A 57,671-nucleotide genomic window follows, 5' to 3' on the forward strand; every position below is an offset into this window, starting at 1 on the left:
CGTATCGCACAACTTCTGGGCGACAGAAGCCTGCGGCAATTTCATAATCATGGCATACAACTTCATGTCGCTGTTTCGCCATGCATTGATGAACTCCGACAAAAAGAAGTTCCTCAAGACAATCCGCTACGAACTGATATCAACACCCGCATATCTGGGAAAGACAAAAAACAAGCACATTCTGTACTTGGCCAGGTCGTTGAAAACACGACGATCCTTCCTCTCGATATGGGAAAAACTAAAGGTTTTCTCTCTGCCATACAGCACCGAGAAATCCTAATGACCGATTTGGGTTAAGTCGCATTTGTCGCTCATCCTCTGTTCGCTTGCTACCGAAGGGTCGCAAGAATTCCCACCGCTAAAAAACAGTCATTAAAAGAGTAATTTTTTGTCGCATAACGACAATGCGAGTTGCAAACTCGCGTATATTGATGCTGCCAAATTACAAATTCGGCAGAACATAGGTCTTATAAATGGCTGGTAGCTTATTTGGAAAGAAAGAGCAACGGGCTTCTCCAGAGTCTCACACTCTCCATACTAACCCAATTGCTACTTTGGCTATTACATGTTAAGAGTTAACCTATTACTATTCTCAATCATTAGTCTACCTTTATAAATCCTTCCCCGTACCTCCCGGCTTACTTGAATCTACCTTGAATCTATCTTCTGTCTTGCTACCATCTTCCTACCTTCTTGCTACCTTCTTCCTACCTTCTTCCTACCCACTATTTTGTATTTACCAAAAGAATATTTTTGCTGAAAAATGTCCGTTATAGAACTGCTGTGCTTCGAAGCATAAAAAAGGGAAGAAGACCGAATCTTCTTCCTGAAAAAATATTATTCTGCCTCGACTATTTTCACGCCGATGTCGTGGATGCCGTTTAGCAGTTCGCTGCGCATGTTGTGCGTAATTTTTATTGTCGATTTCTGACCTTTCTTTATGTTGAAAGTGCCTATCGGGTAGGCATATTGCACCGTGCTGATGCCGTTGCCCTGAATGTCGCCCGTCTCGTTAAGAATTGTGCATTTAATACTCTGCTTAACGTACTTGGTGCTGTCGGCAAAGTTGTGCTCGGCTTTGAGCCACAGCGTTTGGTAAGGATAGCGCGAGTTTGTCCGTACCTCTACCTGAACCTCTACCTTGCGGTCGGTCCATACGGCAGGGAGTGTGAATTTTGCTGTGTCGTCCTTCTCCCACTTGCTGTTCTCGATAGAATGGAAAGAGTGCAGTAATGTTTTGTCATCACTGCACGCCGAAAAAAGTATAATAAGACACGCTGCCAGCAGACTACTGCTGAGCAGGCGCGTTATTGTTTCTGTTCGCATCATTATTTCTGTTGCCATTGTTTTTATGGCGTGGCTCTTTCGGACCGCGATTATTGTTTTTTGGTCTTCTCTGCTCGCGAGGCTCGCCCTGCTGGTTGTTGTTTGGCGTTCTTGGCTGCGCGTCTCTCTGCTGATTGTCGTGCTGAGGACGATGCTGCTTTTGCTTGCGTGGCTGACCGCCTGCGTTCTGCTGCTGACCTTCGCCGTTTTGCTGGCGGTTGCTTGGCTGACGCTGCTGGTCGTTGTTTGGCTTGCCGCCGTTATTTGATTTGTTCGCGCTCTTCTTTTTCTTTCGCTTGTTGCGGTCGAAGCGTGTAAGGCTGTCCTGCTCAAGAATGTCGATAGGCTTCTTTGGGTCTGACGACTCGCCGCCGCTGGCAAGTTGGGCAGGCTTCTCGCCGTTCTTGTTCATGTTTATTACCTCGAAGGCGCGCTTCTCGCTGATGGTTACGAGATTGGCAGCGATATTCTTGTCGGTAGAGTAGGTTATCATGCCCGTAAGAATGTCGCACTTGAACCAGTAGTAAGTGCCGTCGATAGTCTCCAACTGAATCTCCTTTGATGGCAGACGGCGCGAAGCCTCTACATAAGTGTCAACCTCGTAGTTCATGCAGCACTTTAACTTGGCGCATTGTCCTGCCAGTTTCTGAGGGTTGAGAGAGATGTCCTGAAAGCGTGCCGCGCTTGTGCTCACGCTTATGAAACTCGTCATCCAAGTGGCGCAGCACAATTCGCGTCCGCACGGACCGATACCGCCTATTCTGCCAGCCTCCTGTCGTGCTCCAATCTGCTTCATCTCGATGCGCACGTGAAAGGCGTCTGCCAGAACCTTGATGAGCTGGCGGAAGTCAACGCGCTCGTCGGCAATGTAGTAGAAGATAGCCTTGTTGCCGTCGCCCTGATACTCAACATCGCCGATTTTCATGTTCAGGTTGAGGTCTTTGGCAATCTGGCGCGAACGAATCATGGTGTCGTGCTCCTTTGCCTTTGCTTCCTCGTATTTCTCCATGTCAACCGGCTTAGCCTTGCGGTAGATGCGCTTTATCTCCACGTCGGGCTTGAGGTTGGCCTTCTTCATCTTCAGCGGAACAAGGCGTCCGGTAAGCGTTACCGTTCCGATGTCGTGTCCCGGGCTCGACTCAACGGCTACGATGTCGCCGGCAACGAGGTCGAGTTTGTTTGAGTTGCGGTAGTATCCCTTTCGGGTATTCTTAAACTGCACCTCGACGTAAGGGCTCAACTCGTCGTTGTTCGGGATGTCGGCCAGCCAGTTGTATGTGTTCAACTGTTTATTCTGTTTGCAGCAGCCACGGCACGAAAGACCTCTGCCGGCTCCGTTCAATTTAAATTCGCTCATATATTGATGTTATGTTTTTATGAGCACAGTCATCTTTAGTGCAAAGTCGAAGAAGACAATCTTCGGATTAACGTTTTGCATTATATGTATCTGTGCTTCAGAAAGTTCGTGCATAAGTCCGATAATGTTCCTCTCGTTTATGAAAGGCGAGAACTTTATTGCAAAGTTACTTTCTTCATTGTTCATTGTATTCAGTTCCTTCTTGTGGAAGTTGTTTATGAAACTCTCGCGGAGCATGTGCTGTGCGTACTCCAGAAAGTTCTTCTGCTTTTCCTTTCCCTTCGATGCCATGGCCTCGCTCCATTGCTTCATCTCCTTGGCCTTGCGCATGTACGAGAGTCGCATTATGAGCACGAACATGTCGAAGTAGAATTTGCGGTCGTCGTTGGTGCTCATCTCCTGCCTTGCCCTCTGATAACTTCCGCCTGATGATAGTGCTATGCCGCGCGCAACATCCTCTTCCATTCCGAAGTTCTGCATCAGCGCCTTCTGAATGTCGTCGGGGCTGAGTGCCGGGATGTCTACGCGTTGCGTTCGGCTTGTGATGGTAGGCAGCATCTGTTCGGGATGCTCCGAAACGAGCAGGAAGAGCGTCTTTGCCGGCGGCTCTTCGAGAATCTTCAGCAGTTTGTTGGCACATTCGGTCTGCATCTTCTCGGGCAGCCAGATAATCATTATCTTGTATCCGCCCTCGAACGACTTTAGCGACAACTTTCGCGTTATACTCTCGCTCTCGGCGGTGTAGATGCTCGGCTGCCTCTCGTCGCCCATGGCGTTCATCCACTCCTCCAGATTCATGTAAGGGTTGGCAAGAACAGCCTCGCGCCAGTCTTTTACAAAATCGTCGCTCACGGTAGTGGTGCTCTTCTTAACCACCGGAAAGACGAAGTGCAGGTCGGGATGCTCAAGTTTAGCCGCCTGCTTGCACGAGGGACATTGTCCGCAGGCATCACCGTCGGTAGGGTGCTCGCACAGCAGATATTGTGCGTATGCCAGAGCCAACGCAAGTTTTCCGCATCCCTCAGGTCCGCAGAAAAGCTGGGCATGAGCAATGCGATTCTCCTTTATCTCTTGCAGAAGTTTCTGCTTTACAGAGTCCTGACCTATTATGTTGCTGAAAAACATTCTGTTCGTTCTCTCTTTCTTTCTTGCCGTGGCAGGCGCGACGTTAGCCTACTTACGAGCGTACAAATTTAGTAAAAAATGTGAATATAGATGTAACGATTTGACGAAATTAACCCCTTTAAACTAAAAAACTATGTTTTGTAGCCGATTTCTTTTTAAAAAATATTATTTTTGCAATCGTTTCAGCACCCTTTTTGGTGATGTTATCTTAACGATACTGAGTAAACAAAGACCCCCGTTGTTAGGGGATTATTATAGAAAAGATGAAAGTATTAAAATTTGGTGGAACATCCGTAGGTTCTGTTGACAGTATTTTGAATGTCAAGAAGATTGTTGAGGCTTGTAACGAGCCTGTTATCGTAGTAGTTTCGGCTCTTGGAGGTATAACCGACAAACTGATTCAAACATCGCAAATGGCGGTAAGCGGCGACCCCGCGTATCTCACGTCGTTCGAGGAGATTGTGACGCGTCATCATCAGATGATCGAAGCACTTATCGAGAACGCCGAAAAGCGAACCGAACTGCTTGCGAGGGTTGATGAACTGCTTAACGAACTAAAGAGTATCTATCATGGCGTTTATCTTATACGCGACCTTAGCGAGAAGACATCCGCAGCCATCGTAAGTTACGGCGAGCGCATGTCGTCGCAGATTGCTGCCGTTCTGATTAAGAACGCAAAGTGGTTCGACTCGCGCAATTTCATCATGACAGAGAAGAAGGAGCACAGAAACCTTCTGGACGCCGAGCTTACCAACGAACTCGTGTGCCAGACTTTTTCTGTGCTGCAGCAGGTTTCGCTCGTGCCGGGATTCATCTCGTGCGACAAGAACACAGGCGAGACTACCAACCTTGGACGCGGCGGCTCTGACTATACCGCTGCCATCATTGCGGCGGCTCTCGATGCCGAGGTGCTCGAGATTTGGACCGATGTAGACGGATTCATGACTGCCGACCCTAAGGTTATCAGCGCAGCATACACAATAGACGAACTGAGTTATGTGGAGGCTATGGAGCTTTGCAACTTCGGAGCAAAGGTCGTTTATCCTCCAACAATATATCCTGTGTGTCTGAAGAATATTCCAATCTTGATAAAGAATACCTTCCGACCAGAGGCAAAGGGCACGATAATACGCGGAAACATCTCGCACAGCAAGCGTGCCATCAAGGGAATTTCATCAATCAAGGGTACGAGCCTTATAACCGTTGCCGGACTTTCGATGGTGGGCGTTATCGGTGTTAACCGCCGAATATTCACGACACTCGCAAATGCCGGAATAAGCGTGTTCCTCGTTTCTCAGGCTTCTTCTGAAAACAGTACTTCTATCGGCGTACGCGATGCCGATGCCAAGACGGCCTGCGAGGTGCTCGACAATGAGTTTGCCGAGGAGATTGCGGCCGGCTCAATGTTCAAGATGAGCGTCGAGAGCGATTTGGCAACCGTTGCCGTGGTGGGCGAGAACATGAAGCACACTCCGGGCATTGCCGGAAAACTATTCGGAACGCTGGGACGAAGCGGTATCAGCGTAATCGCATGCGCTCAGGGAGCGTCGGAGACTAACATCTCGTTCGTAGTCGAGGCTAAGTCGCTCCGCAAGACACTAAATGTACTGCACGACAGTTTTTTTCTCTCTGAATATCAGGTGCTGAACGTATTCATCTGCGGAACAGGAACCGTGGGAGGCAGCCTGATAGAACAGATTGCAGCACAGCAGAAGACTCTGATGGCAGAGAGAAACCTGAAGATTAACGTGGTGGGAATAGCAAGCGGACACAATGCTATGTTCTGCCGCGAGGGCTTGTCGCTCGATAACTTCCGCGAAGACTTGAAGAATGCCGAGCCAAGCAACATAAAGCGTCTGCACGACGAGGTTATCGGCATGAACATCTTCAACTCGGTGTTTGTTGACTGTACAGCAAGTGCTGATGTTGCCGGACTGTATCAGGATTTTCTTGAAAACAACATATCGGTCGTTGCAGCCAACAAGATTGCAGCATCGTCTGAATACGAGAAATACGAGAAGCTTAAGCAGACTGCCCTACGTCGTGGCGTTAAGTTCTTGTTCGAGACAAACGTGGGCGCAGGCTTGCCTGTCATAAACACAATCAACGACCTCATCAACAGCGGCGACAAGATTCTGAAAATCGAGGCGGTGGTGAGCGGAACGCTCAACTTCATCTTTAACGAGATAAGCGCAGATGTTCCTTTCAGCGAGACGGTTAGAAGAGCCAAAGAACAGGGCTATTCAGAGCCGGATCCTCGCATAGACCTGAGCGGAAAGGACGTAATCAGAAAACTCGTAATCCTCTCTCGCGAAGCAGGTTACAGAATTGAACAGGAGGATGTGGAGAAACATCTTTTTGTACCAGACGATTATTTCGAAGGCTCGGTAGAGGAGTTCTGGAAGAGACTGCCTGCACTCGATGCCGACTTTGAGGCACGTCGCAAGAAACTCGAGGAAGAGGGCAAGCATTGGCGCTTTGTTGCAAGCCTCGAGAACGGAAAGGCTAAGGTATCGCTATGCGAGGTAGACAGCACGCATCCGTTCTATCATCTCGAAGGCAGCAACAACATCATCATGCTTACAACCGACCGCTATCACGAGTATCCAATGCAGATTCAGGGATACGGCGCAGGCGCAAGCGTAACGGCTGCCGGAGTTTTTGCCGACGTAATGAGCATTGCAAACATCTAAAAAACACCAACAAAAATGAAACATATAATTATATTGGGCGATGGAATGGCAGACTGGAAGGTGAAGGAACTTGGCGACAAGACTCTTCTTCAGTATGCCAACACACCATATATGGACCTCCTTGCTAAGAACGGCAGGGTAGGCAGACTGAAGACTGTTGCCGATGGCTTCCATCCGGGAAGTGAGGTGGCAAACTCATCAATCCTTGGATACGACCAGAGCAAGGTCTACGAGGGCAGAGGTCCGCTCGAGGCTGCAAGCATCGGCGTTGAACTTGCTCCCGACGATATGGCTATCCGATGCAACCTTATCTGCATCGAGAACGGCAACATCAAGAACCATTCTTGCGGTCGTTTGGAAACAGAAGAGGCCGACGTGCTCATCAAGTTCCTTCAGGAGAAGCTTGGCAGCGAGCGAGTTCACTTCTACACCGGAATTCAGTACCGCCATCTGCTTGTGATTAAGGGCGGAAACAAGCATCTAAAGTGCACTCCGCCGCACGATGTGCCGGGACAGCCGTTCATGCCGCTTCTGGTTAAGCCTGAGATTCCTGAGGCTAAGGAGACTGCAGACCTCATCAACGACCTTATACTGAAGAGCCAGAAACTTCTTGCCGACCATCCGTTTAACAAACAGCGCGTGGCAGAGGGCAAAGACCCGGCAAACAGCATCTGGCCTTGGGCTGGCGGCTATCGTCCTAACATGACTCCGCTAACGGTTACTTATCCGCAGATAAAGCGAGGAGCGGTTATCACGGCCGTTGACCTTATCCGCGGAATTGGTCGCCTTGCCGGACTGCGTTGCATAAACGTTGAGGGCGCAACGGGCTTGTACGACACCAACTACGAGGGCAAGGCTCAGGCTGCCATCGAGGCTCTGAAGACCGACGATTTTGTCTACCTTCACGTTGAGGCAAGCGATGAGGCTGGTCACGACGGCAACCTCAAACTGAAGCTTCAGACTATCGAGGACCTCGACCGACGACTGATTGGTCCAATCTACGAGGCCGTTAAGAACTTCGACGAGCCTGTCTCAATCGCCGTTCTGCCCGACCATCCAACGCCGGTGGCTCTGCGCACGCACACCAACGAGCCTATTCCGTTCCTCATCTACTATCCGGGAATAGAGGCCGATTCGGTACAGACATTCGACGAGATTGCGGCCGTTGACGGAAGTTACGGTCTGTTTGAGGGCGATGGCTTTATTAACGAGTTTATGAACAACTAATTTAAAATATATGAAATATTACAGTACCAACGGAAAGGCTGAAAAGGCAACCCTGAAAGAGGCTGTCGTTAAGGGACTTGCATCCGACAAGGGCTTGTTTATGCCCGAGGCTATCAAGCCGCTTCCACAGTCTTTCTTCGACGAGATACAGAACCTGTCGTTTCAGGAGATTGCATACCGCGTGGCGGATGCCTTCTTTGGCGAGGACATTCCTGCCGACGACCTTAAAAAGATTGTCTACGACACGCTGTCGTTCGATGTTCCTGCCGTTCCTGTAACCGATAATATATACTCGCTCGAGTTGTTCCATGGTCCTACTCTTGCTTTCAAGGATGTTGGCGCGCGCTTCATGGCTCGCCTGCTTCAGTACTTTATCAAGCAGGAGGGCAACGAGCAGGTAAACGTGCTTGTGGCTACATCGGGCGACACAGGCTCGGCTGTGGCAAACGGCTTCCTTGGCGTTGACGGAATCCGCGTGTATGTGCTCTATCCAAAGGGCAAGGTGAGCGACATTCAGGAGTGCCAGTTCACAACACTCGGTCAGAATATCACCGCTCTTGAGGTTGACGGAGTGTTCGACGACTGTCAGGCTCTTGTAAAGAATGCTTTCATGGATGCTGACCTCAACAAGCACATGAAACTGACATCTGCCAACTCTATCAACGTGGCTCGATTCCTTCCGCAGAGTTTCTACTACTTCTACGCATACGCTCAGTTAAAGAAGTTGGGCAAGGCCGACCAGATGGTGGTTTGCGTGCCAAGCGGAAACTTCGGAAACATCTGCTCTGCCTTGTTTGGCAAGAAGATGGGATTGCCTGTTAAGCGTTTCATCGCAGCCAACAATGCCAACGACATCTTCTTTAAGTATTTGCAGACTGGCAAGTACGAGCCAAAGGCTTCTGTGCAGACAATAGCAAACGCTATGGATGTGGGCGACCCTTCTAACTTTGCGCGCATCTACGACCTTTACAACAAAGACCATGCCGCAATATGTGCCGATATTAGCGGCGCAACTTATACCGACGAGCAGATTGCCGACGCCATTCGCGAGTGCAAGGCTTCTACCGGATATCAACTCGACCCTCACGGCGCATGCGGCTACAAGGCTCTTCAGGAGGGTCTGAAGGACGGCGAGGTTGGCGTATTCCTCGAGACTGCGCACCCTGCCAAGTTCAAGAGCACGGTAGATGGCATTATTAACGGCGACATCGAGATTCCTGCCAAGCTTGCTGCCTTTATGAAGGGCACAAAGCAGAGCATTGCGATGACAAAGGATTTTGCCGACTTCAAGGCTTTCTTGATGAAACAGTAAGACAATAGATTTACACTTAAATAACAGAGCGGAAAGATGAAGGCTGAATACCTTCGGCTTTCCGCTCAAATTTTTGCAGACTTATACCTTGCCGTTCATTACAACTTCTGTTAGTCGTAGAGTATTTTGACGTTAGTAAATGTCTATGAACAAGTTCGTTAATAAAAAATTATAAAAAAAGGTTTGCTTGTTTTCTGCTTTTGTTTTATTTTTGACAAAAATTATAGCTATTATGAAATCATCAATATACGTTAAAATCATTCCAAATCTTTTCTTTTTACACAAATGGAATCTGTTATTCACTATTATCGTTTATATATTTTGTACAAATTATGTTAATGCACAAGTATTTACGGATAGTGGGAAACTTAAGGTTTTTTCGGACTCAATTGTAACGGCATATGAACAAGACGAATATGAAATTGGTGTAAAGTATGCATATAAGTTACATTCTCTTGGAGGTCTTTCTGAAGATGACATGTACAATGCAAGTTCGTGCTTTTTAGCTATGCATAAATATCAGGAATTTTTAAATTTTATCACTCAATGGGAAAAGGAACAACCAAACAAAATCTATAATATTCTTAGTGCGTTAAAGGGCGAATGTTATTTTTGGTTAGAAGATTATGAAAAATCTGAGTTTCAATTCGCAATATATATATTAAACAATAATACTTCAAAAGAAGATATAAAATTATTGTATGTGGCTGAATATGCTACTAGTTTATATAAAAATCATAAATATAAGGAAGCTGACAATTATTTTAGTTGGTATTTTAAAGATATTGCGCTTTATGAAAAGTGCGAAGTTGTGGATTTGCCAAACACAAGCCTTTGCAAATTTTACGGATATTTCTTCTATGACTATGCATATAACTGTTTTATGCAAGGACAAGAAAATAAGGGTGCTGCACTTTTGGAAATATCAAAAAGATGCGGCAACGAGTATGCATCAAAGGATATTCAAAAATTGAATCGTAATTTGTCATTCGCCAACAATTACACATATAATGCAAGCACAATTAGCGAATTCGAAAAGTGGATTAAAGCATTGGATTGTAGATGTTACTCAGGTGAAGCGTATGAGTTTTGGAAGAATGTTCAAAGCAATAATTTAGAATATAAAAAATTTGTCAATGCTTCAAAAACGTCTGCTTCATATATATCTGCATATAAAAAAGAAGAAGCGATTAACGACGTTGTAATGAAGAATATTTATAGAACATCTGCTAATAGTGAAGTAAGAGAATTAGAGTTATTCTTAGAACGTAATATTGGTGGAGGCGATATGTTCCTTAAGGAAATCCGAATAATACCAGCAAAAGAAGAAAACGCTTGTGCTCTTCCTTTTGGTAATATCTTTATTACAAGTGCGCTTGCGGAATGTTATAATTGGAATAGAGATTTATTGTTGGCAGTGTGTGGACACGAGGCAACTCATTACATATTGCAGCATCAATTTGTTGAATTATGGAAGAAAGAGAAAAAGGAAAAGAGAAATCAAGTGTGGGGTGAAATAGCTGCTGGATTAAATACCGCAGCAAATGCTGCCGTCGCATTCTATGGAGCTTCAAATGGAGTATCATATGAGCAGGATTATTGGGATGATGTTAATAAGATTAATAACGGACTTATGTATGGATTCAAAAAAGATGCTTATTATTATAAATTTAAATATGAAAGAAGACAAGAATTAGAATCTGACATAGTCGCATATAGATTTTGTGAAGCTATAGGAATTGGTGGATATGCTTATATAATGGCATTGCAATTATTAGATGGTGAAGGAATGTATATGAAAGTTGAAAAGACAGCAGACCATCCATCAAATGCATTTAGAATAGGCTTGTTAAAGCATCTTTGGAATAAAGAGCATCTTGACTTTGCAGTAAGTAATAAAAATTTTAGATTCCCAGATGATATAATTAGCAAATAATGAAATTCTTATAAACCCAAATCAGTCGTTAGAAATTTTGCCTTACATAATGTTCAGATAAGTATTCGGAGCCTATGAAAATATAAGCGAAAAGTGCTAATTATTGACTCTGGGTATTTAAACCAACTTACATTTTGCTACTTATTTTTTCTAACGACCGATTTGGGTTAAAGCGCTCGGATTCGGAAATCCGAGCGAGCAAGGGTGAATTAGCCTAAGTTATTCTTTGTTCTTCTTTTTGAAGAACTTCATTATTGCAGTTGCACCACCAGCAGCAGCAATTGCTATTATCTTCCAGAACTTAAGAAGGAATATTCCTATCTTGGCTAAGATACCCGTTTTTGCAAGCATTGTACCTGCAACGAGTCCTCCAATAGTCCATTCTGATACCTTGTCTCGGCTTTCGTCAAAGTCGGTATAAGCATAGCCCTTGTCGTATTTCAGACTGTTGATAATCTTTGATTCTGAAGCAACAACCTCCTTGCAGTCTGTTGGGTCAATGACTGCGTTGATAGACACAAGACCGTCCTTACCCAGTATTCTCATGTCGTAGTTTACTACATCGTTATCTGTGAACGATATAGCCTTTGCCCATACAAGTACATGGCTATCTGTCAAGTATTTAGGCTTGACTGCCCATCCCTTTAAAGAATACTTGTTTTCTTTTGGAAGCGTCTTGTTCTCTTCTTCTGCCGTTTTTTTCAAATCTGCAAGAAGATCATCATAGTCAATACTATTTGCATCGTCATCCTTAACGTATCCGCAGTTTTCGTAGGTGATGATATAAGCCATGGAAATCTGATAAAAGCACAAAGCGGTATTAGGAACCAATGCACCTAAAAGTCCTTCTGTCCTGTCTTCCGGATTTCCCCAGTAGTCAATCAGGAGGCTCCTTGCTTGAATACTGTCCAAAAAGACAAATCCTTCAGGAACATTAATCGAAGCATGACAGGATGCTAATTTTATAACACCTGATTTTCCATAAACAGAGTCTGACTTCAATTCTTCCAATGTACTTTGATCCACTCCGCTGGCAAGCATTTCATCGTCAGTAACATTAACAAAAGAACACAATCCCACTATAAGCACGAGAAGTGTACAAAATACAAAACTTTTCTTCATTTTTATAATTGTTATATCATATATTTAAAATCATGCAAGTTCAAGCCACTCCGTAGGCTCTTGAAAATTTCTGATTACTACGCATTTACTGCTGCAATAAGTTATTTGAAATTTTAATAATTTTAGATTTTACAGCAAAAATACAAATATTTTTTGTCATTCAGACATTTGTCTATATATTAATGCTGTTTTAAAATGCAATACTCATGTACTTTATTTACAACAGTCTTTTTGTTTTGCTTCTTGCGCCAAGATGCTAAACGTTTTCTTGCGAATGACATCAGGCGTTTCAACGTTTCAGCGTTTCAAGTGTTTCAGAGGGTATATTTTTGTTTCAAACTCTTATATTATATATATAACTAATTAATAATAAATAAGTTATATATTATATGGTAAGAAATTGAAACCACCAAAGGGCTAACTGAAACGCTGAAACGTTGAAACGCTTGTGTGCTAAATTACATATTTTCAACTACTTGCTGAATTTCACTAAGAACATGATTCGCAAGATATCGGCATAATACGAGCAAAAACGATGCGAAAAGAAGAAAAAACGCCTCATTTCCAATATTTGAATCTGTCGAAATTGCACATTTCCCGAACGAATCTCGAAGGCATCTCGAAGGAATAGCGTAGCCTTATGCACATGAAAAAGCCTGCAACCGCACATTTTCTTGATAATTTGCGCTTGCAGGCATTATGAAATGTTATTGTTGAAAGGGCTTGTTTATTTTATCTCAATAATCTTAAAGTCCTTTTTGTTAAGTATCATTATTCCCATTATTCTTTCATTCTGAACATTCCGTCGATGTTCTCGATGGAGTTTTCTGATGTCAGAATGTCGAGAGCCTCGTTGAGGGCTTGGTCAACCTTTGTGCCACGGCGAGTAAAGCCGAGTTTCTTGGCGGCTACGAGCGTCAGGGCATCTGCTCCAATCGACACGTTCTCGGAGATTGTCTCTACAATGGCGTTCATAACCTCGATAATCGGAATGTCGGTTATGTCGCGGCCGTTGTTCTTGCGGTAGCCGCTGAAGGCTTCGGCATCCTCGCGGCTTTTCCATATAATGGTGCTGTTGCCCTTCTGCTGGGTGTAGAAGCCAAGCGAATCGACCACCTTCTGAACTCCGTTCTGCACGCTTTGCGTTACTCGCTGAATGTCGCGGAACGATGATACTCGGCGGCACAGATAGGTTAGGGTGATGGGCTGCTCGCACGACACGATTTCGGAAACAAGACGCTTGTCGCTCATCTTCGAAGCCGATGTGCCGTTGTCGAACTCGTTGTATTCGGCTTCTTGGGTTGTAGCCTCCTCAACCTTCTCGTCGGAGATGTCGAAGACGGCGGCTTTCGGCTCTTCTGACGGCTGCTGAGCCTTGTCTTTTATGCATTTTACTATGCGCTCGATAACTCTTTCGGGATTGTTCATCCAGTCGATGCTCCACACGCGCATTATGCGCCAGTTAAGGTTGCGCAGAACCGATGGCTGAACGATTTCGCGGTCGCGCGTGGTTTGCGTGTTGTGATAGCCTACGCCGTCGAGCAGAAGTCCGAGCGAGTAGTCGCTGCCGTCGCCGTTGCTGATGGCAATATCTACCTTGAAGTTAGAGCGGCCGATATTTGTGTTGGCTACGAAGCCTTTCTGGCGGAGCGCATCGGCAATCTGCTCGGCAATAACCGAGTCGGGCGATGTAGGCGCGTTGCTGCTTGGCTGCACCAGAACCTGCTGCTCGGCATACTCGAGGAAGTGCTTCAGACCTTCAACTCCGCGTGCCTTGCTTCGGCGAAGGTCGATGTCGTGCGACTTGAGAGCCGAGAACACCATCATCTCCTTTCGGGCGCGGCTCACGGCTACGTTCAGACGGCGTTCGCCGCCGGCATTGTTAAGCGGTCCGAAGTTCATCGAAATCTTGCCGTCCTTGTCTGGACCGTATCCAACGGAGAACAGGATGATGTCGCGCTCGTCGCCCTGAACATTTTCGAGGTTCTTTATGAAGATTGGCTCGTATATCTCGTCGGCAGCCTCGCGAAGGTCTGAATTTTTTTCGAGCATGTCCATCAAGAGGTCGTCGATAAGGTTCTGCTGCACCACGCTGAAGGCAATAACGCCTATGCTGTTGCTGGCGTGGTCGGGCTGTTTCAGTCGGCGTGCAATCTCGGCAACGATGGCTTCAGCCTCTTTCTTGTTCGAGCGTCGTCCGCCCTTGTCGTAAACGCCGTCTACATGCTGATATTTCACCTTCGTCTTCTTGTCGTCTACCGATGGGAAGGTGATGAGCGAGCCGTCGTAATACTCGTTGTTAGAGAAGGCGATGAGCGACTCGTGTCTTGAACGGTAGTGCCAGTTTAGTTGCAGCGACGGAATTTCGAGCGTGCGGCAGTCTTCGAGAATGCTCTCGAGGTCGTCGATGTCGGCTTCATCGTCGTTTACGTTGGTCGAACTGAAGAAACTTGTCGGCGGCATCTGCTTTGGGTCGCCCACAACGATAACCGACTTGCCTCGGGCAATGGCGCCGATAGCTTCGCTCGTTGGCATCTGCGAAGCCTCGTCGAACACTATGAGGTCGAACTTGTCTTGCGAAAGGTCGATGTACTGTGCCACCGACATCGGACTCATCAGCATACACTTGCACAATCGTGGCATGAGTGTTGGCAGCTGGTCTATGAGGTCGCGCATAGAAACACCGCGTCCGCCGTTCGATATGTTTCGGTGCAGCAGGCCAATTTCGCTGCAGCTGTCTATGTTGCTGCTAACGTGTGGAATCTGCGATGCAATCTGCGCGTAGAGTTCTTTCTGGCTGAGGAGCTGGAAGTCCTCGGTTAGTTTCTGATAGTGCGCCACGGTCTCGTCGAATATCGAGCCTTCGAACGTGCGGAGTGCAGGCGACTGGGCAATCTTCTCCTCGGCAAGATGCTTGTACATTGTCTTGAAGAACGAGTCGCACAGGGTATCTGTGTCTATCTCAATCTCCTCAATCTTGCGAGCCACAACGCCCAGACCGATGCTCTGCAACTCTTGCTTGTAGGCGCACCATTGATACCAGTCGCGACTCTTGTCTATGTTGGCAATCCAGTTGCCAAGTCGGGCTATGAACTGACTTGTAACCGCGTTTGCAGGCAGAACATTTTCCGTGCAGTTGTAGTCGAAAAATGCCTTTATAGTAGTCTGAATCTTCTCAATCTCCGTGTGTTTCTGCTGATACTCGATGAGTTTGTTTAGTAACGCATCGGTCTCCGCTTCGGTAATGAGAGCGTTGAATTCTCTCAACTTCTGCAAGAAACTACGTTTCGCAAAGAATCTCGGAATGAACCACTTAGCCTTGGCTGCACGCCATTCCTGATAGAGAGCCGTGCCGTTTTGAGCAAGGATGCCTTCGGTACAGTCGCGAAGAATCTCCTCCTTCAGTTGTGCGGCGTTGCCAAGGGCAGAATTTTCCTGACCTTTCGTTATCGTGTCGATGGCATTCTGCATCTGCGTCGTTAGTGCGTCGAGGTCTGTAAGATTCTGCTCGGTTATGTTAAGTCCGAGAAGCGGATGTTTTGACGGCTGACCGACGATTTCGGTAACCGCCGCGATGCGCTGGTGCAGAAGTCGGCTGTACTCGTCGATGTTGCCGAGGCTGAATTTCTGCTTCAATTCGCCGTCGTTGGTGTTGAAGGCGAGCGGCTCGGCTTGGTTAGCCTTGTATCGCGTAATGCAGTCGTAAACCGACAGGCCGTCGTTGCCCTTCGTGTCGTGAAGGGCTTCCATATACTCAATCAGTTTTGTGCGCTCTTCGTACAGTTTGTCGGCTGTGCGCGCGTATTCTTCGGGTTTTACAATGTGAGTTACCTTGAGAGCCGTTTCCAGCTGGTTAAGCACATGCCGCTTTGAAATCTTGTTAGAGTGCATCTCAAGGCAGAACGGACCGAGACCAATCTTCTCCAGTCGGTTCTGAACAACGCTGAGGGCTGCCATCTTCTCGGCAACGAACAGCACGCGCTTGCCTTGGAAAATGGCGTTGGCTATGATGTTGGTGATGGTCTGCGACTTTCCCGTTCCCGGAGGGCCGTAGAGAATGAACGAGCGGCCTTCGCCGGCTGCAATTACGGCTGCCATCTGCGACGAGTCTACTGGCACGGGCAGAGCCAGACCGTCGGGACGCAGATTCTTGTCGGTGTTCTTCAAGTCCGATACAATTTCCTCGGGTTTGAAGACGAGTTTCTGCTCAACAAGACTGCGCACGATGTCGTTTTCGAGCAGTTCCTTGCGGTGGCTGTGAATATCGTTCCACAGAAGGAATTTGTTGAACGAGAACACGCCCAGAATGGCCTCTTCTTCGATGTCCCAACGTTTTTTGTTCTTCAGAGCATCGCGTATTATGCTGAAAATGAGCGATACATCAACTCCGTGCTCATCGGTTGGCAGCGGTGAGATATCAGGAATATGTGTGTCAGAGTTCTGTCTCAGAAATTCTAATAGAGTGATATTCAGCGCAATTTCCTCGTCGCGCTTGCGAATGTAGAAATCGCCCTTCTTGTAAACCATCTCGACAGGCATCATCAGGATTGGCGCGTATCGAGGCTTCTCGCTGAGGTCGGTCTCGTACCAGCGCAGGGTTCCGATGGCAAGGTAGAGCGCGTTTGCGCCAGTCTCTTCTATGGCGTTGCGCGATGCTCGGTAGATGTTTTTCAGAACATTGCGCGTCTCCGTCTCGGGCTGATAGGTGTGCAGCGTGTTGTGCTTTATGTCGTCGGCTATCAGCGGGTTGAGTTCGGGAATCGTTTTGGAGCGCACAAGCATCGCTTCGCTTTCTATGCTGAAATTTGTCTCGGGCTTGTGCTTTATCACATATTCGTTGCCATCTTGCAGAAGGTCTTCGATAAGGGCGATGTCGAACGTAATGAACTGAATGGCTCTCTGCCTCAGATAAAGGTTAAGCAGAGAGTTGCGCAGCGAGAAGTCGAGCAGTTTCCGCTCCCAGATGTCGAGTTTGGTTACCTTGGCATTAGAATCCATAATGCGGCTGAGGTCGTAGCGCGAATGTTCCTTCACGTCGAGTATGCAGTTGTCGTGGCTCACGCCGTCGGTCTTCACCGTCCATACGCCGTTCTCGTTTATCCTCTGCGGAAGCGGAAGGAATCTTTCGAGGCGGCATCTCTTGATGTCGATAAAAATCTCGAATTCGCTGGCGTTCATCAAGTTTCTCTTTGCCGATTCTATCGCGTCCTCGAACGATGTATTTTCTGATGTTATCTGCGTGCTTTCGAGCACCATCATCTCGCCGATGGACTCGTTGCATCTCTTCTCAATAAACGAAGAGTCGTCGCTGACGCTGTATTGGCAGCAGTCGTCTACCAGCCACACACCCAGATAAGCATGTCCTTTTTCTATTATTATCACGCAGTTTATGCCGATGCTCTCGAGCACGCTGGCAAACAAAATGGTCAGTTCTATGCAGTTGCCCAGTTTGGTCTCTAAAACTTGGTCGGGCATGGTTATGCGCTGTCCTATATCGAAGAACGATGCCGGTGCTTGTCGGTAGATTATTCCGCAGTTGTGCAGCGCGCCATAGACGGCTGCCACCTGCTTGCGCACCACGTTTGTGTTGCCCGACTGGTATGCCGTGAATGCCGACGACTGCGACAGGTCTTTCAGAATCTCGGCTGCCTTTACTACAATGCTGCTTATAGCAGGGTGGTTTGGCTGTACGAACGATGCCAGGTTCTGCGGCAGAATGGTTATTCCAAGCCATTGGTCGAACGGCATTATGTTTACGGGCAAATCTTCCGAATGGATTTCGGTTTTCAGATTGTCGTCGGCAGAATCTTTCCATACCTTTACGCAGAAAGATGAGGCTGTGCTCTCGGTTATCGACGCTACCATCTGCGGATTAAGCGTGATGTCGAATCCTTGCAGACGGACGCTTTCGCCAGCCTTTAGAATATCGGTAAACAGCGGTTTCGCTTCCATCAGAAAGTCGCCGCTGCATGTAATCGAAATGTTGTGCAGGTCTGTGTCGGTAGTGTTTGTAATCTCAACCGATTGGCAGATTGCAACGTTGTTGTTTATAAGCGCAAAGTTGAGATACTTAAAATATTCAATGTGTAGTTTCACCATAAATATGTTAATTGCGTTATGATTTTTTTACGGAATATGTGGCTTGTAATGAGTGATATACGCTGGTCTTTAGTTGGTTGCGCGTAATCGCACGTCGCCAAGGCGCAAAGATATGGATATTTTTGCATAGCAGCAATATTTTGTGCTTATATTTGTTTTAGGCTGATGATTTGCGAGTGGCAATGGATTTTTCGGCAAAAACGGTTCTGCCTGCAAGTTTCTTGATAGCCTCAAAAGGGGATGACAAAGAGGTTAAGAAAGAGTGTGCGCCTGTTTAGACACACACTCGTATATTCTCTTTCAACAGAATCTGCAAATTACATCTGTATGCAGATTCAGACATTTCAGCTAAGAGGTTCAATTATATTCCATTGCGGATTCTGAATCTCTACACAATCGAAAATCTTATTTAACTCCTTATTCTCAGCAGAAGAGTCACCATTCATGTATTTAGTAAAGTAATCTGCAAACTCGGCAGCTGAACCAAATTCGAAATTGCAGTTGGTGTCTGCTATCGCCTTTGAGTGCAGCACTCCGTTTTTCAGGTAAACGCTAAAGCTTTCGTTGGCGATTTTACATGTCATATCTACTTCATATTTAGAAGCTTTGTTTCCATCGATAAGGATGGAAAGATACTCAAAAATACATTTTGGAGTAAGTGATTCCATGTTCTTGCCAATAGAAAGGATTATTTTGCCTTTATCTATAGATTTGCCTTGAGGAATTCCTCTCAGTTCGTATGCACCGGCAAGGAATATATTGCGCCATGTTCCGCCTTCGAATGAATATGCCAATTGTTCCAAGGCATCGGCTTCGAGTTTTCTGGCTTCATCATTTTTCGGATTGGCAAATACAATGTTGCGTGTCAGTTCTACTGTCCAGCGATAGTCGTGTTTAGAATAGTAATCGCGTGCTTTGGACAGAACTTTATCCTCTCCGCCCATGTCGCTGACGAATCTCTTGGCTGCTTCTTCTTCTGGGTATTTGAAATAGTTTGCTGGATTTCCGTCCCACCAGCCAATATAGCGTTGTACCACAGCCTTTGTGTCATGATTCATCGTGCCATAGTAGCCACGATTATAGAATTCATTTCCCAATGATTCTGGAAGGGTGAATTTCTCGGCTATCTCTTCCATGTTATATCCGCTGTTAAGCATGTGTATCACCTGATTGTTGAAGAAATAGTACATGTCGCGCTGTTTCTCCAATATCTTCTTACATTCATCCTGTCCCCATGTAGGCCAGTGGTGAGTTCCGATAAGCACTTCTACGTTAGGATATATCTCCATAGCACGGTCGATGGCATTACCGAAGGCTTTTGCATCGCGCACCTTTGCTCCGCGCGGAGTAAGCAGATTGTGCATTGTGTGGCACACGTTTTCGCCTGGGCAAAGAATCTGAACATTACCACCGGAATCATTGGCTTTAAATCCAATGTGCATTTCTGCTGGAGCTTCTGTGCCCGGTACATTCTGGAACACAAACTCTTTTCCGTTTATAGTTATCTTCTGCACATCTGAGTTAGAGAAAGGAATCTCTAACGATGGGACTGGAATGTCGCCCACTTGATTACTTACAGTCTTGCCAAGTCCAGAGCCTACAGCACCGAATATTCCGCGTGGCAAAGCGCTTCCGTACATGTACTGAGCACGACGTCCCATGCAATTGCCCAAGTAGAGGTTCTCTGATATAGACTCGTCATAGAAGCCTACAGGAGCTATTACAATGACATGTCCGTTCTCAATTGTAATTTTAGAATCTTGCCCGTCGGTAAAACTAAACTCGTTTGATGTGACCTTTTGTAGCTTCTCGTGTTCGATAAGTCCGCTCACACCTTTGTAGTGGTCAACATGACTGTGAGTAATCATGATTGCACAGATTTTGGCTTCGGAATCCACCTTGCTTTTGAATGTCTCCCATGCGGCTATAGCCGTATCCGGACCGAGTAGTGGGTCTATCAATGCCCATTGATGATCAGCCACCTTTATGATGCTCATGGTTGACAAGTCATAAGAACGTGCCTGAAATACTTCTCCCGACTTAATGTCATCATCTGTAGCATTGCTGCCTGTCATAGGCCAAACTTGGAAGATTCCATTGATGTTGTTGAGTTTCTCCATGCGCCACAGATTCTTGTGCACGGATTTTGGGCTAACTCCATCAAGAAATGAATACGATGGCATGTCCCATGCCACTCCATTGTTCGAATTCTCAATCGCTTCTGTGAGGTTAGTACCTGCAATAAAACCGCAGTTGGCATCTACAAAATCGGAGTCATTATCGTCCTCGACAAATGTCATAGGTGTTGGATAGTAGGTATCATCTTCTTTAGGCTTACTAAACTCGGTTTCTATTCCTAAATACACCAATTTTACTTTTCCATCATACTTGTAACGGGCATATAGATGACTGCCCTTGTCGTACATGTAGTATTCATTTCCTGCCAGCCATGGGTTTCCATTAGAAGGATAATTTATCATTACTTTCCATGTGTAATTGCCACAGTCGTATGTGCTTAAGTCGAAGACCTTTGTTTCTCCACTCGCAATCGACGGCATTTTGTCGAGTGAGTCAAATAAAAAAGTCCCGGCTTGCGACATGTTGAACTTCACTTCAACTGTCGAATCATTTTGGATGATTACTCCTTTAATTTTTTGTGTATTCTTCATGAAAAAATGATTAAAAAGTTATTAATTAACATTAGTAATAGACCTGATTATAGTAGCTTTTATTCAGATTATGTGTTAGATACTATCTGAAAAACTTTTCAAAGATATGGCTATTTTTCTAAGTAACAAAATAAATTTGAATATTTCTGAACATTATAAAGAGAAAAATATAAGCATAAGTAAGAGGCAGATATGTAAAAAAGAAAGGATTTGTAAAAAAAGCAAATCCTCTCTTTAGAAATCCGAATAATTATTTTCCCAGTTCTTTTTTCCATTTCTCGTAATTGTCGAGAACCATTTGCGGACTTCTGCCGTACCATCGGTAGCCGTTTCGGCGTTCGTAGCCTATTTCCGACATATCGTTCTTCTTTACGCCGTCGCGGTCGCACACATAAGGCTGCCCGGTTTCGAGGTCGTAGAAGCGTGCCCATAGCAGCGGCGCGCCCTTAGCCGTTTTCAGACGGCAGTCGTTCATGCCGTCGCTGTTCTTGAAGTATTCCACCTCGGCATCCTTTATGGCATGGCTTTTAAGCCAGTCTATGGCACATTCTATTGAGTATATAACCTCTTTCGAAGGCTTTTTTATCGACATCAGAAGGCGGATTATGTAAACCGTCTCGCCTGCGCCTGTGAACGAAGCCAATTCATAAGAGCGTGCGCCGATAGGGGCGAGCGTCTTCTCGTCGTGCTGCTGACACCATACCGATGGCTTTCCGCCAACCTTTATCTGGCATTTCAGTATGCAGGCTATGCCCTTGTCGAACTGCTTCTTCAGTTTGTCTTTTGTTTTCCGGTCTATTTCGAGTGACTTGTACGGCTCTTTGTCGTCGCAGATGTTTTTGAACAGTCTCAGAACGTGATAGATGGCGTTGTCGTTGTATGTTATGTGGGCAGAATAGTGCGCTTTTCCGTTGCTTTTCGGCTGTGCCGGATAAACCTGCGGAAATCCGCCGTTGGCATACTGCATAGCCATAAGGTAGTTGAGGCCTTTCATGAAAGCCTCCTTAACTTCGCTGCGCTTGGTGCTGGCATACACTTGTGCAAGAAACTTCAGTTCCGACACGGTTGCGCCGTTGTCGATAGTTGCACCAAATCCGCTGTGCTGTGCGTTGTATATCTCGTCGTATTTTATCTTGCCGCTCCAGTTCTGGTTCTTTATCCATCCGCCGCATGTCATCTGATATTTTATGAGTGTGTCGGCAATGCTTGCAGCCTGTTCAGAGCCGTACCATTCGGGCGGCAAGGCTCGTTTAATGTCTCTCCAATCGGGTAGTTTGGCGGCATTCTGTGCCAGCGCACCTGTTCCGAGGCCAAGGAGCAGGACAAGGATATAAAATACTTTCATAATGGTTAAATTTTAATAAGGTTCTTTTTCTTCTATTGCCGATGGCGATTGCCGCGAAAAGGTTTATTCGAACAGCATTCTGTAAAAATCGGCTTTCTTGTTGATGTTAAGCGGATATGCGCGCGATGATGACGGCATCCTCCACCATTCAATAAAAAGTTCTTTTCCGTCTTCTGACGAGATGTTCAGCCTTGTAAATGTGCCAATCTTCGGCTCTTTCTCTATGCCGAACTGAAGCATGAGTTGTCGGCTTGCCTTTCCGCCTGTTGTAACTATTCGTCGGCAGTCGGGCATCTGCCTCAGAAGGGCGCGTATGTCGGTAGGCTCTACAATCTCCAGAAACTCGTCGCTGGCATTGTCCTTCAGCCTGTTAACCTTGGTTGCTGTATCGAAGAATCCGAAGCCCTTATCCCGAGCGAAAGCCGTAACCATCCCGAAGTCGAACCTCTTCTCGCCCTTGACAACGAAATGCTCTTTGTCGTCAAAGAAGATGATGCCCATTATCCGCCAGAAATCGTTTATGAAGTTTGGGTAGAAGAAATCCATGCTCCATCGTGCCTTGGGAGGCGGAAAACTGCCCAGAAACAATATTGTGCCGCCCGATGGAAGGAACGGTTTTAGCGGATGAACTTCTATCTTACTCATAAAAACGGCTTTACGCCACAAATATATGAAAATAAAATAAATAATAAAAGAAAAAGATATACTATTTTTCTTATTGCGGTGTGATTATGTTTTTTTATTTTTGCCGTGATATTATTTTTTTTATTACCATGAAAACGAAAACTATATTGGTCTTGCTCGCGGCTATGAGCGTTGGCAAGACGTATGCGCAGAAGATTGATTTTAATCTGCCAAACAAGAACGAAGCGCAGGTTCTTGAGCCCGATTTCTCGGGATGGGCGATTGGTCGCCAGATTTCCGACGAGACTTCGTTTCTGATGTCCGACAACTCGTCGAGCATCGGCATTCTTGTAGAGTCTGCGCCAGGGCTTGTCGGCAACGCCGTAAACTGTAACTGGTGGAAGGACGGATGCAGCAAATACTCAAAACTTGTTAGCGACGGAATATACTCGGTTATTCTCGACGACCAGAGCAACTACACATATTCTGCCGACCAGAGCATGGGACTTCAGTTTACCATAAAGGGACTGCCTGCCGGAACTCACACCATCACAGCCTATCACAATAATACCGACGGACTCACGGGTGAGTATCCGCCGATAGATGTGGTGGTTAACGGAAAGACCGTTCAGAGCGGCGTGGCGCAGACCATCAGGGCGCAGACCGAGGCGCAGTCGGGACTTTCTTATGCAACCTTTACGGTAAATGAGGGCGAAACGGTGGTTGTGAGATACATAACCAAGCCCGAGAGTGGAAAGACTTACATCAACAACGCGGTTGTGGTTAATGCGCTTGTGTTCGACCGTCCGAATCCGCTCACCACGGCTACGACGCCTTATCCCGAAAACCGCGAGTTCCACGCCGATGCCGACGGCGGTTCGCTCGTCCTTACATGGACTCCGGCATGGACGGCAAAGAAGCATCATCTTTATGTCGGAACATCTGAAACCGACCTCAAAAAGGTGGCTGTTCTTACCGATGCGCAATACAAACTGTCGAACGTATACAGCCTCGACACCTATTTTTGGCGTGTAGATGAGGAAGATGCCGACGGCAAGATTTACGAGGGCGACATCTGGCGATTCCGTCCGCGCAAACTGGCATTCCCCGATGCTGAGGGATACGGACGCTTTGCCACAGGCGGACGTGGCGGTCAGGTGTATCATGTAACCACTCTTGCAGATAACGAAGAACCAGGCTCTTTCCGCTACGGAATAACCAAACTTTCCGGGCCGAGAACCATCGTGTTCGATGTGTCGGGCATCATCGAACTGAAAGAACGCCTTGCTTGCGCCGACGAGTATGTAACCATAGCCTGCCAGACTGCTCCGGCACACGGCATCTGCTTCAGTAACAATCCGTTTGGCGTTGGTCCTGAGAGCATCGTGCGCTTTATGCGACTGAGAAAAGGCGCAGGCCATACTTCCGACGGCATCGGAATGGCTGGCTGCGACAACAGCATCCTCGACCACGCCTCAATCTCGTGGACTATCGACGAGGGATTCTCTTCTCGCAACGGGCATAACATAACCCTTCAGCGCACCATGATTGCCGAGGCTCTCGGCATTGCCAACCATCAGAACTATAGTGCTGGCACAAACCACGGCTATGCGGCAACCATCGGTGGCGACATCGCTACGTTCCACCACAATCTGCTGGCTCACAACTACGGCAGAAACTGGAGCCTGGGTGGCGGTCTTGACGGCGCAGGAAGCTATGCCGGCAGGCTCGACATCTTTAACAACGTGGTTTACAACTGGGGCGCACGTGCAACCGACGGCGGAGCGCACGAGGTTAACTTCGTAGGCAACTACTACCGCATGGGCATCGACACAAGTCAGAAATATCTGCTGCGCGCACAGTTCGAGGGTACAGGCTCGGGCACGCAGAGTTACTACATAAGCGGCAACATTCGCGAGAACTATAACGGCACGAAGACTGCCGACAAGGAGGGCGACACTTATCGCTACGAACTCAGCGGCGGTCAGGACTACAACTGGAACGCGTGGGTTAGCGAGCCTTTCTTCCCGTCGTATGCCAAGATTGAGAGTGCCGAGGAGGCGTTCAAGAGCGTGTGTAGCGATGTGGGGGCAACGATGCCTTTCTTCGACGCGCACGACCAGCGCATAATCTCCGAAACGGTAAACAAAACCTACACCTACATCGGAAGCAAGAGCAAGATTCGCGGTCAGATAGACAGCGAGGCTGATTGTGGCGGATATGAGGTCTACCCAGAGGAAAGTCGTGCCGACAGTTATGATACCGACAAGGACGGAATTCCTGACTGGTTCGAGGAGATTGTGGACACAAATCCTAACGTGCCAAACAATAACGACGACCCCGACCGCGACGGATGGACTCAGCTCGAGGACTTCCTTGAGTTCATCTCGCACCCTTACCTGCTAATGGCTCCGGGCGAGCACGAGACCATCGACGCAGCCAAGTATTTTGCCGGATATGTCAACTCGCCGTCTTTCACGGCTGTAAGCAACAGCGGAAACGTAACGGCAAAGGTCGATGGCTCTAAGGTAACCGTAGAGGCAGGCTCGGCATCGGGCATAGCATCGGTAAAGATGAAGGTAGTGGATGCCGAAGGCTCGTCTTACGAGCGTCTGCTCAACATCGCCGTGGGAGCATCTTCAACGGGCATAAGCATACCAACCGAACTGTCAGCCGTAAGGATTGCAAGTTATAAGGTCTACTCAGCCGAGGGCAAGCTGGTATTCGAGAACAACGATGCCGGCGGAGAGTTGATAAGCAACCTTCCGATGGGCGGCGTAAAGCCAAACGCCATCTATCTGCTCAAGGCTGTCGATACCGACGGAAACGAGCATACAGCCAAGATTCTGGCAAACTGATTTCTGCCTTTTTAGGGAAATAAACAGTTGAAAATACATCAGCCCAACTCTTTTCGAAACGGAGAGTTGGGCTTTTCTGTTCGCTATGCCTTCGGGATTCGTTCGGGAGAAATGTCTTTTCTGCCTGTTCAAATGCGGATATGGGGTGGCTTTTGCCTTTTTCCGCATTGCTTTTGCTTTTTTTATGCCGTTATTTTGCGATTCATGCCCTTAGTGAAAATGGCAAGTTATTGATAATGTGTGATTTAATGTGTAAGCGTTTCGGCGTTTCAGCGTTTCAGCTACCCCTATGGTAGTTTCAATTTCTTTCTTTATAATATATAACTTATTTATTATTAATTAGTTATATATATAATATAAGGGTTTGAAACAAAAATATACCCTCTGAAACGCTTGAAACGCTGAAACGCTGAAACGCCTGATGGCATTCGCAAGAAAAGGCTTACTTATTCCAGACAAGACAGAAGTCGAATGATTGTTTTTTTTCTTATAGGCAGTTTTATGTGTATGTAGATGTATATAATGAGGCGAGAAGCAGAATAGGGAAAAGTTGTAAATAAAGAACATGAATACGCCAGTTCGGGATAAGATTACAGTTCAAACAGTTCCAGTTGTCTTATTCTTCGTTCAAATTTTTGTCAAACTCGTCGATAATACAGAAAATTTCTGTAATTTTGTCATTGGTAATCATCGCTTTTTGTTTTGTAACTTGTTTGTTTTCAGCTATAAAGATACAAATAATTAGCGAGATTACCAACTTTTATGGCCTTTTCTTATCCCGAACTGGCGTATATATGGATATTAAAGATGATGTATTATGATAGTATTATTTCAACTTGGATATTTTAATTTGGGTAGCCACGAACTAGGTGATGTTTTTTATGCCGGCCTTGCCTTATATGTACTATTTCTTATATGTCTTTCTCTGACAATTATTATAAGAAAGGATTATAAGATTATGAATGTTAAGAGGCATAAATTAAAGTTTATTAGTTTCTTCATTAGTATGCCATATTGCTTTTGTGTTTATAATAGCGGTCTAAAAGACATTATGTTGTGTAAATTGATTGCAATCTTTGCGGTTTTACAAATGGTATATTTCTTTGGATGGATATTCATAGAAGGTATGAACTACATAGTCGGTGAGGACTTAAAATAGTGCTCTTCTCGTGTTAAGTTATTAATTTTGATAAATATGAAAATTTTTGAATATATTAAATTGCCGTTTGATTATCTATTGTATAGATATTGCAGACTGTTTAGGGATATTCTTCCTCCGAGAATGTCTGCTTATGAGGATGGTTGTGTTTTGTTTTTCTTTACATTGTCTTTGTTGATAGAAATAATAGTTCGACTTATAGAATATCATTTTTCGTTGCAGATACCAATGTTTGAACGTAATATACTCGGAATTTCGAATGTTGCTTTATGCCTATTTGTAATAGGATTAGTATTTCCTTATATTTTTAAGAACTATGATGTTAAATTAGAAGAGAAATGGAAGGATGAAGAGTGTAGATATGAAAAAGCTTCAATTCCTATTATTCTTTCAATATCTTCTTTTGTACTAATGTTTTATATAGTTACGTTAAAATAGTAAACCAAAATGAAACACATAATATCAACAATAATCTTCGCCATCATCATTTCCTTATAGGCAGTTTTATGTGTATGTAGATGTATATAATGAGGCGAGAAGCAGAATAGGGAAAAGTTGTAAATAAAGAACATGAATATTGCATTTTGAAAAACTTTTCTTATTTTTGCGATGTTAACAATCCTTTTAACCCAAATCGGTCATTAGAAATTATGCCTTACATAATGTTCAGATAAGTATCCGGAGCCTATAAAAAATATAAGCAAAAAGTGCTAATGATTGACTCTGAATGATTAAACCAACTTACATTTTGCTACTTATTTTTTCTAATGACCGTTTTGGGTTTAAGTCTATGAACGAAATCGGCATAATTCGCGCCATAAAATGCGAGTGTAGGAATGTTCTCGTATTCTTGATGATGCTATCATCTGCCTGTTCTGTCTTTTCGCAAAACAGAATAATAAAGGGAATGGTTGTTGATGATGGTGATCCCCGAGAGTAGGATCCATACATAGTCTTTTGTGTCATTCTCTGTTTGTTTTCACAAATCTTCGGGATTCGTTCGGAGACACCACCTCGTTTTTCTTATTCATCAAGCGTAGTAAATAAAGGCCATATTTGCTGTATTTTGAAAAAGTTTGCTAATTTTGTAACAGAATGTAAATGTATTGATATGTTACCACTTTGTAAATTTTATAGATATTTAATTTATAGATTGTATCACTTTCGAGAAGATACGCCTGTAGTTAACACTGTTTTAATTTTGGGATATATTCATTTTTCCCTGATTCTATTAATATTGTTTATTGTTCATACATTTACTCCATTCGATGTATGGCCAGATTGGCATGCTTATAATATGCGTCTTATCGCAATTGTATTTTTGGGGTTACATTTTCCCCTTTTTTACAATAAGAAAAAGTGGAAAGCTATAAATAATGAGTTTAAAGGCGAATCTCCAAGGCATAGGAAAATAGGTACAATTATAGTTCTCGTTTATTTGTTAGGGACTACATTTTTGCTTTTCACATTGCCAGTATTGTATGATATATATCGAGATTTTTTAAAATGAAATGACTCGTTTGAAAAAATGAAACACATAATATCAATAATAGTTTTCGCCATCATCAGTATGGTGGCGAAGGCACAACCTTGCATCAATAGCGATGCAAATGCCGCCAATCATGCTCGCTCGGATTTCCGACTCCGTGCGTATTAATCAGATGGCATTTGTAATGTTTCAGCCTAATGCAAAAGTTGTAGCCGATAGCATCAGCAGAAAGTGTGGTGATTGCAAATCACAAATTGTTTGATTTGTTTGTATGTTTCAGGAAAAACACTAACTTTGCACTCGAGGGGGCAAAGACCCTGCGCCAGCCTTTAATGGCTGACATGCACTATTTTATGAGTGCGAGGCGCTTTGCACGTTGTCGCCCGAAACAGTAAAACTTGTATTGTATGGCAAAGTTCATCAATCCGTTCACGGACATTGGTTTCAAGCGAATCTTCGGACAGGAGGTCTCCAAGCCGTTGCTTCTGCACTTTCTCAACAGCCTTCTGGCCGGCGAGAAGGAGATAGTGGACATCACGTTTCTCGACAAGGAGCAGCCTGCCATGTATGCGGATGACCGTTCGCTCATCTACGATATATACTGCAAGACGACTGACGGCGAGCATATCATCGTGGAGATGCAGAACAAGGAGCAGCCCTTCTTCAAGAAGCGAAGCATCTACTATGTGTCTGAGGCAATATCCCGTCAGGGAGAAAGAGGGGCGGAATGGAAGTACGACATCAAATCGGTTTATCTCGTCGCATTTTTGAACTTCAAGATAGACGACATAGGCACAAAGTTCCGCACGGATGCCGTACTGATGGATATGCAGACAAAGGAGGTTTTCTCGAACGACTTTAGGATGATATACCTGCAGCTGCCGTATTTCGACAGACAGGCAGATGAGTGCGATAATGATTTTGAACGTTGGATTTACGTATTGAAGAATATGGAAGCATTAAAAAGAATGCCGTTTGCGGCAAAGGACTCTGTCTTTGCCAAGATAGCAGAGATAGCAGATATAAGCGCCCTCTCAAAAGAGGAGCGCATGAAATATGATGAGGGCATCCGCAAGTACCGCGACACCATTTGCGTAATGGACTATGCAATAGAAAAAGGCTTGAAGGAAGGCATAGAAAAAGGTTTGAAGGAAGGCTTTGACAAAGGCTTAAAAGAAGGTTTGAAAGAAGGAATGGAGAAAGGCTTTGACAAAGGTATGGAGAAAGGCATAGCGGAAGGTCGTGTAGAAGGTATAGCAGAAGGCGAGAAAAAAGGACGCTATGATATAGCCAGGAATCTTCTTGCAATGGGACTTCCAATCGACTCCATCATGCAAGCTACAGGACTAAGCAGGGATGAGATTACATCGTTGATGTAAGAAGCAAAGGACTGCTGTAAAAAAAGCGACAAACAGACAGGCTTGCGTTCCTACTCCTGGGGGTAGTTTTGTCTTACCCCATAGCCATTAGTAATGTCCACAAGGCACAGCCTTGCAAAATAATAAATCGGGCGGAAAACAGAAGGATTCTTCATTCTTCGCTTTTCCGCCCGATATTTTGTCTGTATCGATAAAAAATCAATATTCAATCTTGTCAACCTTCAGACGCCAGTCGCGGAAGGCGCGCTGAGCCTCGTGGCGCAGCAGGCATATCGAAGGAATGTTGCGCGAATCGGCAGGCTTGTCAATCTCGTCGTAGATAAACTGGTCGTCGAAGTCGATGTCCTTGGCATCGACAGCCGTGTTGCCGTAGTAAATCTTGTTTATTCCGCTCCAGTAAATCGCGCTCAGACACATAGGGCAAGGCTCGCACGAGGTGTAGATAACACATCCGTCCAGTTTGAAAGTGCCCAGCTTCTGGCACGCGTTTCTGATTGCAGAGACTTCGGCGTGTGCCGTTGGGTCGCTGTTCGCCGTCACGCGGTTAACGCCTGTGGCAATAAGTTTGCCGTTCTTAACGATTACCGCGCCAAACGGACCGCCGCCGTTCTTCACGTTCTCGACAGATGCGTCTATGGCAATCTGCATAAACTTCTTGTCTTGTTCGGTAATCTCGCTGCTCTGCACAATGGCGAGACTCTTGATGTTGAGGTTAGGGTACTGCTCAAGGATGCGCTTGCGTCCCTGCATATAGTCCTTTTCGATGAGGAAGGCGCAGCCAACCATCTCTGCTCCAGCCTGATGGATAAGGTCGATGGCTGCCAGAGTAGTGTTGCCGTTGGCAATGAAATCGTCGACAAACAGAATCTTGTCGCCCTTGCTCAGCATGTCGGTGCCCAGCACAAGGTCTATGTTCTTAGCCTTTGTAAACGAGTGAACCACGGTTGTGTAGCACTTATCCATGGTGCTTGGCTTTGCCTTCTTGATGTAGACAACAGGCAGACTCATCTCCAAGCCAACCATAATGGCCGGGGCGATGCCGCTTGCCTCTACCGTCATTACCTTTGTTATTCCGCTGTTGGCAAACATGGCAGCAATTTCCTTGCCTATGCTGTGCATCAACTGAGGGTCTATCTTATGGTTGATGAAACTGTCAACTTTCAGTATTCCGCCGGGAAGATACTTTCCTTCTTCGGCAATTCGTTTTTCAAGTTCTTTCATGATATGTGTCCATTTTTAGTCGTTAATAATCGTTATTTCCACTCAATAACGTCGCCCAGACATCCGCTTGGCATCTGAATGCCCAGCATGTTGGCAACGGTTGTAGATATGTCTGTGATGTGGTGTGTGCGGTTGTCGGCCACGCCGTGCGGAACGTGCCAGCCCATAAGCATGAATGGGATGTGCGCGTCGTAAGGCGACCATACGCCGTGACTGTTGCCCAGATAAATGCCGTTGCGCTTGTCTATAATTTCGCTGTATCCGTTTTCGAGAATGAGTGCAATCTCGCCGCTGCGCTTAGGGTTGTAGCCGTTGGCAACCTGCTCCTTCAGTCGTGCAGGCAGATATTCGGGCATATTGTTTATGTCGAATGCGTAGTGAACGTCGGGACGCTTCAGCATCTGCTCTATGATGAACTTCTTAAGAGCGGCGACATCAGCCTTCTGCTCGCCGATGGTGCGGTAGTTAAGATGAATCTGATAGTTCTTCGCGCTCATCACTACGTCGTCCTTCAAGCCGAATTTCTCGTTTATCGCCTTGTTCAGTTCCTTGCATACGGTTTTGTCGTCCCATGCGCCGCCCGGCAGTTTGTGGTCGATAAGGAACGACGGATTGTGCGCTCCGGCGTGGTCGGCTGTGAGGAAGGCAAGATATCCGTCTTTCCCGAATTTTCCGTCGAGATAGCTGAAGAAGTCAGCCAGTTCGCGGTCGAGGCGCAGATAGCAGTCTTCCATCAAGATTGAGTTTGGACCAACCAAGTGTGAGATGGCATCGGGAGCCGAGAAGCTAACGGTCAGGAAGTCGCAAAGTCCGTTCTGACCGAGTTTTTCGCCCTCTATGGCAGCCTTTGCCATTGCGAGGGTAAGGTTGTTGCCCCAATGCGAGTTCTTTATCTCCTTAGGGTCGAGTTCCGCTTCGTAAGGACTAGCCTTCTTCGTGCTCTGAACGTATGTGCTCTCGTCGAAGAGTAGGTTGCCCCAGCCTTGTTTCAGGTATTTCTTGCCCAGTTCCTGCTTGTTGAAATCTTTTACCCACTTAGGCAACTCGTTCATATAGTAAGTGCTTGTAATAAAGCAGTTATCCTTTGTGTCGTACCAATATGCTCCGTTGGCTGTGTGTCCTGCCGGAAGAATGGCGGCGCGGTCTTTCAGCGCAATGCCTATGGTCTTGTTGCGGAAGTTGTAAGCCAGACGCAACTCGTCGGTGATGGTTGTTACGAGCATGTTGTGAGGCGACATCTTTCCGGCTGCATTCTTAGAACCTACGCTCTCGACAGAATCGTCCTGACAGCAGTAAATCTTGCGCTGCTCCTGCTCAATAAAGAAACTGTTGCCCGTGATGCCCGTGAGCGCAGGCACCGAGCCGGTAAAGATACACGTGTGTCCCACGGCTGTGATTGTCGGGATGTAATTAATCATCATGTTGTTGCAACTCACTCCCTCGCGCATCATGCGCTTAAATCCGCCGTCGCAGTAGCGGTCGTTGTAGCGCATCAGGTAATCCCATCTCATCTGGTCAACAACAATGCCTACAACAATTTTCGGACGTTCAACCTGTGCAACTACCGTTGCCATACTTGTCACAAGGAACGAAAACAGAAAAAATAGTTTCTTCATACGTTAATGCTTTTAAAATGCCGTAAAGATAGTAAATATTTATAAATTTTGGTTGTTTTTTAACTTAGGTTTCATTAAATTTGCATCTGTGAATTTCTGAAACCATGGGAAAAAAGTTTTTTTACAATGCTATGATTGTAAACGAGGGCACATGTGCAATGGGCTCCGTTTTGGTCTATGATAACATTATTGTCAAGATTGTATATATTGATGAAGGTGCTGCCGCGTACAACGATTTTGTGCACGAGGCACAGGAGCAGGGGGCTGAAATTATCTTCTGCCAAGGAATGTTGCTGATGCCGGGCGTGATTGACGACCACGTTCATTTCCGCGACCCCGGACTAACCCACAAGGCAGATATGGAGAGCGAATCGGCTGCCGCTGCCGCGGGAGGCGTTACAACCTTCTTCGACATGCCTAATACCAAGCCGCAGACCGTGAGCATCGACGACCTTAACGAAAAGTTCCGCCATGCTGCCGAGTGCAGTCACGTTAACTATTCGTTCTTTTTCGGAGCAACGAACAGCAATACCGAGATGCTTAAGCAACTCGACAAGAAAAAGGTGTGCGGCGTAAAGGTCTTCATGGGCTCATCAACCGGAAATATGCTTGTAGACAACTACGAGTCGCTCAAGACAATATTCAAGGAAAGTCCTCTGCCGATAATGACCCATTGCGAGGATACAGAGATTATCGACGCCAACATGGCCGAGTACAAATCGCACCACGGCGAGGATCCCGATGTTAAGTTCCATCCCGAGATACGAAGCGTTGAGGCTTGCCTCAAGAGCACAGAACTTGCCGTGAAGCTGGCAAAGGAGACTGGCGCGCGACTGCATGTGGCACACATCACAACTGCCGACGAACTCGAACTCATCCCGAAGTCTAAGGCGGCTCTTAACGGTAATGGCGAAGATAAGTTCGAGAACATCACAGCCGAGGCTTGCGTGTCGCATCTTATGTTTAACGATGCCGACTATCAGACCCTCGGTACACGCATAAAATGCAATCCTGCCATCAAGGGCGAGCAGCATCAGAAGGCACTTCAGAAAGCACTCTTCGACGGACGCATTGCCGTTGTGGGCACAGACCACGCTCCGCATCTGCTAAGCGAGAAGGAGGGAGGATGCGCCAAGGCGGTGAGCGGAATGCCGATGCTTCAGTTCTCGCTCGTATCGATGCTCGACCTCATGACGACACTCTGCAACAACGACCGCCAGCAGGCTGCCATTCAGACAACAAGGCTGATGTGCCATAACCCGGCATCGCTCTTCGGCATCCGTCGCCGGGGCTACATAAGAGTGGGCTACAAGGCCGATTTCGTTATCGTTCGCGAGGCGGAATGGACTCTGAAGCAGGGCGACATCATAAGCAAGTGCGGATGGAGTCCGCTCGAGGGCAGAAAGTTTCATCATCAGGTTTATGCAACCTACTGCAACGGCAACAAGGTGTTCGACATCAAGCAAGGCGTTGACCGCAGTTGCATAGGCGAGGCGGTAAGTTTCGACCGATAGTTTTTCAGCAGAAAAAAATAATCATTTAATCGTAATTATCATGTTATTATCAACAACACCAACACTCGAAGGCCATCAGATACAGCAGTATCTGGGCTTGGTTTCTGGCGAAGTTATCATCGGAGCCAATTTCATAAAGGATTTTACAGCATCGCTGCACGATTTCTTCGGAGGTCGTTCTTCGAGCTACGAGCAGACGCTTATCGAGGCAAAGGAAGCTGCGCTGAAGGAGATGAGCGAGCGTGCCGCAAGACTGGGCGCAAATGCCATCGTTGGCATCGACCTCGACTACGAGGCTATAGGCGCAAAGGGCAGCATGCTTATGGTAAGCTGTAGCGGTACTGCCGTGAAAATATAGTTCTTTTTATTTAGAATGCCTCGGCTTGTTTTTTTGTTGGCAAGCCGAGGCGTTTTTTTTATAGATGCGCTCTCGTTCGGGAAAAGTTTTTTTGGGGGGGAATAGACGCAGAAAGAAACTCCGCTCAGTAATCGCGTTAACCGTAGTTTCTCGATTTAATCCCGAGTTTGTGAATAGATATAGTCCAGTGATATCTCAGAATAGTCTATATCTCTGTTTTCATCATTGTCAAAGTTGACAAAATCTATATAGTCGACTGTACAATTCCCATTTTTTAGGATAATTCTTAGGGCATCAATAGAATAGCTGGGAATAGTTCTCGCTCCTTTTGCATCTTCTTCTTTAATTTTATCGATGTTCCAGTCGTTTACCAATTGTATTGCATATTTTGATAAACCTGTTCTGTCAACTCTTACAAAGGTTTTGTTTTCAAAGCCATAGAATAGGAACATCTTGCTGTTCCATATTATGAAATCAAATTCACCAAGAATTCCAGCCTCTTGCATAATGAAAATCGTGTCATTGTTTTTGTTGTATTGTAAGCTGTCGATATAATTCCAATGAATACCCTCTATTCTTTTGCCGTATTTTTTCTTTGCTTCTTGGTATATGTACGAGTGACGATGTTCTGGAAATGGCATGTTGATATATTGAGCCGATGCTGTCTCAAAAATACAAAATAATGCGATGATGTAAAGCCAATGCTTCATGTTGGTCTTGTTTTTGTACGGGTTTCGTTTGAGTTTAATTGTGGGCAAAGATACAAATTATAAGACGTTATGATGTAATGCTAAATAAGACTTTATTTGCTTTTCTATGTTAATTATTCTTAATTCGGATTTGAAAACTATAGCATAAGTCCATCTTATGGACTGAAATGTGATATTTTTGCAAAAAATAGTCGGTAAATGAAAATAAAAATTCTGTTCTTTCTGTTGTTAGCTTGCCTTCAGTCATTCTCGCAGAGCATTGATGGCAGATATCAAAACAATGACGGAGAGAGGTTTATTGTATCTGGTGAGAAAATGTATCTTATGTCTCCTGTGGATTCGTGTAGGTATGGTTTTGATACTCTTGCAATATGCTCAATCAAAAATGCAGGTGAGAATAGCTATAAGGTAAAGGCTATAAATCGTGATGATTGTTACAAAACGTGGTCTGTAAAAAAATCTTATGAGAAGCGTGACGATGATTCTGTAAAAATCTACTTTATAATGCCTTATAAACATAAAGACTTGGATATCTGGGTTGGATATAATGCTTCTAAAGATGTTTTATATCGAGTCAATGTAAATGGAGATAACAAGGTGACTATTCCAAAATGTAGCAGATATATTTTCAGCATTCATCCAACTGTATTGCCAAAAGTTCATTGCGGAGGAACAACGATAGAACGTAAAAGTTATTCTTCTATATTTTTCTATTATTCAGAACTGAGTATTGACAAGGAAACAAATAGAATCGACATCTTTCTACCCGAAATCAACGATATCTTCTTTTCGCGATGTAAGGTAAAATGTCCGTATCTCTATGTAAAAGGCAAGAACCTCAATTGGGATGGAAAAGTCTTTAAAAAGGAAAAACATAATATTTTTCAGCGGTGGAAACTACAAATTCCAAAGTCACACCCAAGCCGAAATCTTACGCCCATTCAATAGCAAGTTAACAGAGTTAGGACAACAAGTTTGTCTTAACTTGGTGACGAAGTCAGTCACAAAATAATCATCAAAATTCCACATTTTGATAAATTCGAAAAAAATAGACTCGCAACTGCACATAAGGCGGTTGCGAGTCTTGCTATTGTATAAAAGTTGATTGTGTTGTTGCGGTTGTAAAAAGTCGTAGAAACTCGAAAATCTAAATTCTTTAAAAAGAACTGTTAATTCTGAATTTTTCAATTTTCAACTCTCAAAAGAAAAATTGTCAACTGTCAATTGTCCATTGTCAATTAAAATTTTCAACTTTCAATTCTCAATTTTCAAGTTTCTTACGAAGCCTTATGGTCGAAACTTGCGTCCCAGTCCTTCCATACAGGCTCGCGGCCTACAGCCTTCAGCGAGGCGATGATGTCGCCAACCTTGCGGTTATCGCTCACCGTAAACTGTTCCAAAGCCTGCGGATAAGTATGATATCCGCCCGGATTTACGCGACTCTCGGCACTCATAGTGGTAACGCCAAGCATAGCCATGTTGTTGCGGATGAAGGCAGGCTCGCGTGTTGAGTAGCTGATGTCTACATCGTGGTCGAAGATTCGCATCGCAAAAGTAGCCTGAGCAAGTTGCTTGTCCGTCATGTAGCAGTTAGGGTGGAAGCCCTCGTTCTGTGCCGGGCGCATACGCGGAAAGTTAACCGAGTATTTAGTGCGCCAATATTTCTTCTGAAGATAGCGCAGATGGTAAGCCATCATCGTTATGTCCGTGCGCCATTCCTTCTCCAGTCCAATCAGCACGCCCATGCCTATGGAGTGCACTCCAGCCTGTCCCATGCGGTCGAAACCATTTACGCGCCACTCAAACTTGCTCTTCATGCCGCGCGGATGATAAATGTTGTAGTTTGCCTTGTGATATGTTTCCTGAAAGCATATAACGCCGTTCAGACCATGCTCGCGCAACTCGGCATATTCTTCGGCAGCGAGAGGCATAACCTCAATCTTTAGGTTCGAGAAATATTTCTTTGCAATGTCGAGAGCCTTTGCCAGATAGGGCACTCCTGCCTTTGCCGGATTCTCGCCCGTGACAAGCAGAATGTTCTCGAAAGGTGCAATCTCCTTTATCGCCTTGTACTCGTTCTCAATTTGCTCTGGCGTCAGGATTACGCGCGGCATTGGGTTGCTGACGTGAAATCCGCAGTAGACGCAAGAGTTTGAGCACGAGTTGGTTATGTAGAGCGGAATGAACATCGACATAGTGTTGCCGAATCTTTCCTCGGTATATTTCTTGCTCAGCTGAGCCATCTGTTCAAGATAAGGCTCGGCGGCGGGAGAGAGCATGGCCATGAAGTCCTCAACGTCGCAATGGCTCTTTGTCAGCGCGCGTCGCACGTCGGCATCGGTCTTCGACATGATTTTCCGGGTTGTCTCGTCCCAGTCAATCTTTTCCAATTCGTCTGAAAACATCTTTATCTTTCTGTTAGTCGTTAAGGAAGGCGGTTAGCGGCGATGATGCCGATGCCACCAAGTTGCCCGATGTTACTGCGCCCAGTCCGCTCTCATAAGCCATTCTGCCAGCCTCTACAGCCAGTTTGAAAGCCTTTGCCATCTCAACAGGATTGCCTGCAACCGATATTGCCGTGTTTACGAGGCATGCTGATGCGCCCATCTCCATTGCCTCGGCTGCGTGACTTGGTGCGCCGATGCCTGCATCTACAACCACTGGAACGCCAGCCTGTTCGATGATGATGCGGATAAACTCCTTTGTTTCAAGACCCTTGTTTGTGCCGATAGGGGCAGCCAATGGCATTACGGTTGCTGCGCCAGCCTCTTCGAGCTGACGGCACAGAACGGGGTCTGCCTGACAGTATGGAAGAACCACGAAGCCCAGTTTTACAAGCTTCTCGGTAGCCTTCAGAGTCTCTACAGAGTCGGGCAGAAGGTATCGAGGGTCGGGATGAATCTCGAGTTTCAGCCAGTTAGTGCCGAAAGCCTCGCGCGCCATCTGTGCGGCGAATACCGCTTCGTCGGCATCTCTCACGCCCGATGTGTTAGGCAAAAGTTGTATGTTTGGGTGGGCAATGTGCTTAAGCATATCGTCTTCTTTGTCGTCAAGCTCAATGCGTTTCATGGCAAGTGTAACCATCTCTGTGCCAGAAGCCTTGATAGCCTCTTCCATCACTTGGTTTGAGCTGAACTTTCCAGAGCCAAGAAACAGGCGCGAGCCAAATTCCTTGCCAGCAATTACTAATTTCTCCATTTATATAAGTTTAAGTTTTTCAGAATATTATCCGCCGCAAGCGGCTTTTATTATCACCACGTTGGCATTCTCGGCAAGCGGTGTGGCACTCCATTCCGAGCGCGGAATCATCTCGTTGTTTACGGCTACTGCCACGCCCTTTTCGGGCAGTTGGAGCTGTGCGGCAAGGTCGCTCACGCTTGTGCCGTCGAACTCAGTTTCCTTATTGTTTACGGTTATTTTCATGCACAATGAATTTTGTTTCGTTCTAAATTCTGTAGAAACAAAGTGTGCGGTGAGGCTTTGAAACATGTCCTTTCGCCGGTATTAGCCGGATCAAGTATTTAGGGTATAATCTCAGCCTTGAAAGACGTTCAGGGCACCCCTCTGTTCTACTGAGGTGCAAAATAAACTATTATTTTTGTTATTTCCTAAAAAAACGTTGATTATTTTGCAATAAAAAAGCGGAGTAATCGAACATTTAGATTACTCCGCCATATAGGTTGCTGATATTATGCTACAAAGCCTTTGCCTTGTTTATTGCAGGGTTGGCATACATTGTAAGTATGCGCTCGCGCAAGAATGCCTCGTCTTTGTTCGGGAGGTCGATTTTTGCAATCTGTCCTGCCAGATATTTCTCGAAGAAAGCCTTGTCCTCGGCTGTGTACTTGTCTGATGAGTCCGAGCCTGTAAGCTCGTCCATCGCGATGTAGTTGCAAGGATAGAGCATGTAGTTCGAGTGTATACCCTTGTCGATGTGCTTTGCAATCATGCCGAAAATCTCGGTCTTAGGAGTGCTGCGGTCAATAGTGTCGAGCCACTCGTTAATGCAAGGCGCGGTGTGATAGTGGATATGTCCCTTGAATCCGTAGATGCCGATGCTCATGTTGTCGAGGTCGTCCTGTTGGCTCTTCTTAAAGTCAGGGTTGTCGCGCTTCTGCTGGAACTCCTTGGCTTTCAGATAGTCGCATGGGTCGAACTCGTACGAGATGCTCAGCGGAACGATGTTCATGTCCTTCAAACGGTCTATGATGTCGCCCTCGCCGCCCATTGCAAGCATCTTCAGGATGCTGTCCTGAGTAAGGTCGTTGCTGTCCTTGGCTCTGCCTTCGCGCTGCGCCATCCAGATGTTCTCGTTCTTATGGTTGATGGCAAAGTGCATGTATCGGCTCATCGTAGCCGATGCCTGAAGCATCTGGCGCATGGTTAGTGCGCGCTGTACAATGAAGCTCTTGTTTATGCGTACAATCTTCTTTATCCAAGGGCGGATAAGGAGGTTGTCGCCGATGGCAATCTCTACCGTTGTGTCGAAGCCATTGTCTACAAGAAGAACCGACAGAAGTGCCGAGTCGAGCACGATGTCGCGGTGGTTAGAGATGAAGGTATGATGCTTGTCGCGGTGGGTAAGACTGTCGGCATTCATCTCCATGCCTTTGCCGCACTTTGCTACGAGACTCTTCAGGAGAGGGTAGACGAGTGCTTTCTGAAATTCGAGGTTGGTCTTGCACTGCAGAAGCTGCTTTGCAAGCATCTCGAACGGAACGTCGGGCATCACCTTTGCCATCACAGCCTTGAATTCCTCGTCGGCTATCAGTTCCTGATACACGGCTGGCAACTCCTCGGGAGTGTAAGGCCGTATGTCGTTGAATTCTTCAGGAATAGTCATGATTAAAGTTGTTAGTCGGTTGTTAGAACTGGTTTTCTATCACGTCGCTCAGCACGTCGCCCATGTTCAGACCGGCAGCCTTTACCTGCTGCGGAATGAAGCTTGTGGCAGTCATGCCTGGTGTTGTGTTAATCTCCATCAGCATAGGCTTGTCGTTGCCCTCGGCATCTTTTGTAATGATGAAGTCTATGCGGATTATGCCGTTGGCGTGCAGAATGTCGTAGATTTCAGAAACCATCTGGCGCACCTTGGCTGTTGTCTCGTCCGACAGGCGGGCAGGCGTAATCTCCTGAACCTGACCGTTGTACTTGGCATCATAGTCGAAGAACTCGTTCTCCGAAACTACCTCGGTGGCTGGCAGAACAACGTTGCCCTTCTTTGTCTTGAAGCAGCCAACAGAAATCTCCGTTCCCTTCATCTCTGCCTCAATCATCACTTCGTCGCTCTCGTTCATTGCCTTGGCGATGGCTGCCTGAAGCTCTTCGGTCTTCTTTACCTTGCTAACGCCGAAGCTTGAGCCGCCTGCGTTAGGCTTTACGAAGCATGGCAGACCTACCTTGGCGATTATTGCCTCGTCAGAAGGCATCTGCTGACCTTTTCGCACAATGAGCGATTCGCTCACCGGAACGCCGAAGCCCTTCAGATACTGGTTCAGCGTGAATTTGTTGAAAGTCATAGACTCTACAAGCACATCGCTCGTTGAGTAAGGCATACGGATAAGGTCGAAGTAACCTTGAAGTATTCCGTTCTCGCCCGGAGTTCCGTGTATTGTTATGTAGCAATAGTCTGGAGTAATTTTCTTTCCGTTATCGCTGAAAGAAAAGTCGTTACGGTCAACGGCAACTCTTTTGCCGTCGGCTAAAATCGCTTCCCACGCAGTGCCTTTAATCTCTACCACATAAACTTTGTACTTGTCGTGGTTCATAAACGAGAAGATACCCTGAGCGGAACGCATTGACACATCATGTTCAGATGAGTCTCCGCCAGCAACAATAGCAATTGTTTTCACTTTTTCTGATAAATATAAATTAGTAATATGTGTTAATTTTCGTTATCTTTCTTTGCGCCCATGTAGGTGCGCCATCTGTCAAGAAGCTGGACGATGTCGTCGGGCAGCTCTGATGTGAAGAACATGTCCTCGTGGGTTATAGGGTGCTGGAATCCCAGTGTCTTGGCATGCAGAACCTGACGGCTGCACACATCGAAGCTGTTGGCGATGAACTGTCGGTAACTGCTGCTCTGGTTGCCTCGCAGAATAACGTTGCCGCCATAGCGCGTATCGGCAAACAGCGGATGGCCGATGTGCTTCATGTGCGCTCTAATCTGGTGTGTACGGCCAGTCTCGAGCACGCATTTCACGAAGGTAACGTAGCCGAAGCGTTCGAGCACCTCGTAGTGCGTAACGGCATGTTTTCCGATGCCCGATTCGGGGTCGAAGACGGTCATCTGCATACGGTCGTTAGGATTTCGGGCTATGTTTCCAACAATCGTGCCCTTGTCCTCTTCTATGTTTCCCCAAACGAGTGCGTTGTATTCGCGCTTCGTTGTCTTGTTGTAGAACTGCATTGCGAGGAATGTCTTTGCCTCGATGGTCTTAGCCACCACCAGAAGTCCGCTCGTGTCCTTGTCAATGCGGTGAACCAGTCCCACGCCCGGGTCGTTAGGGTCGTAGTAAGGGTCGTCGCGCAAGTGCCATGCAATGCCGTTTACGAGTGTTCCGCTGTAGTTTCCGCAGCCCGGATGAACCACAAGTCCGGCAGGCTTGTTTACAACGATTATCGAGTCGTCCTCGTACACTATGTTTAGCGGAATATCCTCCGGAATTATCTCATTGTCGTAGCGCGGACGGTTGTACATCATCTGGATGATGTCGTACGGCTTTACTTTATAGTTGCTCTTTACTGGCTTTCCGTTTGCAAGGATATAGTTAGCATCAGCCGCTGCCTGAATGCGGTTGCGGCTCACTCCTGCCAGACGGTCGACAAGGAACTTGTCTATTCTTAGTGGCGATTGTTTACCGTCGGCAGTGAATCGGAAGTGCTCATATACGCTGTCGCCTCCTTCGGCATATTCCTCGTCACCTTCGTCGCCCAGCATGTCGCCTATGTCCTCGCCCAATTCATATTCTGATTCCGGTATTTCAAATTCGTCGTTTTCGTTAATCATAATCGTCTTTAAGAGATTTAACTATCTGTTTATCTACTACTCATTCGCGGGCTCTTCGCTCTCAGCCACGGCAGTCTTGTTGCTTGTAGAGTCTGCCGATGCGTGGCTGTCTCCGTTTCCAACTATCAGCACGAGAGTTGCCGATGAAGGGATGCGGTCGCCTGCGGATATCTTTCTGCCTTTGTACTTAACTCCGTAAACCCAGTCCTTCTCGCCCGGTATCAGTTCTGCTGGTCCGGTCTTTATGCCAAGAGCCTCGAGTTTAGCCTGAGCGTCGCGCAGCGATGCGTTGTCGGCAATGTCGGGCAGAACTATGGTTGGAGTCTTCGTCTGATTTATCGTAAGGTAAATGATGTGTCCTTTCTTCACAAAGTTGCCTGCTGTCGGCGATTGTTCCACCACGCTCTCCGGAGCCATGTCTTTGCGGTATGTTGAGTCTACAATCTCGTAAGCCAGTCCTGCCTCGTCCAAAATCTGCGCAGCTTTGCTGCTGTTCATTCCGGTAATAGACGGAACGGTAATCTTTTCGCCGTGGTGAGTATATGAGTCAATGCCATACAGGGTAACAGTTATGAGCAATACAACAACGCCCACCATCGCTATTATGTTAAGCCAGAAGAAACGGCTCTTCTGTCCTTTGAAGAATTCTTTAAAAGTCATACCTTTTTATATAGTTTGTTATATGCGTGGCAAAAATACAAAAATAAGCGCAAAAAAAAAGCAAAAGTTTTGGAAAACCTTTTGCTTCTTTATAATTCATTGTGTCTTGCTAACAACAAGCGAATTATTTCTTTCCGTTGAACTCGTCAGAAATAGTCAATTTCTTGCGACCCTTAGCACGGCGAGATGCCAATACGCGGCGGCCGTTAGCTGTTGCCATTCTCTCGCGGAAACCGTGCTTGTTTCTTCTTTTTCTGTTAGAAGGCTGGAATGTTCTCTTCATTGTATGAATTTTTTAATTGTTATTATTCAACTTGTCAATCGGGTTGCAAAAATAGTTACTTTTTTTTAAATTACAAAGAATTGATTCATTTTTGCGATGATATTTTTGCAAATTTAACTGATTTCCACTATTTTTGCATCCAAATTTTGTAATAATAACATAAAAAACCGTATGATAAATTCACAGGACATTAAGAAGGGAACATGTATCCGTCTTGACGGCAAACTTTATTTCTGCATCGATTTCCTTCATGTAAAGCCAGGTAAGGGTAATACAATTATGCGTACAACTCTTAAGGATGTTGTTTCAGGCCGCGTTATCGAGCGTCGCTTCAACATCGGCGAGAAACTTGAGGATGTACGTGTTGAGCGTCGTCCTTATCAGTTCCTTTACCTCGAGGGTACAGACTATATTTTCATGAATCAGGAGACTTTCGATCAGGTGCCTATCGCTAAGGACCTTGTAACAGGCGTTGATTTCATGAAGGAGGGTGATATCGTTGAAGTTGTGTCTGACGCTTCTACAGAGACTATCTTGTTTGCTGAAATGCCAGTTAAGACCGTTCTCCGCATCACTTACACAGAGCCAGGCTTGAAGGGCGATACAGCAACTAACGCATCAAAGCCAGCAACTGTTGAGACAGGTGCAGAGGTTCGCGTTCCATTGTTCATCAACGAGGGTGAACTTATCGAGGTTGACACTCGCGATGGTTCATACCTTAACCGTGTAAAGGAGTAATCACTTTGCAAACAATTTAATAAGTAAAAGCACGCCGGAAGGTGTGCTTTTTTTTGTTTTTATTTTGCCGTTATCCGTCTTTGTTGTATTTTTGTAAAATAAACCCCGATTTGACGAAAATCAACTATGGACAATACTTCTGCTAACCGAAACAACGGCATAGCCTCGCTTGCAACCGAAGACAGACCGCGCGAAAAGATGGTGCGGCTGGGGGCTGAAGCTCTGACAAATGCCGAGTTGCTCGCAATTTTGGTCGGAACAGGTACGGCAGAAGAATCTGTCATAGAGTTGATGCAGCATATTCTCAGAGACTGCGACAACAACATAAGTCTGCTGGGCAAACGCACGGTCGACGAACTTTGCAGTTACAGAGGAATAGGCGTGGCAAAGGCAGTATCGATACTCGCCGCCTGCGAGCTGGGCAGACGCCGCAGCATGGTCGAGGACAACCGCACGCACATTGAGTCGTCGCGCGACATCTACGCACTCATGAAGCCACGCATGCAAGACCTCACCGTCGAGGAATGTTGGGTGATACTTATGAACCAGTCGGCAAAGGTGATAGCCGTCGAGAACGTGTCGCGCGGAGGGATAACAGGCACGATGGTAGACGTGCGAATGGTACTCAGAACGGCTCTGCTGAAGCAGGCAACGACGATTGCCCTCTGCCACAATCATCCATCGGGTAACACACGCCCAAGCCGCGACGACGACAATCTTACGAAGAGGCTCTTCGAGGCTGGCAAGATAATGCAGATAAGGCTCGTAGACCATGTAATCGTTACCGAAACAGGCTATTACAGTTATGCCGACGAGGACAGAATGGGCTTTTAAAACAAAACTGAATATGGATAAGTTAAAGATAGAAGAAAGAATAATTGAGGTGCTGAAAACCGTCTATGATCCCGAGATTCCAGTAAACATCTACGACCTCGGACTCATTTACAAGATAGACCTCGCTGATGACTTTACGCTGAGCGTAGACATGACGCTAACCGCACCGAACTGCCCTGCCGCCGACTTCATTATGCAGGACGTGCAGCAGAAACTCGATGCTATCGACGGAGTGAAATCGGCTACCGTCAACCTCGTCTTTGAGCCTGAATGGCACAAGGATATGATGACAGACGAGGCAAAAGTAGAATTAGGCTTTGATCTATAAATGAAGAAAAACGTATATTTCCTTTCAGATGCTCACCTTGGCTCAAGAGCCATTCCGCACGGACGGATGCAGGAGCGCAGGCTTGTCAGATTCCTCGACAGCATCAAGGACAAGGCAAGTGCGGTGTATTTCCTTGGCGACATGTTCGACTTCTGGTTCGAATACAAACTCGTTGTACCAAAGGGATATACCCGATTCCTTGGCAAGGTTAGCGAACTGACAGACAACGGCGTGGAGGTCCACTTCTTTACCGGAAACCACGACATCTGGTGCGGCGACTACCTCGAAAAGGAGTGTGGCGTGATAATGCACCGAAAGGAAATCGTAACCGAGATATACGGCAAGGTGTTCTTTCTTGCGCACGGTGACGGACTGGGCGACAAAGACAAGAAATTCCGTTTCTTGCGATGGCTGTTCCACAACAAGGCGGCGCAGACGCTGTTCGCAGCCATTCATCCGCGCTGGGCTGTAGATTTCGGCCTTAACTGGGCAAAGCACAGCCGCATGAAGCGCGTTGACGGCAAAGAGCCGCCTTACATGGGCGAGGACAGAGAATACTTGGTGCTCTATGCCAAGGAATATCTCGAAACACATCCCGAGATAAACTATTTCATCTTCGGACACCGCCATATCGAACTCGACCTTATGCTGCGCCGCGACTCGCGACTGATGATTCTTGGCGACTGGATTAACTTCTTCTCGTATGCCGTTTTCGACGGCGAACACATGTTCCTCGAAGAGTTTATCGAAGGTCAGTCGCAACCGTAATTTTTCAGAAACAATATGAAATTCTCAATAATAGTACCCGTCTACAACCGTCCTGCCGAAGCCGGCGAACTGCTCGAGAGTCTCTCGCGCCAGTCGTTTACCGACTTTGAGGTGGTTATGGTCGACGACGGAAGCACGGAGACTTGCGAAGAGGTGTGCCGACAGTACGCGTCGAAGATGCCCGTGAGATACTTCTTCAAACCCAACAGCGGCCCGGGAGCAACCCGAAACTATGCCGCAGAAAAAAGTCAGGGCGAATATCTCATTATTCTCGATTCCGATGTGGTTCTGCCCGAGACGTATCTTCAGGTAACAGCCGAGGAACTGAGCCACAAGGACAGCGATGCCTTCGGAGGTCCTGACAGCGCGCACGAGTCGTTTACCGATATGCAGAAGGCTATCAGCTACAGCATGACTTCGTTCTTTACCACAGGCGGCATACGCGGCGGAAAGAAGAAACTCGACAAGTTCTATCCACGCAGTTTCAATCTTGGCTGCAAGGCCGAGGTGTTCAAGGCTCTCGGCGGATTCTCGGATATGCGTTTCGGCGAGGATATCGACTTCAGTATCAGAGTTTTCAAGAATAACTATTCGTGCCGTCTGTTCCCAGAATCGTGGGTATGGCATAAACGCCGCACCGATTTGAAGAAATTCTTCAAGCAGGTTTACAACTCGGGAATAGCCCGTATAAACCTCTACAAAAAATATCCCGAATCGCTAAAGGTGGTTCATCTTTTGCCAATGTTCTTCACCTTGGGCACGCTGGCTTGCATAATAGCCTCGCTGCTGTGTCTTGTAATCGCGTTCTACATCTATTCGGTTTACATTATGCGCGACAATTCGGGAATGCTCTACGAGATGATGGGCACTTATGGAGTGATGAGATATCTGGGATTGGCAGCCATCGCCATCTCGCCTCTGGTGCTGTATTCGCTGTTGCTCTGTGCCGACTCGTCGGTACGCAATAAGAGCCTGAAGATTGGAATATACAGTATTGCCGCGGCATTCACCCAGCTTGTGGGTTACGGATTGGGCTTCATTCATTCATGGTGGGGCAGGTGCGTACTCGGAAAGGGCGAGCTCGAGGCATTCAAGAATACATTCTACAAATAACAGTAAAAAACTCTTAATCCAAATGAAAATGATAAAACACAAGTTAAGCCTCTTGCTGCTAATGATTTTTGCAGTAACAAGTTCGTTTGCGGCAGTTGATGAGGCTAAGGTTGCCGCCAAGCGCGATGCTATTCTGAAGAACATCGTCGGGGCAAAGCAGAGTCCAGACCAGAAGACCGTGAGTATTGTGCAGTTTGGCGCAAAGGGCAACGGAAAGAATGACTGCAAGCCGGCTTTCGACAAGGCTATGAAGAAGGCCGAGAAGACCAAGGGCGGATTGCACATCGTAGTGCCAAAGGGTGTTTACTACATCAACGGACCGATAAATCTTGTAAGCAATATCGTACTTGAAATTCAGCAGGATGCGGTGCTCAAATTCTCCGACAATCCCGATTCTTATCCGCTTGTAGAAACCAGTTGGGAAGGTACTTACGTCATGAATTACAGTCCTTTCATCTATGGAAAAGGACTTTCTGACGTGTCGATAATAGGCAACGGAACAATAGACGGCAACGCCCTCGAAACCTTCGGCAAATGGAAGCCAGAAGGCAAGCAGACCGCCGACCAGATGCTTAGCCGCGAGATGAATCACAAGGAACTGCCCGTGAAGGAGAGAGTCTTCGGAAAAGGACATTTCCTACGTCCGCAGATGATTCAGTTCTTTATGTGCAAGAATGTAACAGTCGATGGTCTGAAGATGACAAACTCGCCGTTCTGGTGTTTGCATCTCTTGCAGGTTGATAATGCCATCGTCAAGAATCTTAGTTTCAAAGCTAATAAAATCCTGAACAACAACGGCGTAACGCTCGAGTACGCATCAAACATTCTGGTAGAAGGCTGCCATTTCTGCAATGCCGACGACAACGTGGTTGTAAAGTGCGGACGTGATAACGACGGCTGGACTACCAACATTCCGTCGCGCAACATAGTGGTGCGCAAGTGTCAGTTCAAGGGACTTCACGCTTTTGTTTGCGGAAGCGAGGTTTCGGCAGGCATTCAGGATGTCTTTGTGGAGGATTGCTCTTTTGCCGGATACTGCAAGCGCGGATTCTACATCAAGACGAATCCCGACCGTGGCGGATATGTTCGCAACATATACATAAACAACTGCGAGTTTGGCGAGGTCTACGACCTTCTGTTCGTAACTTCGGTCTATTCGGGCGAGGGCTTGCGCAACAACTATTTCTCTGATGTGCACGACATTCATGTGCGCAACGTGCGATGCAAGAAGGCTCGAAATGCAGCTTTCGTTCTTCAGGGAAGTGCCGTCAGACCAGTCTACAACGTGTCGTTCAACAACGTAGAGGTTGATGAGGCAAAACATGCGTTCACGTTCGACTATACAAAATACATCGAGATTTCGAACACTCACGTTGGCGAGAAAATCGAGATTCCTTCTGCTCTGACAGACGATGAGATGAAAGATTTTGAATAGTGAAAAATGAAAAAATCCGCTTTCCGATGTAGATTCTTGGAAAGCGGATTTTTTTATGCGTTTTTGTCTGATTACGACAACTTGTTCCACAACCAGAGTACGACTACCGCGCCCACAACGGCTGTGATAATCTCGCCGATAATTCCAGCACCTGCGTGTATTCCCAAAATGCCGAAGAGCCATCCGCCCACAGCACCGCCGACAATTCCAAGAAGAAGGTCTATGATACATCCCTTGCCCTCTCTGTTAGTCAGTTTGCAGGCGATAAAACCTGCAATGATTCCAATAATAATTCCTGCTATCATAAGTAAAGTATTTTAAAATAAAGTTTTGCACAAAAATACAATATTTTTTGAATTGACTTAATTTTTCTATGAAAGAAAAGTGTTTCAACTTGATATTTACAGTATCCTTATGATATTTTAACAATTTTTTTGTGTATAATTTTAATTTTGTTAAGTTTTTTTAACTATTTATTTTTGTTTATCCTAATTTTTTGTATTTTTGCAAGCAGAGTAATCTTGTTCTTTGAAAAATGTACTCTTTGAACACTGATGACTCAGGTCTTAGTTCACGCCGAACCTTGATTTATCAAGGGGGTAGGGTGGGGATAAGACAGGACATACAATAAAAGGCGTTTACTTGGCGCTTTGTTCTTGACTCGCTGGAACTTCGCAAATTCTACAATCTTGTCTGGAACAATGCAACGGTAGATGTCCCGGGTGTGATATATGTCACAACCAGTGGTGTACCCTGACAATAAATTAATGGTGACATTTTCCAAAAAAGGTCACAGCATAATGCATTAAAGAAAATACTTTGTTCTACTATAAATGGGGACATTACTGTTAAATAGTATTAAAACCGCGTGTGGTATTTACATGTGGGTTGGATTATGTACTCCTTGTAGGGACGTTCAAAGAAGTATTTGAAAAAATGAATCCTTTTTATAAAACAAAAATAGGAACCCCTATTGTTCGACCCCGCCAGTTCCATGTTCATGCAAATGTATCGGATGAAATTTTAATTGAAACTATGGTGTTTCATGAAAAGTTGATTGATACTGCATTTGAAGAAAAACATGAGGTCGTAATAACATATGATTGTGGCTATCCTATAGGGTATTCTCTATGTGTTGAATGTCCTATAGGAACACCTCATATATATTATAAAGTACGAGAACCAAGGCAATATCAATCTCGAATGATTCGTGGTGCAATACCTAAGGAAACATCGCTCCTTACAATGGTATTGAAGTTCCAAAAGAATAATATGGTGTTAGTCACTGCATGGGCAGGATCCCCAGCACCACCAGAACTAGGAAATATCTCATATTTTGAACAAACTGTGTCCCCAATGGATGCAGTTTCGAAAAGTGCTGAATTTTGGTTGGCGCACGCATTAATAGAAGAAAATCCATCTGTGGAAGATCTTATCATAGATTTGAGAATTATAGCAGATAGGTTAGACCTTGAATACTCAACTCTTACAACGTATCAAATTCATATGATTTTAGCAAGTAGGTTGGGCACAGACATAAATAGATTGACACAACACCCTTTATACAATGACGTATTAAAAGAATACAAGGACTCAAATGACGTCGTACATTAATAATGTGGAGAGATTATTGAATCCCGTTTAATCCCAAATAGGTCATTAGTATGGTTGTTTTTTTCAGACTTCATAACTTTTTGATAACAAACTTTTTGCGTGCAGTATTATTCTTTTGTAAATACCAATAAAATAATAAAATAGTAAAGCAAAATCCACCTCAAAGTAAAAACTCCTTGAGATGGATTTTGTTATATATTTTAGCCTTTACTCATTATCCAGATTTACCTCTTCGAGAGTGTACTGGCTGCTTCCGTCGAAGCAATGCGTACAGACTTGGCATTTTGGCAATCCGATGGCGGCGATAAGGTCCTCGAGTTTCGTGAACTTGAGTGATGACAAGCCGAAACGCTCGCGAATGATGTCTACCATCTTCTTGTACTCTGGCGAGTCGGTTGTGGCATATGCCTCAAGATTCTTGTTGCCGTCGCCCTCAAGTTCGGCAATGATGCGGCGCGTAATCAGCTCCATGTCGCTCTTTGACGATGTGAAGTTGATGAACGGACAGCCGTAAACCAACGGCGGACAGGCGATGCGCATGTGAACCTCCTTTGCTCCGGCCTCGAACAGACAGGCTGTGTTGTCGCGCAACTGAGTGCCTCGTACGATAGAGTCGTCGCAGAAAAGAACCTTCTTGTTCTTTAGTATGGCTGTGTTCTGAATAAGCTTCATCTTGGCAACAAGGTTACGCATCTCCTGATTGGCAGGAGTAAACGAGCGAGGCCATGTTGGAGTGTATTTTGATATGGCGCGCTGGTAAGGCACACCGTGGCCGGCTGAATATCCTATTGCCATACCCACGCCCGAGTCTGGAATACCGCAGGCACAGTCAACCTGAGTCTTGTCCTCCTTGCCCATAGCGTATCCGCAGGCGTTGCGAACCTCTTCGGTGTTTCTACCCTCATAGTCTGAAGTAGGGAATCCGTAGTAAACCCACAGGAACGAGCAAATCTGCATCTTCTTGTTAGGCTTGCGAAGTTGTTCCATGCGGTCGCTGTGCAGTTTTACAATCTCGCCCGGACCGAGGAATTTCTCAATCTCGTAGCCAAGGTTTGGGAATGATGTCGATTCTGAAGTGGCAGCGTATGCGCCGTCCTTCTTACCGATTACGATAGGCGTTCTTCCCCACGAGTCGCGTGCGGCTATGATGCCGTCTTCGGTTAGCAGAAGCATGGTGCAAGAGCCCTTCACCTCGCGGAACACGTTCTCTATACCCTCAACAAAGTCCTTGCCCTTGATGATGAGCAGAGCCACAAGTTCGGTAGGGTTAATCTTTCCCGAACTGAACTCAGAAAGGTGCATGTTCTCCTTCAGTAGTTTTGAAGCAATCTCGTCGAGGTTGTTGATTTTGGCAACCGTGCAGATGGCAAAGCGACCCAAGTGCGAGTTGAAGAGCAGAGGCTGTGCGTCGGTATCGCTAATTATTCCGATGCCCGAGTTGCCTTCGAAATCCTTCAGTTCGCCCTCGAACTTTGTTCTGAAATAAGAACTTTCCAGATTGTGGATTGAGCGTTTAAAACCTTTGGTCTGACTATAGGTCGCCATACCGCCGCGGCGAGTACCTAAATGTGAGTTGTAGTCGGTGCCGTAGAAAACATCAGTTATACACTCGGATGTTGACACCGTGCCGAAAAAACCAGCCATTGTTGTTTGTCTATTTTGTTGTTAGAATTAAATGTTGCTAAAAAATAAGAAAGTCCCGAACATCGCAAAGCGAGGGGGACTCTATATCCGGAAGATGCTAATACATCATTCCAATTACTCTGTTAGCCAATGTTGCAGGCAGAATCTTGTTAAGCATCACAAACAGATGGTATTGCAAGCCTACTGTGCTGAATATGCATGGACTGCCCTGCGATGCCAGCGCAAGAAGCTTCTTTGCCATGCGCTCGGGCGTGATGCCGTTCTGCTCGTCGTGCTCCATTGTCTTTACTGCCTTGCTCATGCGTGTGTACACGTCGCTGCCGGCGTTGCTCTTTGTGCGCGAGCCTGTGAAGCCCGTCTTTACATCGCCTGGAAGCAGGCAGCACACCTTTATGCCAAACTCGCGCACCTCGTTGCGCATAGCCATAGCCATAGCGTTTATTGCCGATTTCGATGCCGAGTAGAATGCCTGATATGGTATTGGAAATGTGGCAGCAAGACTGCTTACAAAGATTATCTTTCCGTCGCGCTTGTTGCGCATGTATGGCAGCACCGCCTGCGCTATGTTTACTGCGCCGAAGAAGTTAACGTCGAACTGACGCTTGGCCTCGTTTATGTCGGTAAACTCTATCGCGCCCGAGATGCCCATTCCGGCGTTGCTTATCAGCACGTCAATCTTTCCGGCTTTGGTTGCCACCTTTGCCGCGGCGTTACGGCAGTCGTCGGGATTGGTAACGTCACAGTTAATGTGAGTTACTCCTGCGCGGTCTTCGCCGTGTCTCGACAGCTCGTAAACCTTGTATCCTTTAGCCGCAAAAAGGTCGGCAGCAGCCTGTCCGATGCCCGAACTTCCGCCTGTGATAATCAATGTTCTCATACAAGGCGCAAAAATACAAAAAAATCCCCTCCAACAAAAGAGTTGGAAGGGATAAATATCTATTTAGCAAATCAAATTATAGCTTGTTGTCAGAACCAAGTACCTCAACAATCTTGTGGATGTACATCTTCTTCATGTTCTCACGTGCAGGCTTCAAGTACTGACGTGGATCGAAGTGACTTGGGTTCTCAGCCAAGTGCTTGCGGATAGCAGCAGTCATAGCAAGACGAGAGTCAGAGTCGATGTTAATCTTGCAAACAGCGCTCTTAGAAGCCTCGCGAAGCTGCTCCTCTGGAATACCTACAGCATCAGGAAGCTTGCCACCGAATGCGTTGATAGTGTCAACCTCGTCCTGAGGAACTGAAGAAGAACCGTGAAGAACGATAGGGAATCCAGGAAGACGCTTCTCTATCTCGTGCAGGATATCGAATGCCAATGGAGGAGGAACGAGCTTGCCTGTCTTAGGGTCGCGAGTACACTGCTCTGGAGTGAACTTGTAAGCACCGTGGCTGGTACCGATAGAGATAGCTAGAGAGTCGCAACCAGAACGCTTCTTGAAGTCCTCTACCTCTTCGGGCTTTGTATAGTGAGATACCTCGCTGGCAACCTCATCCTCAACACCTGCCAATACACCCAGCTCAGCCTCAACGGTTACATCATACTTGTGAGCATACTCTACAACCTTCTTGGTAAGTGCGATATTCTCTTCGTAAGGAAGAGCAGAACCGTCGATCATTACACTTGAGAAACCATTGTCGATACAGTCCTTGCAGAGTTCGAAACTGTCACCGTGATCGAGATGAAGAACGATTTCTGGCTTCTCACAACCCAACTCCTTAGCATACTCAACAGCACCCTGAGCCATGTAGCGTAGGATAGTACCGTTAGCGTAGTTACGAGCACCCTTAGAAACCTGCATGATGACAGGTGACTTTGTTTCTACAGCAGCCTGTACGATAGCCTGCATCTGCTCCATTGTGTTGAAATTGAACGCTGGGATAGCATAGCCACCAGCAACTGCCTTCTTAAACATCTCGCGAGTGTTTACAAGACCCAGTTCTTTGTAATTAACCATGATATTGTATTGTTATAAATTGTTAAAAAATCTTTCGTTTTTTTGCCATAGCGGCATTGCAAATATAATTATTACAAATATATAAATCTACAAAAATATCTCAAAAAATATACTCGTCAGCATCATTTTTGCTGAAATCCGGACATTTCGTGCGCTTTTTGCTATTGGTTTGAAATGCGGAGTTGGCATGGTAACGCACACGAGATTGTAGTTTGTACAATAAGTAACCTGCTTCTTGGCGAAAATTGGGTGGGCTATATAAATAATGTGTTCAATTCAGAATTGACAATTCATAATTCATAATTGACAATGGACAATTGATTTTCTTTTGCAGATGTCTGTGAAATGTATGTGCTTGAACATGTGTATTGTTGTTTTTATGATTGCGTACATATATAAAGGTGGCTATATTGCTAAAAAACAATGTCAAAAGTTTGGCGGTTTGTTTAGAATGCACTATCTTTGCACCCTGTTAAAGTGACCATTACACACTTGTTGTTACCAAACAATAAAGTTAATAGAATATAAAAACAAAAAATATAAAGAAAAATGAAAGAAGGTCTTCATCCAGAAAATTATCGTCCTGTAGTATTCAAGGATATGTCAAACGGCGATATGTTCCTTTCACGCTCAACTGTTAAGACAACTGAGACTGTTGAGTTCGAGGGCGAAACTTATCCAGTGTACAAGTTGGAAATCTCAAGCACATCTCACCCATTCTACACAGGTAAGAGCAAGCTTGTTGATACAGCTGGTCGTGTTGATAAGTTCATGAGCCGTTACGGTAAGGTTAAGAAGTAATTCCTGCTTATTAGCATAATAAAGCCTCTCTTTTTCAAGGGAGGCTTTATTGTTTTTATATCTGTCTTAGTTTTTCTTCCAGAATTTTCCTGAACGATTCTTTCTTTTCTTCGTGTGTGGTGGCATCGGCTTCTTCCTGACTGAGCCATTGCTCAAAGGCTTCGAGGGCCTTCATTCGTGCCATGCTCTTGCCGGCGCGCATTCCGCTGCCGTATTGCGTGTGGGGCAGCAGACTTCGGTTAAAGTTTCCGTCGCTCATGTGTTTCAGTCTTTTTTAAGAAATGCGTTGTTTCTCCAGTTGTATGTCAGCGGATTTTTTACGAATGGCGACACCTCGTTGCGGTCGTCGCGGTTCATCTCGCCTATGTTAAGCGTAAAGGCAAGGTTCCCGTCGTTGTCGAAGGCGGCAGACTGTAGGAAGATGTCTATTTTCTCGGTCAGACGGTCGTACTTCTCTTCGCTGATGGTGTCGGGACGCTGTGCCATGTATTCGCTCAGTTTTGGCAGGGTGATGTATTTGTCGCGCTTCAGTTCCTGCTTCCAGTCGGAAGTGAAGAAGTGGATGTTGCTGAACTGCTTTAGCGAGTCGCCCAGAGTGCGAATCATGCAGATTATCTTAGTGCTGTCGTTTACAGGCAGAAGTTTCATCTCCAGAGTGTAGCCCTTAGACAGTTTCATCTGCGTGTAGTCGTCGGTCAGTCTGGTCATCTCGCATTGGTTGTCCAAGCGGTTCTTTACGATGGCGCGCATCTTGCTGTCTATAAAGTCAATGCAGTCGGCCTTGTTCACCTTTGTAAGGTAAGGCATCACGCTGTCGGGCATGGCTACAAAGACGTCGCGCATTTTCTGCGCATATCCAGTCTGAACCATGAGGCAGAGTAGTGCCATTATAATGTTTTTCTTCATTTTTTTCGGTTTTGATTTTGCAAATATAACACTTGTCTGCGTATTATGTGCATTTGTAGTGCCATTTTGTTAGCGCGTGCCCAGATACAGGAACACCATTCCCAGAAGCACGAGGAAGAGGTCGAGAGCCTTGCTCTTCCTGTTCTTTTCGTGAAAGACGAGTGCTCCGAAGAAGAACGAAACGATTACGCTTCCGCGGCGCACCATGCTGACGATGCTAATCATAGCTCCGTCGAGGCTGAGGCTGTAGAAGTAAACAAAGTCTGCCGCGCTCAGGAAGAGCGAAATCAAAACGATGCACCAGTCCCAGTGGAATGGGGTAGTGCTCTTGCGCTTAGGATACCACAGCAACAGCATCATCGCTCCCATCATAAAGAACTGGTAGATGTTGTAGTAACTCTGTACCGCCATCTTGTTCAGTCCCACGCCGCCGTTTTGTGGTGCTGCCATCAGATACTTGTCGTACAGTCCGCTTATTGCTCCGAGGACGCTTGCCAGCACCACGAACAGAATCCATTTGTCGTGCTTGAAGTCGATGCCTTCCTTCTTTCCGCTTCGGCTAAGCATGAAGAACGATACCACGGCGAGAGCCACGCCAATCCATTGGTATATGTTCAGACGCTCGCCAAATACCAGCAGCGCGCCCACGAGCACCATTACAGGGCGTGTGGCGTTTATAGGGCCTACAATGGTTAGTGGCAGATGCTTCATTCCGAAGTAGCCGAAAATCCACGAAGCCAGAACGATGAACGATTTTAGCAGAATGTATTTGTGCACGTCCCATCCGCCGTCGGTCTGAACATAGAAGGTGGAGCAGTCGCAGATGCTTCCATTTGCAGATGCTATTATAAAAGGTATAAATACGAGGCTCGAAAAGAGCGTGTTCAGAAACAGAACGGGTATCACCGCGTTATCCTTCAGCGATTTTTTCTTGAACACATCATAGAATCCCAGCAGAGCAGCCGAGAGAAAAGCAAATAATAACCACATTGTATTGAAAATGTTAATTTACGAATATGTCTTCGGGATATTCAATGTCTACCAGAAACAGGGCGTGTCCGGGTGCGCTGCTTCCAGCCATGCAACGGTCCTTGCCCTCGACTATGCGGCGGAATCCGTCCTCGTCGAGTTTGCCTGCGCCCACATCGAGCAGAGTGCCCACGATGGCGCGCACCATGTTTCGCAAGAATCTGTCTGCCTTGATAGTAAAGACCCATCTGCCGTCGTTGAGCGGAGTCCATTCTGCCTGCATAATCTTGCAGATGTTAGTCTTGGCATCGGTGTGCAGCTTGCTGAAGCTCGTAAAGTCGCTGTACTCGAACAGAATCTTAGCCACGCTGTTCATCTTGTCGAAGTCGGGTGCTTTGCCAAAAATACGCGCCGTATAGTTGCGGTTGAACAGTTCCTTGCTTGTTGTGACGTAATATTTGTAGGTGCGCGATGTGGCGTCGAAACGTGCGTGTGCATCGGGCTTTACCTCCCTTACGTTGTATATGGTTATGTCGGGCGGCAGAATACGGTTCAGTTTGTCTTTCAGCCAGTTGAGGTCGAGTTTCTGCTCGCTGTCGAAGTGTGCCACCATCAGCGCGGCATGAACGCCGGCATCCGTGCGTCCTGCCCCCACGACCTGAGTGTCGGTGCGCAGAATGGTTGTCAGAGCCTTCATAAGCGTTTCCTGCACGCTTATTCCGTTTGGCTGAATCTGCCATCCGTGGTAGGCAGCTCCGTCGTATCCTAAATAGATGAAATATCTTTGCATAATCGGGTGCAAAATTACAAAAAATATTTCAAACTGTTATACGCCAAATCAATACGCCGCCTTTGTTTTGGCTGTTTCTGGTGTGGTTTTGTTCGGGATTCCTTCGAGATGCGTTCGGGACATTTCTCTTTTCTGCCGATTCCGATGCGGACATGGGGCGATTTTGCCCTGTTTTGGTATCTTTTTAGGGCGTTTTTTGTGTCTGTTTTGGTGCTATTTGCCTTTGTAGAAAAATGTAAGTAATTGATAATAGGAACTTTAGCATATAGAACGTTTCAGCGTTTCAGCGTTTCAGTTAGTCCTTGAGGGGTTTCATTTTTCTTTTCTTTATTATATAACTTATTTATTATTAATTAGTTATATATATTATAAGGATGGTTTGAAATAAAAATATACCCCTTGAAACACTTGAAACGCTGAAACGCTGAAACGCCAGATGCCGTTAGCAAGAAAACGTAGAATGGGTTTTAGGGTAATTTAGTGAAACTGTTTCAGGACTTCCAATATGTGTTGTGATGATTTGTAAACAATCGAGCGGAAAAACGAAGAATCAAGCTCTTTTGTCTTTCTTTTCTGCTCTTGGTTTCTCGCTATGTTTAAAAAAAGTTGGTTGAAAATAGGCTCAAACAAAAAAAAAAATTGTATATTTGCGACCATAAATACAATAATTTGAAAGACAAGTTTAAGG

General features: G+C 45.9%; 45 protein-coding genes, 2 pseudogenes and 1 riboswitch. Of the genes and pseudogenes, 19 read left to right on the forward strand and 28 right to left on the reverse strand.

The annotated features are described in order from the left end of the window. Positions 1-280 (forward strand): annotated as a pseudogene (locus T538_RS0107580) (IS1380 family transposase); the annotation flags it as partial. Between the two features lie 557 nt (positions 281-837). Here the strand turns inward: T538_RS0107580 and T538_RS0107585 are convergent. From T538_RS0107585 to holB, 3 genes are read right to left on the reverse strand one after another with little or no spacing between them, the layout of a single operon-like run. Then, complete coding sequence (locus T538_RS0107585; RefSeq protein WP_031540966.1) at positions 838-1,344, reverse strand: gliding motility lipoprotein GldH; 507 nt, start codon at positions 1,342-1,344, stop codon at positions 838-840. Next, positions 1,289-2,683 carry a PSP1 domain-containing protein gene (locus tag T538_RS0107590; RefSeq protein ID WP_031533103.1) on the reverse strand — a complete coding sequence of 465 codons (1,395 nt, stop codon included), beginning with the start codon at positions 2,681-2,683 and terminating at the stop codon, positions 1,289-1,291. Before T538_RS0107590 ends, T538_RS0107585 begins: the two co-directional genes overlap by 56 nt. A gap of 9 nt (positions 2,684-2,692) precedes the next feature. Beyond that, positions 2,693-3,808, reverse strand: coding sequence for a DNA polymerase III subunit delta' (holB, locus tag T538_RS0107595; RefSeq protein WP_031533102.1), 1,116 nt, complete (start codon positions 3,806-3,808; stop codon positions 2,693-2,695). A 263-nt stretch (positions 3,809-4,071) separates the two neighbouring features. Between holB and thrA the strand changes: the two genes are divergently transcribed. The 4 genes from thrA (at position 4,072) to T538_RS0107615 (ending at position 10,976) form a co-directional block, all read left to right on the forward strand. Beyond that, positions 4,072-6,501, forward strand: a complete 2,430-nt coding sequence (thrA, locus tag T538_RS0107600) for a bifunctional aspartate kinase/homoserine dehydrogenase I (protein ID WP_031533100.1) — start codon at positions 4,072-4,074, stop codon at positions 6,499-6,501. A gap of 15 nt (positions 6,502-6,516) precedes the next feature. After that, positions 6,517-7,728: a cofactor-independent phosphoglycerate mutase gene (locus tag T538_RS0107605; protein ID WP_031533098.1), complete on the forward strand. Its 1,212-nt coding sequence runs from the start codon at positions 6,517-6,519 to the stop codon at positions 7,726-7,728. 10 nt (positions 7,729-7,738) lie between these two features. Beyond that, on the forward strand, positions 7,739-9,040 hold the full coding sequence (gene thrC / locus T538_RS0107610) for a threonine synthase (RefSeq protein WP_031533097.1): 1,302 nt from the start codon (positions 7,739-7,741) through the stop codon (positions 9,038-9,040). Between the two features lie 232 nt (positions 9,041-9,272). Next, positions 9,273-10,976 carry a M48 family metalloprotease gene (locus tag T538_RS0107615; protein ID WP_031540967.1) on the forward strand — a complete coding sequence of 568 codons (1,704 nt, stop codon included), beginning with the start codon at positions 9,273-9,275 and terminating at the stop codon, positions 10,974-10,976. 219 nt (positions 10,977-11,195) lie between these two features. Here the strand turns inward: T538_RS0107615 and T538_RS18040 are convergent, their stop codons facing one another. The 5 genes from T538_RS18040 to T538_RS0107645 all read right to left on the reverse strand — a co-directional run bounded on the left by T538_RS18040 (position 11,196) and on the right by T538_RS0107645 (position 22,856). Beyond that, positions 11,196-12,098: a DUF2167 domain-containing protein gene (locus T538_RS18040; protein ID WP_081834902.1), complete on the reverse strand. Its 903-nt coding sequence runs from the start codon at positions 12,096-12,098 to the stop codon at positions 11,196-11,198. Positions 12,099-12,878: 780 nt separating this feature from the next. Further along, a complete protein-coding gene (locus T538_RS0107625) occupies positions 12,879-18,197 on the reverse strand; it encodes a DUF4011 domain-containing protein (RefSeq protein ID WP_031533093.1) in 5,319 nt (1,772 codons plus the stop codon). Positions 18,198-18,541: 344 nt separating this feature from the next. Continuing rightward, positions 18,542-20,755: an alkyl sulfatase dimerization domain-containing protein gene (locus T538_RS0107635; RefSeq protein ID WP_197025764.1), complete on the reverse strand. Its 2,214-nt coding sequence runs from the start codon at positions 20,753-20,755 to the stop codon at positions 18,542-18,544. 361 nt (positions 20,756-21,116) lie between these two features. Further along, positions 21,117-22,211, reverse strand: coding sequence for a pectate lyase (gene pelA, locus T538_RS0107640; protein ID WP_031533091.1), 1,095 nt, complete (start codon positions 22,209-22,211; stop codon positions 21,117-21,119). 63 nt (positions 22,212-22,274) lie between these two features. Then, positions 22,275-22,856, reverse strand: coding sequence for a uracil-DNA glycosylase family protein (locus T538_RS0107645; RefSeq protein WP_031533089.1), 582 nt, complete (start codon positions 22,854-22,856; stop codon positions 22,275-22,277). A gap of 128 nt (positions 22,857-22,984) precedes the next feature. Between T538_RS0107645 and T538_RS0107650 the strand changes: the two genes are divergently transcribed. The 3 genes from T538_RS0107650 to T538_RS0107670 all read left to right on the forward strand — a co-directional run bounded on the left by T538_RS0107650 (position 22,985) and on the right by T538_RS0107670 (position 29,720). Further along, positions 22,985-25,693, forward strand: coding sequence for a hypothetical protein (locus T538_RS0107650; RefSeq protein WP_197025763.1), 2,709 nt, complete (start codon positions 22,985-22,987; stop codon positions 25,691-25,693). 2,687 nt (positions 25,694-28,380) lie between these two features. Beyond that, positions 28,381-28,509, forward strand: coding sequence for a hypothetical protein (locus tag T538_RS19130; protein ID WP_255347267.1), 129 nt, complete (start codon positions 28,381-28,383; stop codon positions 28,507-28,509). Positions 28,510-28,748: 239 nt separating this feature from the next. After that, positions 28,749-29,720, forward strand: coding sequence for an Rpn family recombination-promoting nuclease/putative transposase (locus T538_RS0107670; protein ID WP_031533081.1), 972 nt, complete (start codon positions 28,749-28,751; stop codon positions 29,718-29,720). Between the two features lie 198 nt (positions 29,721-29,918). On the opposite strand, the gene T538_RS19205 is transcribed toward T538_RS0107670, so the two are convergent. The 3 genes and pseudogenes from T538_RS19205 to T538_RS0107680 form a co-directional block, all read right to left on the reverse strand. After that, positions 29,919-30,392, reverse strand: coding sequence for a nucleoside deaminase (locus T538_RS19205; RefSeq protein ID WP_369794981.1), 474 nt, complete (start codon positions 30,390-30,392; stop codon positions 29,919-29,921). Positions 30,393-30,398: 6 nt separating this feature from the next. Next, positions 30,399-30,941, reverse strand: a pseudogene (xpt, locus tag T538_RS19210) (xanthine phosphoribosyltransferase); the annotation flags it as partial. A gap of 32 nt (positions 30,942-30,973) precedes the next feature. Then, complete coding sequence (locus T538_RS0107680; protein ID WP_031533078.1) at positions 30,974-32,557, reverse strand: alkaline phosphatase family protein; 1,584 nt, start codon at positions 32,555-32,557, stop codon at positions 30,974-30,976. A gap of 104 nt (positions 32,558-32,661) precedes the next feature. Between T538_RS0107680 and T538_RS0107685 the strand changes: the two genes are divergently transcribed. Further along, positions 32,662-34,071 (forward strand): dihydroorotase, encoded by a 1,410-nt coding sequence (locus tag T538_RS0107685; protein ID WP_031533077.1) that lies wholly within the window; start codon positions 32,662-32,664, stop codon positions 34,069-34,071. Between the two features lie 40 nt (positions 34,072-34,111). Further along, positions 34,112-34,429: a YbjQ family protein gene (locus tag T538_RS0107690; protein ID WP_031533075.1), complete on the forward strand. Its 318-nt coding sequence runs from the start codon at positions 34,112-34,114 to the stop codon at positions 34,427-34,429. 155 nt (positions 34,430-34,584) lie between these two features. Here the strand turns inward: T538_RS0107690 and T538_RS0107695 are convergent, their stop codons facing one another. Then, entirely contained in the window at positions 34,585-35,139 is a 555-nt protein-coding gene (locus T538_RS0107695) for a hypothetical protein (protein WP_031533073.1), read from the reverse strand. A 198-nt stretch (positions 35,140-35,337) separates the two neighbouring features. Here T538_RS0107695 and T538_RS0107700 point away from each other — a divergent pair, with 198 nt between their 5' ends. After that, positions 35,338-36,087 carry a hypothetical protein gene (locus tag T538_RS0107700; RefSeq protein WP_031533071.1) on the forward strand — a complete coding sequence of 250 codons (750 nt, stop codon included), beginning with the start codon at positions 35,338-35,340 and terminating at the stop codon, positions 36,085-36,087. Positions 36,088-36,416: 329 nt separating this feature from the next. Here the strand turns inward: T538_RS0107700 and thiH are convergent, their stop codons facing one another. From thiH to rpmH, 8 genes are all read right to left on the reverse strand, one after another. Beyond that, positions 36,417-37,544, reverse strand: a complete 1,128-nt coding sequence (thiH, locus tag T538_RS0107705; RefSeq protein WP_031533070.1) for a 2-iminoacetate synthase ThiH — start codon at positions 37,542-37,544, stop codon at positions 36,417-36,419. A gap of 13 nt (positions 37,545-37,557) precedes the next feature. After that, on the reverse strand, positions 37,558-38,337 hold the full coding sequence (locus tag T538_RS0107710; protein ID WP_031533069.1) for a thiazole synthase: 780 nt from the start codon (positions 38,335-38,337) through the stop codon (positions 37,558-37,560). A 27-nt stretch (positions 38,338-38,364) separates the two neighbouring features. Beyond that, positions 38,365-38,562: a sulfur carrier protein ThiS gene (gene thiS, locus T538_RS0107715; RefSeq protein WP_031533067.1), complete on the reverse strand. Its 198-nt coding sequence runs from the start codon at positions 38,560-38,562 to the stop codon at positions 38,365-38,367. A 49-nt stretch (positions 38,563-38,611) separates the two neighbouring features. Continuing rightward, a riboswitch (TPP riboswitch) is annotated at positions 38,612-38,713 on the reverse strand. A gap of 120 nt (positions 38,714-38,833) precedes the next feature. After that, positions 38,834-39,982 (reverse strand): 1-acyl-sn-glycerol-3-phosphate acyltransferase, encoded by a 1,149-nt coding sequence (locus T538_RS0107720; RefSeq protein WP_031533066.1) that lies wholly within the window; start codon positions 39,980-39,982, stop codon positions 38,834-38,836. 22 nt (positions 39,983-40,004) lie between these two features. Continuing rightward, on the reverse strand, positions 40,005-40,991 hold the full coding sequence (locus T538_RS0107725) for a D-alanine--D-alanine ligase (RefSeq protein WP_031533064.1): 987 nt from the start codon (positions 40,989-40,991) through the stop codon (positions 40,005-40,007). Between the two features lie 32 nt (positions 40,992-41,023). Further along, positions 41,024-42,079: an RluA family pseudouridine synthase gene (locus tag T538_RS0107730; protein ID WP_051655959.1), complete on the reverse strand. Its 1,056-nt coding sequence runs from the start codon at positions 42,077-42,079 to the stop codon at positions 41,024-41,026. Between the two features lie 105 nt (positions 42,080-42,184). Beyond that, the gene (locus tag T538_RS0107735) at positions 42,185-42,808 is read right to left on the reverse strand and encodes a PASTA domain-containing protein (RefSeq protein ID WP_031533062.1); all 624 of its coding nucleotides are present in this window, start codon (positions 42,806-42,808) and stop codon (positions 42,185-42,187) included. Positions 42,809-42,932: 124 nt separating this feature from the next. Continuing rightward, positions 42,933-43,091, reverse strand: coding sequence for a 50S ribosomal protein L34 (gene rpmH / locus T538_RS0107740; protein WP_031533060.1), 159 nt, complete (start codon positions 43,089-43,091; stop codon positions 42,933-42,935). 171 nt (positions 43,092-43,262) lie between these two features. On the opposite strand from rpmH, the gene efp reads away from it, so the two are divergent. The 6 genes from efp (at position 43,263) to T538_RS0107770 (ending at position 48,307) form a co-directional block, all read left to right on the forward strand. Beyond that, the gene (gene efp / locus T538_RS0107745) at positions 43,263-43,829 is read left to right on the forward strand and encodes an elongation factor P (protein WP_031533059.1); all 567 of its coding nucleotides are present in this window, start codon (positions 43,263-43,265) and stop codon (positions 43,827-43,829) included. 126 nt (positions 43,830-43,955) lie between these two features. Further along, positions 43,956-44,663, forward strand: a complete 708-nt coding sequence (gene radC / locus T538_RS0107750; RefSeq protein ID WP_034538945.1) for a RadC family protein — start codon at positions 43,956-43,958, stop codon at positions 44,661-44,663. 13 nt (positions 44,664-44,676) lie between these two features. Continuing rightward, on the forward strand, positions 44,677-44,991 hold the full coding sequence (locus T538_RS0107755) for a metal-sulfur cluster assembly factor (protein WP_031533056.1): 315 nt from the start codon (positions 44,677-44,679) through the stop codon (positions 44,989-44,991). Next, positions 44,992-45,759 carry a UDP-2,3-diacylglucosamine diphosphatase gene (locus T538_RS0107760; RefSeq protein WP_031533055.1) on the forward strand — a complete coding sequence of 256 codons (768 nt, stop codon included), beginning with the start codon at positions 44,992-44,994 and terminating at the stop codon, positions 45,757-45,759. Between the two features lie 15 nt (positions 45,760-45,774). Beyond that, positions 45,775-46,872: a glycosyltransferase gene (locus T538_RS0107765; RefSeq protein WP_031533053.1), complete on the forward strand. Its 1,098-nt coding sequence runs from the start codon at positions 45,775-45,777 to the stop codon at positions 46,870-46,872. Between the two features lie 22 nt (positions 46,873-46,894). Further along, a complete protein-coding gene (locus T538_RS0107770) occupies positions 46,895-48,307 on the forward strand; it encodes a glycoside hydrolase family 28 protein (RefSeq protein ID WP_034538946.1) in 1,413 nt (470 codons plus the stop codon). 71 nt (positions 48,308-48,378) lie between these two features. On the opposite strand, the gene T538_RS0107775 is transcribed toward T538_RS0107770, so the two are convergent. Further along, positions 48,379-48,612, reverse strand: coding sequence for a GlsB/YeaQ/YmgE family stress response membrane protein (locus tag T538_RS0107775; RefSeq protein WP_031533050.1), 234 nt, complete (start codon positions 48,610-48,612; stop codon positions 48,379-48,381). Between the two features lie 631 nt (positions 48,613-49,243). Here T538_RS0107775 and T538_RS0107780 point away from each other — a divergent pair. Continuing rightward, positions 49,244-49,921: a hypothetical protein gene (locus tag T538_RS0107780; RefSeq protein ID WP_031533049.1), complete on the forward strand. Its 678-nt coding sequence runs from the start codon at positions 49,244-49,246 to the stop codon at positions 49,919-49,921. Between the two features lie 207 nt (positions 49,922-50,128). Here T538_RS0107780 and T538_RS0107785 read toward each other — a convergent pair whose 3' ends face one another. The 3 genes from T538_RS0107785 to T538_RS0107795 all read right to left on the reverse strand — a co-directional run bounded on the left by T538_RS0107785 (position 50,129) and on the right by T538_RS0107795 (position 53,517). Further along, on the reverse strand, positions 50,129-51,565 hold the full coding sequence (locus T538_RS0107785; protein WP_031533048.1) for an amidophosphoribosyltransferase: 1,437 nt from the start codon (positions 51,563-51,565) through the stop codon (positions 50,129-50,131). A 97-nt stretch (positions 51,566-51,662) separates the two neighbouring features. Continuing rightward, entirely contained in the window at positions 51,663-52,442 is a 780-nt protein-coding gene (locus tag T538_RS0107790; RefSeq protein ID WP_031533047.1) for an SDR family oxidoreductase, read from the reverse strand. A gap of 76 nt (positions 52,443-52,518) precedes the next feature. Continuing rightward, positions 52,519-53,517, reverse strand: a complete 999-nt coding sequence (locus T538_RS0107795) for a class II fructose-bisphosphate aldolase (protein ID WP_031533045.1) — start codon at positions 53,515-53,517, stop codon at positions 52,519-52,521. Positions 53,518-54,066: 549 nt separating this feature from the next. Between T538_RS0107795 and T538_RS0107805 the strand changes: the two genes are divergently transcribed. Further along, a complete protein-coding gene (locus T538_RS0107805; RefSeq protein ID WP_031533043.1) occupies positions 54,067-54,318 on the forward strand; it encodes a type B 50S ribosomal protein L31 in 252 nt (83 codons plus the stop codon). Positions 54,319-54,373: 55 nt separating this feature from the next. Here T538_RS0107805 and T538_RS0107810 read toward each other — a convergent pair whose 3' ends face one another. From T538_RS0107810 to truA, 4 genes are all read right to left on the reverse strand, one after another. Beyond that, entirely contained in the window at positions 54,374-54,577 is a 204-nt protein-coding gene (locus tag T538_RS0107810; protein WP_031533042.1) for a hypothetical protein, read from the reverse strand. A gap of 5 nt (positions 54,578-54,582) precedes the next feature. Continuing rightward, the gene (locus T538_RS0107815) at positions 54,583-55,224 is read right to left on the reverse strand and encodes a DUF3256 family protein (protein ID WP_051655957.1); all 642 of its coding nucleotides are present in this window, start codon (positions 55,222-55,224) and stop codon (positions 54,583-54,585) included. Between the two features lie 69 nt (positions 55,225-55,293). Then, a complete protein-coding gene (locus T538_RS0107820) occupies positions 55,294-56,214 on the reverse strand; it encodes a DMT family transporter (RefSeq protein ID WP_031533039.1) in 921 nt (306 codons plus the stop codon). A gap of 13 nt (positions 56,215-56,227) precedes the next feature. Next, positions 56,228-56,983, reverse strand: a complete 756-nt coding sequence (gene truA, locus T538_RS0107825; protein ID WP_031533037.1) for a tRNA pseudouridine(38-40) synthase TruA — start codon at positions 56,981-56,983, stop codon at positions 56,228-56,230. Positions 56,984-57,671: the final 688 nt, after the last annotated feature.

Source organism: Bacteroides sp. Ga6A2 (assembly GCF_000702225.1).
Taxonomy (GTDB): Bacteria; Bacteroidota; Bacteroidia; order Bacteroidales; family Bacteroidaceae; genus Ga6A1.

Bases quoted from the DNA above. Each gene is read 5' to 3' on its own strand.
- pelA (WP_031533091.1), bottom strand. From the start codon at position 22,211: ATGAAAGTATTTTATATCCTTGTCCTGCTCCTTGGCCTCGGAACAGGT.
- T538_RS0107650 (WP_197025763.1), top strand. From the start codon at position 22,985: ATGAAAACGAAAACTATATTGGTCTTGCTCGCGGCTATGAGCGTTGGC.
- thiS (WP_031533067.1), bottom strand. From the start codon at position 38,562: ATGAAAATAACCGTAAACAATAAGGAAACTGAGTTCGACGGCACAAGC.
- T538_RS0107685 (WP_031533077.1), top strand. From the start codon at position 32,662: ATGGGAAAAAAGTTTTTTTACAATGCTATGATTGTAAACGAGGGCACA.
- T538_RS0107795 (WP_031533045.1), bottom strand. From the start codon at position 53,517: ATGGTTAATTACAAAGAACTGGGTCTTGTAAACACTCGCGAGATGTTT.
- T538_RS0107710 (WP_031533069.1), bottom strand. From the start codon at position 38,337: ATGGAGAAATTAGTAATTGCTGGCAAGGAATTTGGCTCGCGCCTGTTT.
- T538_RS0107730 (WP_051655959.1), bottom strand. From the start codon at position 42,079: ATGCTGGGCGACGAAGGTGACGAGGAATATGCCGAAGGAGGCGACAGC.
- T538_RS0107735 (WP_031533062.1), bottom strand. From the start codon at position 42,808: ATGACTTTTAAAGAATTCTTCAAAGGACAGAAGAGCCGTTTCTTCTGG.
- T538_RS0107645 (WP_031533089.1), bottom strand. From the start codon at position 22,856: ATGAGTAAGATAGAAGTTCATCCGCTAAAACCGTTCCTTCCATCGGGC.
- T538_RS0107775 (WP_031533050.1), bottom strand. From the start codon at position 48,612: ATGATAGCAGGAATTATTATTGGAATCATTGCAGGTTTTATCGCCTGC.
- T538_RS0107700 (WP_031533071.1), top strand. From the start codon at position 35,338: ATGAAAATAAAAATTCTGTTCTTTCTGTTGTTAGCTTGCCTTCAGTCA.
- T538_RS0107780 (WP_031533049.1), top strand. From the start codon at position 49,244: ATGAATCCTTTTTATAAAACAAAAATAGGAACCCCTATTGTTCGACCC.
- T538_RS0107625 (WP_031533093.1), bottom strand. From the start codon at position 18,197: ATGGTGAAACTACACATTGAATATTTTAAGTATCTCAACTTTGCGCTT.
- truA (WP_031533037.1), bottom strand. From the start codon at position 56,983: ATGCAAAGATATTTCATCTATTTAGGATACGACGGAGCTGCCTACCAC.
- T538_RS0107820 (WP_031533039.1), bottom strand. From the start codon at position 56,214: ATGTGGTTATTATTTGCTTTTCTCTCGGCTGCTCTGCTGGGATTCTAT.
- thrA (WP_031533100.1), top strand. From the start codon at position 4,072: ATGAAAGTATTAAAATTTGGTGGAACATCCGTAGGTTCTGTTGACAGT.
- T538_RS0107670 (WP_031533081.1), top strand. From the start codon at position 28,749: ATGGCAAAGTTCATCAATCCGTTCACGGACATTGGTTTCAAGCGAATC.
- efp (WP_031533059.1), top strand. From the start codon at position 43,263: ATGATAAATTCACAGGACATTAAGAAGGGAACATGTATCCGTCTTGAC.
- T538_RS0107635 (WP_197025764.1), bottom strand. From the start codon at position 20,755: ATGCCGTCGATTGCGAGTGGAGAAACAAAGGTCTTCGACTTAAGCACA.
- T538_RS0107720 (WP_031533066.1), bottom strand. From the start codon at position 39,982: ATGACTATTCCTGAAGAATTCAACGACATACGGCCTTACACTCCCGAG.
- T538_RS0107785 (WP_031533048.1), bottom strand. From the start codon at position 51,565: ATGGCTGGTTTTTTCGGCACGGTGTCAACATCCGAGTGTATAACTGAT.
- T538_RS0107690 (WP_031533075.1), top strand. From the start codon at position 34,112: ATGTTATTATCAACAACACCAACACTCGAAGGCCATCAGATACAGCAG.
- T538_RS0107590 (WP_031533103.1), bottom strand. From the start codon at position 2,683: ATGAGCGAATTTAAATTGAACGGAGCCGGCAGAGGTCTTTCGTGCCGT.
- T538_RS0107760 (WP_031533055.1), top strand. From the start codon at position 44,992: ATGAAGAAAAACGTATATTTCCTTTCAGATGCTCACCTTGGCTCAAGA.
- T538_RS0107815 (WP_051655957.1), bottom strand. From the start codon at position 55,224: ATGAAGAAAAACATTATAATGGCACTACTCTGCCTCATGGTTCAGACT.
- T538_RS0107605 (WP_031533098.1), top strand. From the start codon at position 6,517: ATGAAACATATAATTATATTGGGCGATGGAATGGCAGACTGGAAGGTG.
- T538_RS0107805 (WP_031533043.1), top strand. From the start codon at position 54,067: ATGAAAGAAGGTCTTCATCCAGAAAATTATCGTCCTGTAGTATTCAAG.
- T538_RS0107585 (WP_031540966.1), bottom strand. From the start codon at position 1,344: ATGGCAACAGAAATAATGATGCGAACAGAAACAATAACGCGCCTGCTC.
- thiH (WP_031533070.1), bottom strand. From the start codon at position 37,544: ATGTTTTCAGACGAATTGGAAAAGATTGACTGGGACGAGACAACCCGG.
- T538_RS19130 (WP_255347267.1), top strand. From the start codon at position 28,381: ATGAAACACATAATATCAATAATAGTTTTCGCCATCATCAGTATGGTG.
- T538_RS0107695 (WP_031533073.1), bottom strand. From the start codon at position 35,139: ATGAAGCATTGGCTTTACATCATCGCATTATTTTGTATTTTTGAGACA.
- T538_RS18040 (WP_081834902.1), bottom strand. From the start codon at position 12,098: ATGAAGAAAAGTTTTGTATTTTGTACACTTCTCGTGCTTATAGTGGGA.
- T538_RS0107755 (WP_031533056.1), top strand. From the start codon at position 44,677: ATGGATAAGTTAAAGATAGAAGAAAGAATAATTGAGGTGCTGAAAACC.
- T538_RS0107810 (WP_031533042.1), bottom strand. From the start codon at position 54,577: ATGAGCGACGGAAACTTTAACCGAAGTCTGCTGCCCCACACGCAATAC.
- T538_RS0107770 (WP_034538946.1), top strand. From the start codon at position 46,895: ATGAAAATGATAAAACACAAGTTAAGCCTCTTGCTGCTAATGATTTTT.
- radC (WP_034538945.1), top strand. From the start codon at position 43,956: ATGGACAATACTTCTGCTAACCGAAACAACGGCATAGCCTCGCTTGCA.
- T538_RS0107790 (WP_031533047.1), bottom strand. From the start codon at position 52,442: ATGAGAACATTGATTATCACAGGCGGAAGTTCGGGCATCGGACAGGCT.
- T538_RS0107615 (WP_031540967.1), top strand. From the start codon at position 9,273: ATGAAATCATCAATATACGTTAAAATCATTCCAAATCTTTTCTTTTTA.
- thrC (WP_031533097.1), top strand. From the start codon at position 7,739: ATGAAATATTACAGTACCAACGGAAAGGCTGAAAAGGCAACCCTGAAA.
- rpmH (WP_031533060.1), bottom strand. From the start codon at position 43,091: ATGAAGAGAACATTCCAGCCTTCTAACAGAAAAAGAAGAAACAAGCAC.
- holB (WP_031533102.1), bottom strand. From the start codon at position 3,808: ATGTTTTTCAGCAACATAATAGGTCAGGACTCTGTAAAGCAGAAACTT.
- T538_RS0107765 (WP_031533053.1), top strand. From the start codon at position 45,775: ATGAAATTCTCAATAATAGTACCCGTCTACAACCGTCCTGCCGAAGCC.
- T538_RS0107680 (WP_031533078.1), bottom strand. From the start codon at position 32,557: ATGAAGAAACTATTTTTTCTGTTTTCGTTCCTTGTGACAAGTATGGCA.